Below are 57,671 nucleotides of genomic sequence, written 5' to 3' on the forward strand. Positions count from 1 at the left end.
GAGAGCAACGGACAGATCAGCCACAGCGACTAAGGTGATCCTCACCTGAGAGGAGAGCCGCGTGACCGCCGCCGCACCCACGATCATCCGATACGAGCTCGTCCCCCGCCTGCTGCGCGTCGCAGCGGTGCGGCGGCTGACGCCGCGGATGGTGCGGGTCACGCTCGCCGGCGAAGAGTTGGCCGGGTTCCAGGCGCCCGCGCCCGCCGACCACGTGAAGCTGTTCTTCCCCGAGGACCGCGACGGGCTGCCGGTGATGCCGAAGCTCGGGCCGAACGGGCTGGAGCGCGACCCGAACGCGCAGCCGACGTTCCGCGACTACACCGTGCGGAACCACCGCCCCGAGCAGAACGAGATCGACATCGACTTCGTCCTGCACGGCCACGGGCCGGGTTCGACCTGGGCCGCGGGCGCCCAGGTGGGCAACGCGGTGGGCGTGCTCGGCCCGCGCGGTTCGGTGCTGGCGCCGACCGGGCTCGACTGGTGCGTCGTGGCGGGCGACGAGGCCGCCCTACCCGCTGTCGCGCGCTGGCTCGAGCAGGCCGAGCCCGGCACCACGGTCTTCGCGTTCGCCGAGGTGGCCGACGAGGCGGAGCGGCAGGAGATCCAGTCCGCCGCCGACGTGCGGCTCACCTGGCTGTACCGGAACGGGGCCGAACCGGGCACGACGACGCTCCTGCAGGACGCGGTACTGGGCCTGGAGTTCCCGGCCGGCGACGGCTTCGTCTGGGTGGGCGGCGAGGCGACGACGCTCAAGCCGATCCGACGGGGCCTGCGCGAGCGCGGGCTGCCGCGCGCGTCGATCGACGTGGACGGCTACTGGAAGCGCGGCGTGGTCGCCTTCGACCACCACCAGCAGGACGACGACTGATCAGCCGGCGCCTACTGGATGCGGCGTTCCCGACCCGCCCACGCCTTCTCGCGCAGCACGTACTTCTGGATCTTCCCGGTGGACGTCTTGGGCAGCTCGCCGAAGACGACGTGCTTGGGCGCCTTGAACCGGGCGAGGCGGCCGCGGACGAACTCCACGATCTCCTCCTCGGTCGCCGAGGCGCCCTCCTTCAGGGTCACGTACGCCGCGGGCACCTCGCCCCACTTGTCGTCGGGCACCGCGATCACGGCCACCTCCAGCACGGCGGGGTGGTCGGCGATGACCTGCTCGACCTCGACGGAGGCGATGTTCTCCCCACCCGAGATGATCACGTCCTTGCTGCGGTCCCGCAGCTCGACGTAACCGTCCGGGTGCAGCACCCCGAGATCGCCCGTGCGGAACCACCCATCCGGGGCCGCCGCCCGGGTCGCCTCCGGGTCCTTGAAGTAGCCGAGCATCACGTTGTTGCCGCGCAGCGCGATCTGGCCGACCGTCTTCCCGTCGGCCGGCACGTCGCTGCCGTCCGCGCCGATCACCCGCGCAGTGCAGGCGATCATGTTCCCCACACCCTGGCGGGCCTTCAACCGCGCCTGCTCCGCCGGGTCGAGACCGTTCCACTCCGGCCGCCAGTCGCAGATCATCGCCGGACCGAACGTCTCGGTGAGCCCGTAGAGATGAGTGATCTCGAACCCCAGCTCGGCCATCCGCCGCAGGATCGCCGGTGACGGCGGGGCCCCACCGGTGGCCATCCGCACCGTGCGGTCGACCCGACCGGCCTGCGGCGCGTAGGCGATCATCGACAACACCGTGGGCGCACCCTCGAGGTGAGTCACCCCCTCGGCCCGGATCAGCCGCCACACCTCGGCCGGGTCCACCTTCGGCAAGCACACGTGCGTGGCCGCCGCCGCAGTGACCGCCCACGGGAAGCACCAGCCGTTGCAGTGGAACATCGGCAGCGTCCACAAGTGCACAGCGGACGGCGACAACGCCGTGTGCGCCACCATCGCCAGCGCCTGCAGGTAGGCGCCGCGGTGGTGGTACATCACCCCCTTCGGCCGCCCCGTCGTCCCCGACGTGTAGTTGATCGACAGCAGCGCCCGCTCGTCGGCGGGACGGATCGCGACCGGCTCCGCCGCGTCCAGCAGCGCCTCGTACTCCTGCCCGGCCCGGATCCGCTGCGGCGGATCGGCCAGCCCGGACAGCGCGGCGTCCACCAGCTCGTCGAAGTCCGGATCATGCACCAGCACCGCGGCCTCGGAGTGCTCCAGGATGTAGGCGATCTCGCCCGCTGACAACCGCGTGTTGATCGCGACCAGCGGCACACCTGCCCACGGAACCCCGAAGTGCGCCTCCAGCAGCACGTGCGTGTTCGGGGCCAGCACCGCCACCGGACGCCCCCGCGCGGCCCCCACCAGCGCGCCCGCCAACCGCCGGCACCGATCGTGCAGCTCGGCGTAGGTGAACCGCAGCGGCCCGTCGACGACCGCCACCCGCTCACCGTGCGCGGCCGCCGCCCGGTCCAGGTAAGACACCGGGGTGAGCGGCTCGAACGACAGCGCGTCCGGTTCGTCCGTCATCAGGCTCCTCCCTGCGCGTCGCGTGGAGCGGCGTGCTCCGCCACGGTCAACCTGCCACAGCGCCGCCCGGCCGGACGGACGACTCGCGGCGCCGCCAGTCGATGATCTCGGAGATCCGCACCAGCACCAGCCCGTGCCGGCGGGCGAAGGCGGCGAGTCCGCCCCGGCCCAGCACCTCTCCGTCGTCGGTGACGGCGGTCGCGAGGGCCGCGGCCGGCTGCACCCCCGCGGCCGCGCAGAGATCGAGCGCGGCCTCTGGCGGTCCGGGCTCCTCGAGCACCCCTCCCGAACGCGCCCGAACCGGGAGGACGTGACCCGGCCGGACGAAGTCGCCCGGGCGGCTCGTCGGGTCGCCGAGCGCCCGGACGGTACCCGCCCGATCCTTGGCCGAGATCCCGGTCGTGACCCCCGTCCGTAGGTCGACCGACACCGCCACGGCGGACGGCGACGGATCGCAGTGGCGTGCGGTCAGCGGCGGGATCCGCAGTTCGTCGAGCCGGGCCGGGGTCATCGCCACGTACACCAGGCCGCTGCTGACCTGGACCAGGAACGCCATCGTGGTCGCGGTGCACCGCTCCGCCGCGACCACGAGGGTGCCGCCCGACCCCGCCACGTCGTCGTCGACCAGCACCGGGTGACCGGCGGCGAGCGCCCGGCCCGCGGCGGCCACCCGGCCGGGCGCGGTGTCCGCGCCCCCGGTCGCACCGGCCGCACCGATCCGCGCCACCACCCCGGTGCCCGCGCTCACGACGTGTCCTTGCCGAGGAACGCGGTGATCGCGGCGATCGTGTCGTCCGGGTACTCGAGGATCATGGAGTGACCGCCGCGCGGCAGCACCTGGAGCGTCGCGTTCGGCATCAGCTCGGCGATCTCGACCGATTGGGACACCGGCGTCAGCACATCCTCGGCGCCGACCAGCACCAGCGTGGGGGTGCGAGCCGACGGCAGGTGCGGCCGCGAGTCGTACACCCGCAGGCCGGCGGCCTGCGCTTCGTAGCCGGCGAGCGTGGTCGGGTGCGGGTCCTTGCGCACGAGCTCGGCCTGCGCCGCTGCGCGCTCGTGGTCGGCCAGCAACCGGGCGGTGAAGCCCCACGCCATGCCCTGGATGCCCAGCGTCACCGGGTCGATGCCCGCCCGGCGCAGCGTCAGACCCGCGTCGAGCCAAGCGTGCTGGACCGGGGTGTAGGAAGGGAAGGCGCTGAGCAGGACCGCCCGGCTCAGCACGCGGGCGTGCCGGATGAGCATCGACTGCAGCACCGAGCCACCCAGCGACCAGCCGACGGCCCGCACCGGGCCGACCCCCAGGTGATCGATGAGCGCCGCCGTGTCGTCGCCGAGGTCGTCGATCGCGTACGGGCCGGGCGGTACGTCGCTGCGGCCGGTGCCGCGGTTGTCGAAGGTGATCACCGTGTAGTCCGCGGTGAGCCTCGGGACGACCGGAGCCCAGGCCAGCGAGCTCTGCCCGAGGCCGGAGATCAGCAGCAGCGGCGGGCCGTCCCCCTGGACGTCGTAGCGCAGGGTGACGCCGTTGACGGTGGCCGTCGCCATCAGCTGGTCAGCTCCCTCCCACCAGCGCCGCGTCGGCGGCGCGTGCCGCGACCCGCCGCTGGCTCGCCTCGGGGGTCCAGTGGTCGGGCTGATCGGCCCACAGATCCCGCAGCTGCGGGATGACCTTGGTGCCGAACAGGTGGGTGTTCTCGGCGGCGACCTCCTCCGGGAGGTTGCCCATGTGCAGGCAGGCGATCAGCTGTCCCACCCGCAGCTGCGTCGCCAGCTCGCGCACGCGCTGGGCGACCCGGTCCGGAGTACCGGCGATGATGTAACCCTTCTCGTCGTACTCCCAGAAGCTCATCTCGCCCCGGGCGGCGCGCCGCCGCTCCTCGAGCACCTCCGGCGTGGCGGTGCGGCGCAGCATCCCCGCCAGCGACGCACGGGAGTTGTACCCGGGCGGTGTCGCGTACCGCGGCGCAGGGTCCCGCACGCGCTGGAAGTAGCGCACCGCCTCGGCGTACTTGCGCTCCGCTTCCCGATCGGAATCAGCGACGCAGATCAACTGCGTGAACGCCATCCGGTGCGGGTTCATGTCGCCGTCGTGCGCTGCCACGTATTCCCAGTACCCGTCGACGAGCGGTTTCGCCGAACGCAGCCCGGAGAACGAAAGATGTCCGTAGCAGTAGTTCTCCCGCGTGACGAGTTCCCACGTCTCGACGCTGTTCGAGCCGGGCACCCAGATCGGCGGTCGGTCCTGGATCGGGCGCGGCCACAGGTTGATGTAGCGCAGCTGCGTGTAGCGCCCGTTGAACGCGAACGGCTCCGGCTCGCGCCAGGCGCGCAGGATGAGCTCGCGCGCCTCGTGGAAGCGATCGCGCAGCTCGCTCGGCGGCCGGCCGTAGGCGAACGTCGAGTCCATCGGGGTGCCGAACACGAACCCGGCGATGACCCGCCCGTCGGAGAGGCAGTCGAGGTAGGCCAGTTCCTCGGCGACCCGGATGGGCGGGTTGTACAGCGCCAGCGAGTCGCCGATGACCAGGATCGCGGCGTTCTCGGTGCTGCTGGCCAGGCTCGCGGCCAGCAGGTTCGGCGAGGGGGTCATCGCGAACGGCGTCTGGTGGTGCTCGTTGACGGCGAGGCCGTCGAACCCGTCGCGGTCGGCCTGCTGCATGAGCCGGATGAACATCCGGTAGTTCTCCCCGATCCGCCGCGGATCGGCGAGGCGGGCCGGAATGTCCACCCACCCCCCCTGCCCGGGCGCCGGGAACCCCTCCGGGAGCCCGTCGTAGGTGACCTCCGCGAACCAGTGGAACTTCACCGCTGCACCATCCTCAGCGTCGCGTCGTCATCGACGAACGCCATCGTGGGCGCCCCGGGGAGGGCGAACAATGGAGTTCTCCCCACTTCCTCGCCACCTCTCGTGGACGGCTTCACATCGACCGAAGAAATCGTTCGCCGCAGTCGATCAGCGCGTCGAGCTCCACCCACCGTTGCGGCACGGACATCTCTGGCCCTACCTTTTCATCGGCGCCACCGCTTCCACAGCGTGCCGGTATTCGAATGTCGCTCACCGCCGCGCTCTGTCCTCATTCCGCGCGGCGGACAACGTTCCCCGCCCCATTCCACTCATCAGCGACGATGCGAAGGAGAACCGTATGAGACCAGCGCTGGCCGGAAAGGTCGCCGTGATCACCGGTGGCGCGAGCGGCATCGGCCGGGCCACCGCCGTCCGGTTCGCCGAAGAGGGCGCCGACATCGTCATCGGCGACCTCACTCCCGCGGACGAGACCGTTCGGCTCGTCGAGAAGGCAGGCCGCCGCGCGATCGCGGTGCGCACCGACACCACCAAGGAGGCCGACTGCGACGCCCTCGTCGCCGCGGCCGTCGCCGAGTTCGGCAAGGTCGACGTCGGGGTGGCCGCCGCGGGCATCGCCACCGCCGCCGGGCGGAGCAACGTGCAGACGCGGGCGGAGCAGAAGGACGCCACGAACGTCGTGAACCTCCCGACGGAGGCGTTCACGCGCGTACTGGACGTCAACGTCATCGGGGTCATGCAGACCGACCGGGCGCTGGCTCGCCAGATGCTCGCCCAGGGCACCGGTGGCTCGATCGTGAACATCGCGTCGAGCGCGGCGAAGATCCCCCTCGCCGGCGGCGCCCCGTACTGCGTGTCCAAGGCGGGCGTCTGGATGCTCACCAAGGTGATGGGGCTGGAGCTCGCCACCACCGGCATCCGGGTCAACGCCGTCGGCCCCGGCTACACGGCCACCCCGATGATCGCCGGGATCGAGGACGACGAGGAGGCCTTCCGCGCGGCGATGAGCATCACCCCGATGAACCGCCTCGGCCGCCCCGAGGAGATCGCGGCCACCTGCCTGTTCCTCGCCAGCGACGAGTCGTCGTTCATGACGGGCCAGCTGCTGCTGCCCGCCGGCGGCCAGTTCACCGGCTAGCCCCGACGCGCACGGCGGCGCGCCCCACGCGTGGAGTGGACCTCCGCACACATCCCCTCAGCAGACCGTGTGCAACCCTCCGTTGTCCGGGCCGTGGTCGCCGCCACAGACTCGACGGAGGGACCATCGGCCCGCTCTCCGTCGCACATCCGCTCGACGACGAGAGGAACGGAGGAGTCTTGACCACCCTGGAGATCCCGAACGTCGGCCGGTTCGACGTGCACCTGTGGGAAAGCGGTAGCGGTGAACCGCTGCTCTACCTGCACGGCTACGAGCGCCACCCCGGCGACGCCGGCTTCCTCAAGCGACTGGCGGAGCACCGCCGGGTACTGGCCCCGGAGCTGCCCGGATTCGGGGACTCGACCGGCTTCGAGGCCTTCACCGACGTGCTCGACGCCGTCCTGTACCACCGTGAGCTCGTCGAGTCCTGGGGCATCGACCGGATCGACGTGGTGGGGCACTCGCTGGGCGGGATGTTCGCCGCCGAGCTGGCCGCGATCGCCCCGCAGCTGGTGGGCAAGCTGGTGCTGGTCAACGCGTTCGGGCTCTGGCTCGACGCGCACCCCGCGCCCGACCCGTTCGGCCCGGCCGACGAGGTGCGCGCGGCCAAGTGGCACGGCGAGCCGCCGGCGCAGGAACCGACGAACTTCGTGCCGGTGCCCGACGAACCGAACGCCCACATCCTGTTCACCGCCCAGAACCTCGGCGCCGCCACGAAGTTCATGTGGCCGATCGCCGACCGCGGGCTGCGCCGCCGGCTCCCGCTCATCGACGCGCCCACGCTCGTCGTGCACGGCACGTCCGACGGCCTGCTCCCGTTGCCCTACGCGGAGGAGTTCGTACGGCTGATCCCGAACGCGACCCTCGCCCCGATCGACGCGGCGGGCCACTACCCGATGGTCGAGCAGGAGGACGAGTTCATCGCCGTGGTCACGAAGTTCCTGGAGTCCTGATGGGCCGCGTCGACGGGAAGATCGCCCTGGTCACCGGCGGCGCCAACGGGATCGGGCGGGAGACCGCGATCACGCTCGCCCGCGAGGGTGCGATGGTGGTGATCGCCGACATCGACATCGACGGGGCGAAGCGGGTCGCCGAGGGGATCGGCGCGGCCGCCACGGCTGAGTGGTTCGACGCCACCGACCAGGCTTCCGTAGAAGCGCTCGTCGCCTCGGTGATCGACGCCCACGGCCGCATCGACGTGATCCACAACAACGCCGCGCTCGTCGGGCCGGACGCCTGGTTCACCGACGGCACGGTGATCGACACGTCCGTCGAGATGTGGGACCGCGCCTTCGCGACGAACGTGCGCAGCATCTTCCTGATGTGCAAGTACGCGCTGCCGCACATGATCGAGGGCGGTGGCGGCTCGATCATCAACATGGCCTCGATCGCGGGGTTGCGCGGCGGCACGGCACTCACCGCCTACGGGAGCACGAAGGCCGCGGTGATCGGCCTGACCCGGTTCGTGGCCGCGCAGTACGGCAAGCAGGGCGTGCGCTGCAACGCCATCGCTCCCGGCTTGATCCAGACCCAGCAGCTGCTCGACTCCGTTCCCGATCTGCCGCGCCGGGCCCTGGCCGCCGTGGCGTCGCCGCGGGTCGGGCTGCCCAGCGACATCGCGAACATGGTGCTGTTCCTCGCCTCCGACGAGTCGGCCTTCGTCAACGGCGAGGTCTACCGGGTCGACGGCGGCGAGATGGCGGCCGGCTCGTCCCGCCGGGGTCAGGCTGCGGACGACGAGGGCGGACGGGGGTCCTGACCGCGCCGCACCGTGACGGAACGGCCGCGCAGCGACTACATTCCGAGATCGTCGTTCACCGGCCGCCGCCCGCGGCCGGGTGAGCGAACGGCAGAAGGGTGCTGGCGCAGTGACCGTCGCAGACATGGGCGTCCCTGGGCCGGACGAGGTCGTCGCCCGCCTCCTGCGGCTGCTCGCCGCCGAGGCCCCCGCCGAGGCCTTCGACCAGCTCGCCGACCTCGTCGAGGCCCGGCTCCCCGGCGAGGCGCGCGACGACGTGCTGGCCGCGATCGGGCGCGCGCGCCGGGTCCGGGAACTGCTCGCCCGCCGCAAGCAGCGGGAGAAGGAGGCCCACGCGCTGATCGAGACGGCGCGCGACCTCGCCTCCCTGCGGGACGTCGACAGCGTCCTCGACGCGATCGTGCACCGCGCCCGGCAGCTGCTCGGCACCGACGCGACGTTCCTCGCGCTGCGCGACCCGGTCGTCGGCGACGTGTACATGCGGATCACCCTGGGCACGGTCAGCCAGGCCATCGAGTCGGTGCGCCAGCCGGTCGGCAGCGGCGTCGGCGGCCGGATCATCGCCACCGGGGAGCCGTTCGCCACCCCCGACTACCTGAACGATCCACGCATCCAGCGCAACCCGGCGGTCACCGACGCCGTCGTCGAGGACGGCCTCGTCAGCATCGCCGGGGTGCCGCTGCGCCACGTCCGCGACGGCGTCATCGGCGCCCTGTTCGTGGCCAACCGCTATGAGCGGACGTTCGACCAGGCCGAGATCGACTTGCTGGCCTCACTGGCCGACCACGCCGCGATCGTCATCGAGAACGCCCGCCTGTTCGCCGAGGCCGAGGCCGCCGCCGAGCGGTTGCGGGAGGCGAACGCCGAGCTCGCCCGGCAGGGCTCGGCCCTCGAGCGCGCGGGCGCCGTCCACGAGCTGCTGATGCCGCTCGCGCTGCGCCAGGCCGACGTCGGCGAGCTCGTCGAGCGGGTGGCCGAGATGCTCGGTGGCGCGCTGGCCGCCGTCGCCGCCGACGGCGCGGTGCTCGCGGCCACCGGTGACACCGCGCTGCTGCCCGACGCCCTGCCGGCGGCGTCGGACGAGCTCGCAGCGCATGAGGTCCCCGGTTCCCCGGGGACGTGGACCGTGCCGATCCGGGCGGGCGAGGAGCACTTCGGCCACCTCGTGCTGGCCGTTCCGGGACCGCTGCCCGACCACGACGTGCGGGTGCTGGAGCGCGCCGCGCAGACCGCCGCCCTGCTGCTGCTCATGGAGCGCCAGATCGCCCAGGCCGAGCAGAGGGTGCGCGGTGAGCTCCTCGACGAGCTGCTGGCCGAGCGCGAACCGGACTGGGCGGCTTTCGAACGACGGGCCCGCCGGTCCGGTGCGCTGGTGTTCCGCCGGCCCTTCACGGTGGCGGTGCTCAGCGCGAGCGGTGTCACCCGCCGCCAGCTCGCACGGGCCGCCGCCGACCACGCCACCCAGCACGGCGGGCTGGCTGCCGAGCACACCCAGCACGTGGTGGTGCTGCTGCCCGACGTCGACCCCACGGAGGCAGCGCGTCGGCTCCCGGCCGAGCTGGGCCGCGTGACCGGCGGCGTGGTGACCGCGGGCGTGGCCGGGCCGGCGACGTCGGCCGAGGAGGTGCGGGCCCGGCATCGGGAGGCCGCGCGGTGCCTGCAGCTGCTGCTCGCCCTCGACCGCACCGGCGAGGGCGCGAGCCGCACCGAGCTGGGCGTGCTGGGACTCGTGCTGGACGGGACGTCGCCGGCGCGGGTGCGCGCCCTGCTGGCGCAGAACGTCGGGCCGCTGGAGCGGTACGACACCGAGCACAACGCTCTGCTGATCGAGACGCTCGAGGGCTACTTCGCCGCCGGCCAGAACCCGCGTGCCGCGGCCACGGCCCTCCGCGTGCACCCCAACACCGTCTACCAGCGGCTCGACCGGGTCGATCGGGTGCTCGGGCACCGCCGCTGGCGTTCGCCCGACGGCGCACTGGCGATGCAGCTCGCCCTGCAGCTGCGCCGCGTCCTCGCCCGGATCCCCGCCGAGGAGCTCTTCGCGTCCCCCGGCAGCTGTCCGCCCCTGTCTGCGACCGCCTGAGGCCGAGCAACCACGCGGGAGAGCCGACGATGTCCCTGACCGCCGACACGACGAGCGGGATCCTGGCCCGGGTGCTCGACCTGCTCGCCCGAGAGGCCCCGCCCGAGCGGTTCGCGGAGCTGGCCAGGGAGGTGGGTCCGCACCCCCTCCTCGACCAAGTGCTGACGGACGCCGCCCGGGTGCGGACGCTGCTGGAGCAGCGCGCCCGCCGGGAGCGCGAGGCCCAGGTCCTCTACGCCACGGCCCGCGACCTCACCTCACTGCGCGGCAGCGACGACGTGCTGACCGCGATCGTCGACCGCGCCCGCGATCTGCTCGGGTGCGCGTCGGCCTACATCGCGCTCATCGACGCCGAGACCGGCGACGCCTACATGCGGGTGACGTCGGGCACCCGCACCCGGGCGCTCGACTCCGTCCGGCAGCCACCGGGCTACGGCGTCGGTGGCTACGTGATCCAGACCGGGCAGCCGCTGGCCACCGCGAACTACCACGCCGATCCGCGCATCCGCCACGATCCCGCGGTCAGCGCGGCGGTCCGCGCGGACGGGATCGTCAGCATCGCCGGCGTCCCGATGAAGCTCGGCACCCGGGTGGTGGGCGCCCTGTTCGCCGCCGACCGGTACGAGCGCGTGTTCGACCAGGCCGAGATCGCGCTGCTCGGCTCGCTCGCGGCGCACGCGAGCGTGGTCATCGAGAACGCCCGGCTGTTCGACCAGATCCGGGAGTCCTCGGCGGAGCTGCGGGCCGCGAACGTGCGGCTGCGCCGCCAGCAGCTGGCGCTCGAGCGGGCGGGGCGGGCCCACGAGCTGCTGATGCCGATGGCCCTCACCCGCGTCGGCATGCCCGAGTTCGCCCGCACCCTCGCCGACGTCCTCGAGGGCACGGTCGTCGTCACCGTGGGGCCGGCGGCGGTGCTCGCGAGCGCCACCGCGCCGGGGGCGCCGTCGCCGGAAGACCTGCTCGGCGGTCGGACCGGGCCGGACGTGACCGTCCGCACCGTCCCCGTCCAGGCCGGTCAGGAAACGTTCGGGCAGCTGATGTTCGCGCGCCCCGGTGACCTCGGCGACCCGGAGGTGCGCACCCTGGAGCGCGCCGCTCAGACGGCCGCGCTGCTGCTGCTCATGGAGCGCCGCACGGCGATGGTCGCCCAGGAGCTGCGCACCGAGCTGGTCGAGGACCTCCTCGCGACGCCGGCCCCGGACCGGGCGGCGCTGCGGCGGCGGGCCCGGCTGCTCGACGCGCCGCTCGACCTCGACCGCCCGCTCGCGGTCGTCGTCCTCACCGCAGAGGGCGTGGGCCGCAGCGCGCTGATCGACGCGGCGAGCGACTTCGCCGCGGCGCGCCGCGGGATCGCCGCCGAGCACGACGGACGGATCGTGGTGCTGCTCCCCGACACCGACCCGGGAGCAGCCGCGCGCGCCGCGGCGGCCGAGCTGGACCGCGCGACCGGCGGCGCCGTGACGGCGGGGGCGGCGGGGCCGGCCCCGGCTCCCGAAGCCGTCCGCGACGCTCACCGGGACGCCGCCCGCTGCCACCGCCTGCTGGTGGCCCTGGGCCGGCGCGGCGGAGTGGACGTCGCCGCGCTCGGCGTGATCGGGATGGTGCTCGAGGAGGTCACCGCGGACCAGGTCCATCAGCTGCTCGACCGGACGCTCGGCCCGTTGCTGCACTACGACCGCACGCACGACGCGCACCTCGTGCGGACCGTGGAGTGCTACTTCGCCTGCGGTCAGAACCCGCCCACCACCGCCCGCCACCTCGGCGTGCACGTCAACACCGTGTACCAGCGGCTGGAACGGGTGGACCACATCCTCGGCGGACGGGCCTGGCGCGATCCGCGCGGAGCGCTGGACGTCCAGATGGCCCTGCAGTTCCACCGGCTCGTCACCGGCGATCCCGAGCACGGCTGCCCACACGACACGACCTCCCGGGCGTGACGCCCGGGAGGTCGTCGGACAGGGCCACTCAGCCGGCTACGCCGATCCTTCGCTCGCCACCGCGCGCCGTTGCCGCGCGGCCGGGAAGTGCTCGAACATCCGGCTCTCCTGAGGCTTGGTCATCAGCGACACGATGACCAGCGCCAGGTACGAGACGATCACGCCGATGCCGGCGATGTTCCACGGCGCCAGGATCGGGTCGGAGGCGAACACCGTCCGGTTGAGCAGCGCCACCACGCCGCCGATCGCGATCCCGGCGATCAGCGAGGCGATCGCCCCCTCCTTCGTCGCCCGCCGCCAGCGGACGCCGAGGTAGAGCACCGGGCCGAGCATCGCGGCGAGCGCGCCCCAGGCCACGGCCATGAGCGACAGGACGAAGTCCGGCGGGTTCAGGGCGATGACCCCCGCGATCACCATGCACACGACCGACACGACCCGGCTCCAGAACATCTCCTGCCGGTCGGTCAGCTGCACGCCCAGACCCTGCTTGATGATGTCGCGGACCACGGATGCCCCGCTGAGCACCATGAAGGAGTCGGTCGTCGACATCACCGCCGCCAGCACCGCCGCGATCATGATGCCGACGACGAACGGACCGAAGCTGTCCATCATCAGCGTCGGGAGCACCGCGTCGGCCTCCTCGACCGGCCGAGCGGCGCCGGCCTCCACCTGCACGCGGTAGGCCATGCCGATCCAGGTGGCGGCGACCGCGAACAGGTACAGGAAGCAGGAGATCAGCGGGATCCAGCGGATCACCTCGAGGTTCTTGATCGTCAGGAACTTGGTGCTGATGTGCGGCACACCGGCGTAGGCCAGCAGGCCGACGAAGATCGCGTAGACCAGCACGTTCTGCCAGACGAACGCACCGCTGTCGTGCCACGGCTCCACCAACTTCGGGTCGGCGGCGGCGAGCTTCTCGTGGAGCGCGGTCAGGCCGCCCACCTCGAGCACCGTGTGCACGGCGAAGTAGACGACGAACGCGCACAGGACCAGCAGCTGGAAGAAGTTGGTCCACATCGCCGCGACGATGCCACCGCCGATGCAGTACAGGACGACGATCCCGCCCCCGACGAGCAACGACAGCTCGCGGCTCCACCCGAAGATCGTCGTGCCCACGTAGCTGATCGCCACGAACTGGACGACCAGGTAGATGAGGCAGCCGAACGCGGTGGCGAACGCCGACAGGATCCGCACCGCCTTGCTGTCGCCGTAGCGCAGGGCCAGGACGTCCGGGAGCGTGTAGACGGGGTACTTCTTGGCGATGACGGTCATCGGCTTGGCGAGCAGGAAGTACGCCAGCGCGAGGCCGAGGTAGCTCAGCCCCATCGTCATCACGTACATCGCGTACCCCGTGCCGTAGCCGGAGCCCGCGTTGCCCAGGATGCCCGCGCCGCTCACGATCGCACCGACGATCCCGAACGACACGATCCACCGGCCGAACCCGTCACCCGCCACGAGGTAGTCGCGCATGGAGTTGACGCGCTTGGTCGACACCAACCCGATGACGACCACGACCGCCATGTAGAGGACGACGGCCAACAGAGTCCACGGAGAAACGGACACAGATCAGCTCCTCGATTCGTCGCGGACGAGGCTCAATCAGGAACGGCGCCGGAACAGGTCCTCGATCGTCATCCACGACTCGTCGTCAGCGGAGAACCGCAGCGCGAAAATCAAGCACAGAATGGCGGCGACCACGAATCCGCCGACCACGAAGAGAGCAGTCGTGAAGGGCAGCCCGAACATCGTTGTTCCTCCACCGTGAGGTGAACAGATCCCCGAACGGGACTCTAAGGTTCTGATCGGACCGCACGGTACGGGCGACGGCACACACCGGACGCCGGGCGCCTGTGCATCCTCCTACTGCGGCCGCCGAGGTCGAGCCGGCGCCTGGGCCGACGTGTCGAGGCGGATGATGCTTCAGGCGTAACGGGCTCCGCCTGGTTCGATGATGGCACGGACCGGGCACGGTCGGTGGTCGGGGGGTGACGAGACAGCACCACCCACGGTCCGGGTCACCCGCTCCGCGGAGCACCTGCCAGATCCGCGTGCTGGGTGCGGAGGTCCTTCTCGAGGATCTTGCCGCTGGGGTTCTTGGGCAGGGTGTCGGTGAACACGATGTACTTGGGGCGTTCGTAGCCGGCCAGGACGCGGCGGGCGTGGGCGTCGACGTGGTCTTTGGTCGAGGTGACGCCGGTTCGGGGACGATGACGGCGGTGACGGCTTCGTTCCAGTGGGGGTGGGGACGCCGGACACGGCGACTTCGGCAACGCCGTCGAGTTGGTAGAGGGCTTCTTCGACCTCGCGGGAGGCGACGTTCTCGCCGCCGGCCTTGATCATGTCCTTCTTGCGGTCGACCACGCTGACGATCCGGGGGTCGACGTCCGTCCGGTTCACGCCGTTCACCGGACCGGCCCCGGGGCCGGCGATCTCGCCGCGGTCAACCGGCTCGATCGGGAGTTGCTTCAGCGATCTCTGCCCTCCCCCGCTGCGGATCCGGTGGCGCAGAACCGGGCGTCGTGTCCGCGGGTCGAACGAGCACCGACGGGAGACGCAGTACGCGGCGTCGACGTTGCCGAGCAAGTCGGAGAGGAGCCGTGGACGGTGAGCCGACTCTCATCGCGTCGGGTGACGACGGACGGTATCGGAACGACACCTGAATGCAGCGCACCGATGCGCACGAGAATGCACCAGGAGCTCCCCAGAGACATGACGAGGACGATGTTGGTGGCGGTGTGTGCCGCTGCCGCGTTGCTCGCCGGCTGTGCGAACTCGAACTCGAACTCGCAGTCGAGCGGGTCGATCGGACCGGCGCTCATCACACCACCGGCACCACTGACACCGCCGGCCGCCCAGCCCACTGGAACCCAGCCGCCCGCAACGATCCAGACCGCGACGTTCGGACAGCGTTACACGCTACCGAGCGGCATCGCGATCGAAGTGCTGCAACCGGAGCCGTTTCAGCCGTCCCGAACCGCCAGCGGTGCGGATGGCGCCCGTGCAGTGCTCATCACCGTGACCGTCGTCAACGAGTCGGCGGAGCCGTTCGACTTCAACGCGTTCACGCTCGGTCCGAGGGCGATCCACGGCGGGCAGGCTGCCGAACGAATCTTCGACTCCGCCAAGAAGGTCGAGATCCCTCCCGGCGTCAAGCTGCTTCCGGGCAAGTCGATCACCTTCCGCACCGCGTGGGCACTGCAAGCGGAGCCGGCGGAGATGCAGCTCGAGTTCACCCCCAGTCACGGGGACGAGCCTGCGATCTTCATCGGGACGGTCTGAAACCTGCTGTCGCGGCGCGGTCCGACTCGCCGCGCCGCGACACAGCGAGTCCCGCGGCAAGATCCCAGGTCGACGCACCGCTCCGTGGTGCCCGTTCGCGAAGTGGCCACCTGGACGAGGACCCGTGTCCACACCGCAGAAGGCGCCCGAGACGAGTCCCCGGCCGCAGTCTCGTGAGCTGCGAAGGGCGGTGGGGATGCGAACGCGTTCGAACCCGCATCCCCACCGCGAGATCAGCCGCGCTTGCGCAGTACGAAGCCCGGGTAACCGTTGGATGCTTCCTTCTCGAAGTGCGCGAAGTAGGCGGGACCGCCGCCGGCGTAGGCGAGGAACTCCCGCGGCTTACCGGGGACGTTGTCGCCCATGTACCAGGTGTTGGCCTTCGGGTAGATCGTCTGGTCCGCGATCTCCAGCAGGTGCGCGCACCAGTTCCGCTCGGCCTCCTCGCTCGGCTCGATCGAGGCGAGTCCGTGGGAGTCGAGGTATGCGATGGTGTCGGCGACGAAGTCGACGTGCTGTTCGGACGCGGGGACCATGTTGTAGAGCACACCGACGCTGCCCGGGCCGTTCACCATGAACAGGTTGGGGAAGCCCGCGATGGAGAAGCCGAGGTAGTTGCCGGTCGAGTTGGCCCACTTCTCCTGGATGGTCAGGCCGCCGCGGCCGCGGACCTCCATCTTGAGGAGGGTGCCGGTGAAGGCGTGGAAGCCGATCGCGAGGATGATCACGTCGAGATCGACGCGGGAGCCGTCCTGCAGGACGATCCCGTGCGCGTCGACGTGGTCGATCGGGTTCTCCTTGATGTCGACCAGCGTGACGTCGTCGCGGTTGAAGGTCTCGAAGTAGTTCGTGTCGGCGCACAGCCGCTTCGCGCCGAACGGGTAGCTCGGGGTGAGCCGCTCCTTGAGCTCGGGGTCGTGGACCTTGGCGCGGATCTTCTTCTTCACGAACTCGCCGACGATGGCGTTGACCCGCTCGTCGAAGATGACGTTCGGGTAGCTGGCGAGCATCAGGTAGCCGCCGCGCTGCCAGGCCTTCTCCAGCCACGCCTCCCGCTGCTCGGAGCTGGCGGTGAGCGGGTCGTGGTCGGGCTGCTCGTAGATGATGCCGCCGACGGTCTCCCAGGCGTCGCGGCGCATCTGCGGGTACTCCGCCTTGATGCGCGCGATCTCCTCCTCGGTGTACGCGCGGTTCCAGGCCGGGATCGAGTACTGCGCGGTCCGCTGGAAGACGTACAGGTGCGCGGCCTGCTCGGCGATCACCGGGGCCGACTGGATGCCCGACGAGCCGGTCCCGATGATGCCGACCCGCTTGCCCTCCAGATCGAGATCGTCCGGCCACTGGCTGGTCCGCGCGACGACGCCGGCGAAGTCCGCGAGACCCGGGATCTTCGGGTCGATCGGGGTGGACAGCGGCCCGGTGGCCATCAGCACGAAGCGGGCGCGGAAGACCTCGCCGTTGTCCGCGGAGACCGTCCAGACCTGCTCGTCGTCGTCGAACACCGCCGACGTGACGGACGTGTTGAACGTGAACTCCTTGCGCAGGTCGAACCGGTCCGCGACGTAGCGCAGGTAGCGCAGGATCTCCCCCTGCGTGGCGTAGCGGTGCGTCCAGGTCCACTCCTGCTGCAGCTCCTCGGAGAAGCTGTACGAGTAGTAGATGCTCTCGATGTCGCAGCGGCAGCCGGGGTAGCGGTTCCAGTACCAGGTACCGCCGACGTCTGGGGCACGCTCGAAACCGCGGACCGACAACCCGTCGGAGCGGAAGCGGTGCACGGCGTACAGGCCGCCGAATCCGGCGCCGATCACCACCACGTCGACGTCTGCGGATGTCGTTGCGGCCGGCCGGTCGTTCGGGATGCTCACTGGATCTCTCCCATCGTGTCCCCCGACAGGGGCGCCCCGGGCGGGGACTCCGCAGATGACACATGTCGGCCGGCGCGCGAGGTGTCCCATCCTGGGACGTCCACGGGCTCTGAGATCGGTTCTCATCTCCTCGCGGGAGGAGTGAGATGGATCAAAGCCTGATCGACCAGACGTACGGCCGGGCCGGGTTCGGTGCCCGGGTCCGGCGCGGGCGGCGGCCCGCGATCGTCGTGGTCGACCTGACCAACGGCTTCACCGACCGGAGCTACCCGACCGGTGCGGACCTGTCCGCGGTCGTGGCGGCGACCTCGTCGCTGATCGAGGCGGCTCGGCCAGCCGGCGTCCCGGTCGTGTTCACCACGATCGCCTACACGCCGGCCGAGCTGGCCGGTGACGCGATCACGTGGCTGACCAAGGCGCCCGGCATGCGTGCACTGCGCGAGGGCTCTCCGACCGTCGCGATCGACCCGCGGCTGCCGGTCGGCCCGCAGGACCACGTGGTGACCAAGAAGGGCGCCTCGGCGTTCTTCGGCACCGGACTCGCCGCGCTGCTGCTCGGGCTCGGCGTGGACACCGTGCTCGTGTGCGGCGCGACCACCAGCGGCTGCGTGCGCGCCACCGCGGTCGACGCCGTGCAGAGCGGGTTCTCCGTGCTCGTCCCACGCGCCTGCGTCGGCGACCGCGCGGACGGCCCGCACGAGGCCAACCTGTTCGACATCCAGGCCAAGTACGGCGACGTCGTCGATCTCGACGACGCGCGCGCCTACCTGCAGGAGCTCCGCCAAGGAGCCTCGACATGACCGGCCTGCCCGACCGGATCATGACCCAGGCCGCGGTCGCCGATCTCGCCGACGTCCCGGCCACCTCCCGCTGGGTCCGCGCCGGCGGCCTCCGCCTGCACGTGCTCGACTACGGCGGCGACGGCGTGCCGATGGTGGTGCTCCCCGGGATCACCAGTCCGGCGATCACCTTCGACTTCGTCGCCCGGCGGGTGACCGACCTCGTCCGGCCGATCGTGGTCGACGTGCGCGGCCGCGGCTTCTCCGACAGCGGACCGTCCTACACGCTCGACGACTACGTGGCCGACACCGTCGCCGTCGTCGCGGGCCTCGGGCTCGACCGGCCGCTGCTGCTCGGTCACTCCATGGGCGCGCGGATCGTCGCCGCCACCGCCGTGCACGGCGCCCCGACCCGCGGCGCGATCATCGTCGATCCGCCGCTCAGCGGCCCCGGCCGCGGCCCCTACCCGACCCTGCTCGCAGCGTTCCTCGACCAGCTGGCGCAGGCCCGCCGCGGCACCACCGCCGACGAGGTCGCCCGCTCGTGGCCCCGCTGGCCGCGGCGCGAGCAGGAGCTGCGCGCCCGCTGGCTGGCCAGCTGCGCCGAGCACGCGATCGTCGAGACCCACCGCGGGTTCGAGACCGAGGACTTCTTCGACACCTGGCCCGACGTCCATCCGCCCGCGGTGCTGATCCACGGCGGCGAGAGCCCCGTCGTGCCCCCGGCGGGGGTCGACGAGCTGGCCCGGCGCAACCCGCACGTCCCGCTCATCGAGGTCCCCGGGGCGGGGCACATGGTCTTCTGGGACGAGCCCGAGGCCGCCCTCGACGCCCTGCGCTCCTCCATCGGCCGCCTCGTCACCGGCACGCGGGCGGCTTCGTAGCCGAGGGAGCCCGAACGTCCTGCGCCGCGCCGGCACGGGCGCGGCCCGATCGTCGACGCGCCGAGGGGACGGACCCGGTCTCCTCGGCACGACGAGTCACGAGGGGGGGGTGACCACCGCTCCGGCCGGCCCGGCCGGGACGGCGTTGGAGGTACCGCACCGACCCGAGAAGAGGTCCGCACGATGCTCACTTCAGATCGGCGAACGCGCGTGGCCGCCGCCCGCGCGAGGTTCCTCTCGTCCGAGCCCGTCCCCGACTCCGTCGTCCGGGACACGGTACTGACATCCTGGCGCCGCTGCCGCATGGCCGGCGTGGACATCTCGGCGCCGGAGGTTCCCTACGCCAACGACGTCGACCTGCGCGGCAAGCTCGTCCGCTGCGCGTCGCCCGTGCTCGACCGGCTGCAGGAGCGGCTCACCGATCTCCCGGTCACCGCCGCCCTCACCGACGAGAAGGGGCGGCTGCTGGACCGCCGCGACACCGGCCAGGACTTGGCCCGGACCTGGGACCGGGTCTACTTCGCCCCCGGCTTCAGCTACGCCGAGGCGCACGCCGGCACCAACGGCGTCGGCACGGCGCTGGAGGAGGGCCGACCCGTCTTCGTGATGGGTCCCGAGCACTTCACGGAGCGCAGCTCGCAGTTCGCCTGCGCCGGCGCCCCGATCCGCAACCCGCTCACCCGCCGCATCGAAGGGGTCATCAACCTCAGCTGCCTGACCGAGTACGCCCACCCGATGATGGCCGTGCTCGCCCAGGAGGCCGCGCACGACATCGAGCAGCTGCTGCTCGAGGACGGCAGTGAGCGGCAACGGGCCGTGCTCGGGACGTTCCTCGCCGTCTCGCGGCGCAGCTCGGCCGCGGTCATGGCGGTCTGCGGGGACTCGGTGATGATGAACGAGCGGGCGTCGAGCCTCCTCACCCCCGCCGACCAGGCGCTGGTCCGCAGCATGGCGACCGACCTGCGGCTGGACGATCCCAGCCTGCCGCTGCAGATGTCCCTCGTCGACGGCCGTTGGGCCCGGGTGCACTGCCACCCGGTCGTCCGCGGCACCGCGCTCGCCGGGGCCGTCTTCGAGCTGCAGGTCACCGAGGCGCGGCCGCGGCTGTCTCCGGCCCGCTCCGGGCCGGCGCTCGCCCTGCCCGGGGTCGTCGGCCGTTCGCCGCTGTGGCTCAAGGCCGCGGCCGAGGCCCGCGACGCGGCCCGACGCGCCGAGCCGCTCCTGCTCATCGGGGAGGCCGGCACCGGCAAGCTCGCGCTGGCGAAGGGCGCGCACCAGGACGTCCGCACGGCCGGCCGGTTCCTCCTGATCGAGTGCGACGGGCCGGAGCATCCGCCGCTCGTCGACACCGTCGCGCCCACGCCGGGGCTGACGGTCGTCCTCCGGCACCTGGACCGCCTGCCGGCCGAGCACCTCCCCGCGGTGGACTCGCTGCTCACCGACCTGCTCGGCGCCAGCCCGAAGCCCTGGGTCGTCGCGACCGTCGGCGCCGACGGGACGGTGCCGACCGCGCTGCTGCACCACTTCACCGCCGACGCCACCGTGCCGCCGCTGCGCCACCGCATGGACGACCTGGAGGCGCTGGTCGGCGCGCTGATGCGGCGTCAGGCACCCGGGCGGCGGGAGAGCTGCAGCGAGGACGCGATGCGGGTGCTCGCCCGTAACGCCTGGCCGGGCAACGTCGCCGAGCTGCGCGACGTCCTCGCGGCAGCGATGCGGCAGCGACCGGCCGGTGTCATCCGCAGCGAGGACCTGCCGGCCTCGTGCCGGACGACGAGCCGACGCGTCCTGTCCCCGATGGAGGCGCTGGAGCGGGACGCGATCGTGCGGGCGCTTGCGGACGCCGGCGGGAACAAGCGGGTCGCGGCGGCTGCGCTCGGGATCTCCCGGTCGTCGCTCTACCGGAAGATGCACACGTACGGGATCGTGTGAGGCCGGTCAACCACGGCGCCGGTCGTACTCCGCACGAGCGGCGTCGACCTCGGCCATGTGGGCCTCAGCCCACTCCTTGAGCCGGCAGATCGGCTCGAGCAGCGACTCACCGAGCGGGGTGAGCTCGTAGTCGACCCGCACCGGCACCGACGGGGTCACGGTGCGGGCGACCAGCCCGTCGCGCTCCAGGTTGCGCAGGGTCTGGGTGAGCTTCTGGCTGACGCCCTCGATGCGCGCGGCCAGCTCGCTGAAGCGCAGGCGGCCGTCGGTGTCGAGCGCAGCGATCGTCAGGCCCACCCACTTGTCCCCGATGGTGTCGAGGAGCCGCCGGCTGGGGCAGGACACCGAGAACGCGTTGGAACCGCGCGGCGCCGGACGGGCGGTAGCGGTCGGCTCCGTGGGTCACCTCCGTGTACCTACCCCACTCTGAAGTGCCTTCTTCCAACGGAGAGTAGGTCCCTGACAGTGAGTGGGCCCAGTCAGCTGCTCAAGGAGATCCCGAGAGGACGACCCGCGCGCTCGTGTCCGAACCCGGCCTGACGGTCCCCGTGCTCCGCGCGGTGACGCTGCCCGAGCCGGGGCCGCAGGACATCCGTGTCCGCGGCACGGCCGGTTCCGTCGACCGCGCCGATACCCTCGTCGTCGCTGGTCCGCTGCGGGGCGTCTTCGGCCTGGTCGGGCCGGTGGGTCTGGGCTTCTCGCTCACCGGCACCGTGACCGCCGTCGGATCCGCTCCACCGGTTTCGCCGTCGGGGACGCAGTCGCCGCCGTCCACCCGGACATCGCTGGGCCCATGCGCGCCGCCGAGGACGAGACGATCGTCCCGGCCGCCACCGCGGCGCGGCTCCCGGCCGGCCTCGACCCGGTGGCGGCCGCATCGCTCCCGCTCAACGGCACGCTCGCGGCGAACCTCGTGGAGCTCCTCGGCCCGGCTGAGGGCCGCAGCCTGCTCGTCACGGGCGCCGCCGGATCGGTGGACGGGTACGCGTCCCGCTCGCCGTCCGGGCCGGGTGGAAGGTCACCGATCTGGCCAGGGAGGCCGATCGCGACGTCGTGCTGCGCGCCGGGCCCACGAGTTCGTCACCGAGCTGCCCGGGCCGGAGTTCGACGCAGTCCTCGACGCGGTCCCGCTGCGCACTCCGGCCTGGCCACGGTGTGCGAGGCGGGATCTTCGCCGCTCCGCCCGCGCCGGTGATCGCCGAGTCGGAGCGGGGCATCGACGTCCGGAACCGGAGCGTGCAGCCCCACGGCGCGGTGCTCGCCCGCGCCGCGGACGGCGTGCTGGAGCTGCGCGTGGCCGGGGCCGTGCCGCTGACCGAGGCAGCCACGGCGTTCGCGCGCGTGGCCGAACCGGGTCAGCGGGGGCGGTGGCTACTGCTGCCCTGAGCCGCCCCGCGGCTCGGGGACGGTGAGCCCGAGCATCGCGAGGGTCTCGGCGCACTCGGCGGCGTTCAGCGAGTGCTGGGCGACGACCCGGGCCGCGCGCAACCGCTCCGACTGCTCGCGGGCGCGGTCTGCCGCGTGGATGGCGGCGAGCTCGCCGTGCACGCGAGGGGGTGTCATTCCGGTCCACGCCATGGGCCGCGACTCCGTTCCCGCGGCCGGCGTCGCCGCCGATCCGCGGTCCTGCCGGGAACGGCGATCTGCACGGGCCCGTCCTGCGACCCTCCCGGCTCCCCGACCGTACCCGACGATCGGCGCGCGCAGGGACCACGGCCCGATCGTGACCTCAGCGCGCCGGGAGCGCGGCCCGCTGCCGGGCGGCCTCGTAGAGCGCGATCGAGCCGGACACGGCGGCGTTCAGCGAACTGGCGGTGCCGGCCATGGGGATGCGGGTGAGGTGGTCGCAGGCGGCGGCCCAGGTCGTGCTCATGCCGCTGGTCTCGTTGCCGACGACGAGCAGGACCGGGCCGGTCAGGTCGGTCGCGGCCAGCTCGTCGGGGGCGTTCTCGTCGGTGCCGACCACCTGCAGCGGCACGCCGGCGGCGCGGACCCGCTCCACCCACGCCATGACGGTGTCGGGGCCGTCGGCGCGCACCGCCGGCAGGCCGAACAGCGAGCCGGTGGTGGCGCGCACCGTGCGCGGATCGTAGAGATCGGCGGCGTGGCCGGTGACGATCACGCCGTGCGCGCCGAGGGCGTCGGCGGAGCGGACGAGGGTGCCCAGGTTGCCGGGGCTGCTCGGGCGGTCGAACGCCACCACGAGCGCGTCGACCGGGGTGGGGATGCGGTCCAGGTCGTCCGGCGGGGTGCGCACGACCAGGAGCGCCTCGGGCACCTGCTCCTCCTTCTCGCCGAGTTCGGCGATCAGCTCGGGGGCCAGCTCGTAGTGGGTCGCCGCAGCGGTGTCGCGCAGGAGCTCGGCGGCCCAGCTCGACCGCTTCCCGGCGCGCACCAGCACCGCGTCGACCTGCCAGCCGTGGCGCAGCGCCATCGTGATCGGGCGGACGCCCTGCACGAGGAAGCCGCGGGTGCGGTGGCGCTTCGTGCGGTTGGTGAGCAGGGCCTGCCACTGCTGGAACGCGGCGTTCCGCGACGTGACCGGGCGGAGGCCGGGCATGGGCCCGACCCTATCCGACACCGCGGGCGGCCCGTCGCCGCGCCGCCCGCGTCCGCTCCACGACGAACGCGCTGGGGTGCAGCTCGCCGCGGGGGGTGGCGAGCTTGACCTCGCGCACGATCTTCAACCCGCGCGCGCCCGCGATCGACCGGGTGAGCAGCGTCTTCTCCTCGGTCATGAGCACCGCGCGCCCGTCCGGGGCGAGGATGCGGGCCAGCTCCGCGGCGAACGCCGGGTAGAGCGCGAGATTGCCGCTGTGCGAGCCGACCCGCTTGCCGAACGGCATGTTGGTGACCACCCGGTCGATCGCGCCGTGCGCGAACGGCAGCCTGGTCGCGTCGGCGCGCACCAGCAGCCCGTTGGGCACGAGCGGCAGGTTCGCCGCCGCCGCAGCGAGCGCCCGATCGTCCACATCGGACCCGATGAGGTGCAGGCTCCCGCCGAGGGCAGCGGCCTCCACCAGCAGCGTCGCGGCGCCGCACAACGGGTCGAGCACGACGGCACCGGGCGGGATCTCGGCCAGCAACACGACGAAGGCGGCCAGCACCGGGTTCGCCGACGCGGCCAGCCGCGCCATCGCGGGGAAGCGGCGCGACCGGTACAGCGGCCCGACCTGCGCCACCAGCTCGCGGCCGGCCCGCTCGACGTTGACGTCGTAGTCGCCGGGATCGTTCGCCCAGCCCAGCTCGGTGACCAGCCGCTCGATGAGCGCCCGCCGGGCGGGCACGCCGCCGACGCGGAACCGCGGCGGGCCGGAGAGCGCGAGCGCCGAGAGCACCCCGGACCGGACCGACCGCTGCAGGGTCACCACCGGGTCAGGGGCGAGCACGATCGAGAACGCCGAGTACAACCGCAGCTCGGCGATCGGGCGCAGCGGCCCGGAGAGATCGGCCAGCACCGCGTCGGCGGTGCGCCGGATGTTCGTGAGCAGCGGCGCACCGAGGTCGTGGCACTGCTGCAGCAACGCCTCGACAGCGCCGGGGAGGCTGGCCAGGTGGACCCGGTCGGCGACGGGCCGGTCCAGGTCGACGGGGCTCACGCTGGCCAGTACCGCTTCCAGCCGTCCGCGTCGAGCGCGCTCGGGTCCTGCCCGTCGGCGCGGGCGGCCTCCTCAGCGGCGCGGACCCGGTCGGCGAACCGGCGAGCAGCCCCGCGCAGCTCCGCCTCCGGATCGATGCCGGCGAGCTTCGCCGCGGCCGCGACGGCGAACAGCCGCTCACCCACCGCCGGGCCCTCGGGCAGCAGCTCGGCCGGGAGGCCGGCCCGAGTGGTGCGGCTGGCCAGCTTCGCTGCGAGCGCCACCGCGGGCTGCCCGAGCGGCACCCCGTCGATGCTCGACTCGCGCTTCTTCTGGGCGCGCTTGAGCTCGTCCCAGCGGGCTTCCTGCTGGTCGGCGGTGATCATCCGCTCGGTGCCGGCGAACACGTGCGGATGCCGCTCGACGAGCTTCGTCACCAGATCGCGGGCGACCTCGTCGATGCCGAACGCATCGGTCGGGTGCTCGGTGGCGATGCGGGAGTGGAACAACACCTGCAGCAGGACATCGCCCAGCTCCTCGCGGACGTCGGCGCGGTTGCCGTCCTCGATCGCCTGGTAGAGCTCGTAGCACTCCTCCACGAGGTACTGCAGCAGCGACTCGTGGGTCTGCTTCGCGTCCCACGGGCAGCCGCCGGGCGAGCGCAGCCGGTCCATCACCCGCACCGCGTCGAGCAGCGCCGCCCCGGCCGGGCCGGCGGCGGTGTCGCACGTCAGCACGACGTCGTCCACCCCGGGCCGGTCGGCGTCGGTGAGCCGCTGCGCCCCAGCGGCGCTGCACAGCTCGTCGGGCACGGTGTGGTCGGCGAACACCCGCGCGGCGGCGCGCAGTGCGGGCAGCGCCGCTGCCGGCAGCACCGCGGCACCGCCGGCCAGCACGACCGTCGTCGCCATGGTCAGGACGGGAGGATGACGAGGCCGGCCTGGTCCTCCGGCGCGACGAGGCGGAACCCGACCGGGTCCCACACCCCGAACCGCGGGTTGACCACGACCGGGTTGTTGCCCTGCTCAGCCTGCGCGACCCGGATGCCGATGTTGAGCAGCTCGGACTGGCTGAGCTGCTCGGCGGCCGCCGGGTCACCGGGCCCATCGGTGCGCCGCTGCACCACGCGCGCGACCGACCACGACGCGTTGGCCGGGTTCGGCTGGTAAGCGACCACTGTCCCCTCCGGGACGCCGAACAGGATCGTGCCGGCGCGTTCGGTGTCAGTCCCCGCCGCGTACGCGGCGCCGCGGCGCGCACCCGGCTCGGCGAGGACCTGCTCGGCCAGGTTGCCGCCGCTGGCGAGCAGCCGCGCGAAGCGCTCGGCGGTCTCGCGGTCGCGCACCGTCACTTCGTCGACGACCACGGAGACGCGGCCGATCGCGTGGCGCCCCAGCTCGATGGCGGCCGCCTGCCACGGCGCCGCACGGCGGGTGATCTCCAGGATCCCGTCGACGACGCTGGGGTCGCGCACCGCCATGTTGCCCATCTGCAGCTGTTGCTGGAGCATCCCGAGCGCGACGTTCTCGGCGATCCCCTCGAGCTCCTCCGGCGGCACCCGCACTCCGGCCGCCGTCGCGGCGCCGCCGACGACGGTGTTGCTCACCGCCGACTCGACGACCAGACGGCTCAGCCCGTCGGTGCCCCAGCCGAACACGCTCGCCGCCGCGGTCTGGTCCGGGTCGGTCAGGGCGGCGTCGATCTGCTGCTCGACGTCGTTCAGCGAGATCACGTGATCACCGATCACGGCCCCGGTGCCCGGCCCACCCGGACCGGCGCAGCCGCTGACGACGGCACCGACCACTGCCATGGTCACCAGAGCGCGTCCCACATGCCTCCGCACGTGCGTCACCTTCTCACGGGGGCGCATCCGGCCCCGTTCGACCCCGGGCGTGCGCATCCGACCGGACCCGACGGAGCGGTCAGGACCCGGTGCGGGCCGGCGCCGGGAGGACGTCGCGCAGCAGCGCGGCGAGCCAGTCGAGCAGCTCCGCGTCGCGCAGCGGCGCGCCGCCGATGCGCCCGCCCGCCACCGGCTTCGGCACCTGGATCATCTTCGCCGCCGGTTTGTACAGCGACTTCGGGTGCAACCGCTTGAGCCGCAGCTGCGCGGAGTCGGGCAGCTCGACCGGGCCGAGCCGGATACCGGTGCCGGTCGCGGCGACCTCGGTGATGCCGAACGAGCGGCAGGTCTGGCGGAACCGAGCCACGGCCAGCAGGTTGTGCACCGGCTGCGGTGGCTCACCGTAGCGGTCGGTCAGCTCCTCGAGGATCGCGGACAGCGCCTCCTCGTCGGCCGCCTCGGCGATCTTGCGGTAGACCTCGAGCCGGAGCCGTTCACCCGTCACGTAGTCGTGCGGCACGTGCGCGTCGACGGGCAGATCGACCCGCACCTCGGCCAGCTGCCGCTCCTCCTCGGGCTCGCCCGCGCCGGCCTGCTTGCGGAACGCCGCCACGGCCTCGCCGACCAGCCGCAGGTACAGGTCGAAGCCGACGCCCGCGATGTGCCCGCTCTGCTCGGCACCGAGGATGTTGCCGGCGCCGCGGATCTCCAGGTCCTTCATCGCGACGGCCGCGCCCGCGCCCAGCTCGGAGTGCTGCGCGATCGTGGCGAGCCGGTCGTGCGCGGTCTCGGTGAGCGGGTGCTCCGGCGGGTAGAAGAAGTACGCGTACCCGCGCTCCCGGCCCCGGCCCACGCGGCCGCGCAGCTGGTGCAGCTGGGAGAGCCCGAGCGTGTCGGAGCGCTCCACGATCAGCGTGTTGGCGTTGGAGATGTCCAGGCCGTTCTCGACGATCGTGGTGCAGACCAGTACGTCGTACTCCTTGTGCCAGAACGCGTTCACAGTGCGCTCGAGCAGGTCCTCGTTCATCTGCCCGTGCGCGATCGCGATGCGCGCCTCCGGCACCAGCTCGGCGACCTTGCGGGCGGCGCGCTCGATCGACGACACCCGGTTGTGCACGTAGAAGACCTGGCCGTCGCGCAGCAGCTCCCGCCGGATCGCCGCGGCGACCTGCTTGTCGGAGTACGGACCGACGTAGGTCAGCGTGGGGTGGCGGTCCTCCGGGGGCGTGGTGATCGTCGACATCTCGCGGATGCCGGCCAGGCTCATCTCCAGCGTGCGCGGGATCGGAGTCGCGGAGAGCGTGAGCACGTCGACGTGCGTGCGCAGCGCCGTGATGTGCTCCTTGTGCTCGACGCCGAACCGCTGCTCCTCGTCGACGATGACCAGGCCGAGGTCCTTCCACCGCACGCCGTTCTGCAGCAGCCGGTGGGTGCCGATCACGATGTCGACGGTGCCCTCGGCGAGTCCCTCGATCGTCTCCTTCGCCTCTGCGGCGTCGGTGAACCGGGACAGGCCGCGGATCGTCACCGGGAACTGGCGCATCCGCTCGGTGAACGTCGCCAGGTGCTGGGTGGCGAGCAGCGTGGTCGGCACGAGAACGGCGACCTGCTTGCCGTCCTGGACGGCCTTGAACGCCGCCCGGACCGCGATCTCGGTCTTGCCGAAGCCGACGTCGCCGGAGATCACCCGGTCCATCGGGACCGGCGCCTCCATGTCGCGCTTGACCTCCTCGATCGCCGCGAGCTGGTCGGGCGTCTCGGTGAACGGGAACGCGTCCTCCAGCTCCCGCTGCCACGGGGTGTCCTTGCTGAACGCGTGCCCCGGGGAGGCCTGGCGGGCGGCGTAGAGCTGCACGAGCTGCGCGGCGATCTGGCGGACGGCCTTACGCGCGCGGCCCTTCGTCTTGGCCCAGTCGGCGCCGCCCAGCTTGTTCAGCGTGGGCACCTCACCACCGACGTAGCGACTGACCTCGTCGAGGGAGTCGGTGGGCACGTAGAGCCGGTCGGCGGGCTGCCCGCGCTTCGACGACGCGTACTCCAGCACCAGGTACTCGCGGGTCGCGCCGCCGATCGTGCGTTCGCGCATCTCCACGAACCGGCCGATGCCGTGCTGGTTGTGCACGACGTAGTCGCCCGGTTTGAGGGTGACCAGGTCGACGGCGTTGCGCCGCTTCGTGGCGAGCTTGCGGGTCTCGGTGACGCCGGCGCGGTTGCCGGTCAGGTCGGCCTCGGACAGCACGGCGAGCCCGCCGGTGGTGAACCCGTCGGTGAGGCGCCCGCAGGTCACCGTGACCAGGCCCTTGTCGGGCTCGTCGACCAGCTCGTCGACGCGCACCGCCGGGACGTCGGCCTCGCGCAGCTGCTCCAGGAACCGCTGGGCGGTGCCCGCACCGCCCACGACCAGCACCGCGGCGCCACCGGTGGTGGCGTGCGCGCGCAGGTCGACGAGCGCGCGATCGGTGTCGCCGCGGTAGGACTCGACCTCGTGGACAGCGGGTGCGTGCACGTCGTCCGCGCCGGACAGCAGCGGCGTCAGCGTGACGACCGGGCGGCCGGTGGCGGTGGCGTGCTCCAGCACGTCGTCGAGATCGCGGTAGGCGGACTTGCCCACGTCGATCGGTGCGTCCGCCCCGGCGCCCGCGGCGAACCAGGAGGCCTCCAGGAACTCCTGGCCGGTGCGGACGAGGTCGGCGCTGCGCGTGCGGATCCGCTCGGGATCGGCGAGCAGGACCAGCGAGCCCTCCGGCAGCAGGTCGGTGAGCAGATCCAGCTCACCGTCGACCAGGGCCGGGATGAGCGACTCCATGCCCTCGGCGGGGATGCCCTCGGCGAGGTGCTCCAAGAGCTGGCGGAGCTGGGCGTTGTCCTCGTGCTCGCGGGCCAGCGCGCGGGCGCGCTCGCGCACCGGATCGGTCAGCAGCAGCTCCCGGCAGCCCGGCGCCACCAGCTCCTCGACGGTGCCGGTGGAGCGCTGGTCAGCCACGCCGAACGTGCGCAGCTCGCTGACCTCGTCGCCCCAGAACTCGATGCGCACCGGATGCTCGGCCGTGGGCGGGAAGACGTCGACCAGGCCGCCGCGGACCGCGAACTCGCCGCGCGCGGTCACCATCTCCACACGGGTGTAGGCCAGCTCGACCAGGCGGGTGAGCAGAGCATCGAACTCGTACTCGGTGCCGACCCGCAGCGTGATCGGCTCCAGCTCGCCCAGCCCGGGCGCGATCGGCTGGATCAGGCTGCGCGCGGCCGCGACCACCACGCGCGGCGGAGTGCCCGCGGAGAGGCTGCGGAAGATCGCCAGCCGCCGGCCGACGGTGTCCGGGCGCGGCGACAGGCGCTCGTGCGGCAGCGTCTCCCAGCTCGGCAGCAGGGCGACGGCCGACGGGTCGCCGATCAGGTCGGTCGTCGCCGCGGCGAGGTCCTCGGCCTCGCGGTCGGTCGCGGTGACCGCGAGCACCGTCCGACCGGTCGCGAGACCTGCGGCGAGGAACGGCCGCAGGGCCGCGGGTCCCTCCACGCGCAACGCCGGGGTCTCGACCGCCCGCAGGTCACGGACGGCGTCGACGACGGCGGCCAGATCGGGTTCGGCGAGGGTGGAACGAAGCAGACCGGACAGCTTGGCCACAGGCGGAGACAACCCCTCGGACGCGGGTGGATGCGCACGGCAACGAGCCCCTGACCGGCACCTCGGGGGCCGGAGGGGTTCGTACCTGCAAGCCTACGCCGCGGCCTCAGCGGGTGGACGACGCCCGCGAGTTGCGGTTCTCCCGACGACGAGTCGCGGCTTCCCGACAGCGAGTCGTCCCGAACGGGTCGGCGAGTTCTCCCGACCAGCACCGCGAGTTGCCCCAACCAGCACCGCGAGTTCTCCCGACCAGCACCGCGAACTGTCCGCGCAGGGGGCGACTCACCCAGATCGGTACGGCGAGTTGCCCGCCGGGGGATGCCGAGCTGGCCGGCCAGGACTTGCCGTCCAGGATCCCGACTCGACGTCACTAGATCAACGCCTCGCCTTCAGGAATCCGCGACTCGCCCTCCCCGTCGGGGCGACTCGCCCTCCCCGTCGGGGCAACTCGCCCGCCCCGTCGGGGCAACTCGGCCGCCCCGTCGGGAGAACTCGGCCGCCCCGTCGGGAGAACTCGGCCGCCCGGTCTGGGCAACTCGGCCGCCCCGTCGGGGCAACTCGCGCTCAGCCGCTCCGCGGCGGTAGCTCCGGGCGCCGGCGCGACGGGCGGGTGGCCGGATCCGGGGGCCGGACGGCCGGCGTCTCGGCCAGCCGCTCCAGCGCGATGTCGACGGCGCGCTCGAGCTGCGGGTCCCGCCCGGCCACCCAGTCCTGCGGGGTGATCTCCACCTCGATGTCCGGCTCGACGCCGCGGTTCTCGATCGACCACTCGGTGTCGTCGAACCAGAACCCGTACCGGGGCTGGGTGACGCCGGTGCCGTCGACGAGCGTGTAGCGGCTGTCGATGCCGATGATCCCGCCCCACGTCCGCGTGCCGACGACCGGACCGATGCCGAGCCGCTTGATCGCCGCGGTGACGATGTCGCCGTCGGACCCGGACATCTCGTCGGCGAGCGCGACGACGGGGCCGCGGGGCGCGTCCAGCGGGTACGTCAGCGACTGGTGGTTGCGGATCACCTCCCACCCGATGACGCGTCGGGCGAGCTTCTCCACCACCAGCTGCGACGTGTGCCCGCCCGCGTTGCCGCGCACGTCGAGGATCAGCCCCTCGTGCGCGGTCTCCCGAGTGAGATCGCGGTGCAGCTGGGCCCAGCCGTCGGCCATCATGTCCGGCACGTGCAGGTAGCCGAGCCGCCCGCCGGAGCGCTCGGCCACCGCGGCTCGCCGCCCGGCCACCCAGTCCTGGTAGCGCAGCGCCGCCTCCGACGCGAGCGGGCGCACCACCACGCGCCGCACTTCTCCCGGCTGCGCGTGTCCGGGCCCGGTGCGCACGGTCAGCTCGACGAGCTTGCCGGCCAGTGCGACGAGCAGCGGCGCCGGGCCGGCGTCCGGGTCGATCGGCCGCCCGTTGACCTCCAGCAGCAGGTCCCCCTCCCGCACGTCGACGCCGGGCGCGGCCAGCGGGCTGTACGCGGTCGGCACCGACGTGTCCGGGGGCAGCACCCGCTCGACCCGCCAACCCTCGTCGGTGCGGGTGAGATCGGCGCCGAGGAACCCGGGCCGCCCGTCGGCCCGCCCGTACCCGCGTGAGCGCACGTAGGCGTGCGATGTCCCGAGCTCGCCCTGCACCTCCCACAGCAGGTCGACGAGATCGTCGTGGCTGCCGACGGCGTCGACCAGCGGCCGGTAGCGGGCGACCTCGGCCGCCCAGTCGACGCCGGCCATGTCCTCGACCCAGAAGTGGTCGCGCATCAGCCGCGCGGCCTCGTCGAACATCTGCCGCCACTCCGCCGACGGGTCGACGGTGACGGCGATCCGCCGGGTGTCGATCTCGAACTCGTCCGCGCCGGCGTCGGCGTCGCCGTTGGGCTTGCCGGAGCCGGAGCGGTCGGTGCGCAGCAGCCGCAGCGCGTTCCCGTCGGCGACGACGATCCGCTGCCCGTCGCCGGACACCTCGTACCAGTCCAGCCCGTCGACGATCACGTCGAGCTTGCGGCGCACCAGGTCGTAGCGCTCCAGCACCGGCCGGTCGTGCGGCTGATCGGGGGCCCTGCCGTGACCGAGCACGCCGGTGACGGGGCTGCGGTACCACAGCAGGCAGTCCTTGCCGGCGCGCAGCCCGGCGTAGCGGCCCTCCTCGACCGGCACCGGCACGACCCGCGAGGCGAGCCCCTCGATGTCGACGACGACCTCGGGCGGCTCGTCGCCCTTGCGCTTCTTGTCGGGGGCGGGCTTGGTCTCCTCACCCTCCACGGGCGTCGGCTCGTCCGGGGCCGCGGGCGGGTCCTGCGGCCCCTCCTCGGCCGCCGACACCGGCCGCCCGTCCGGGCTCGCCCCGAACGGGGACGGGGTGCGCGCGGCGAGCGGGACGAGGTAGGGCCGCCACGACGCCGGGAACGCCAGGTCGAGCGAGTGCTGGTCGTAGATGGGGTCGAAGCTGCGCCGGGACAGGAACGCCAGGTACTTGCCGTCGCTGGTGAACACCGGGTCCGCGTCGCGGAACCGCGGCTCGGTGACGGCGACGGTGCGCCCGTCGGCGGGGCAGGTGAGCACGATCCGGCACAGGTTCGCCGGGGCCGGCTCGACGTAGGCCAGCCACGCGCTGTCCGGCGACCACGACACGTCGGTGATCTCCCCCTCGGCCGACGCCAGCTCGCGCACCACGCCCTCGGCCGCGTCGACGAGCAGCAACCGCCCGTCGTGGGTGGTGACCGCGACGCCGTTGCCGTCGGGGGCCGCGACCAGCGACAGGACCCGCCCGAGCTGCCCGGCTCCGGTGCGCCGCAGCGGCGCGGCGCCCTCGGCGAGCGGGTCGAGGGGCGCGACGCAGACCGCGTCCTCGCCCTCGGCGTCGTCGATCCAGACGGCGCGGTCCTCCCCGAGCGGCTGCGCGTAGCGGGCCCGCACCCCGGGCTCGGCGAGCAGCACCCGCGCGGGCCCGTCCCGGTGGGTGAGCCGGTGCACGGTGCCCCGCACGACGGTGATGCTGGTGCGCCCGGTCCGGTCGGGCGCGGCGGACTCGAGCCACTCGGCCGCCGATACCCGCCGCGGCGCCCGGTCGCTGCGCGGCCCGGCGAGCTGCACGTCGATCAGCTGCGGCCGCGCGTCGGGATCGAGCGACTCCAGCAGGTACAACTGCCCCGCCGACTCGTAGACGACGCGGGTGCCGTCGGTGGCGGCGTGCCGGGCGTAGAACTGCGGCTCGCCGGGCGCACCGTGGTCGGTGTGCCGGCGCAGGTCGCCGCAGTCGAGATCGACGGAGTACAGGTTGCCCCAGCCCTCGTGGTCGGACAGGAACGCGATGCGGGCGGTCGGCCCCTCCCCGACCAGCATCGGCGAGGCGAGGTTGCCGTCCAGCTCGGCGAGGATCCGGTGGAACTCGCCGGGGCTGCCGCGATCGGACCACAGCTGGCCGCCCGAGCCGCCGCGGTAGCGCTTCCACCAGGCCATCTCGCGCTGCAGCGCGGTGCGGCGGATGACCGTGGGCAGCCCGGGCCGCAGCGCGAGATCGGAGACCGGGCCGACGGGCAGCCTGCGGTGCGGTCCGCCGGACAGCGGGATCGCGTACGCCCAGCTGCGGTGCGTGGGATCGCCTGCGGCCGACGCCGCGATCACCTCGTCGGGCCCGGCCCAGCCCAGCACGGTCCCGCCCGGCGCACCCCAGTAGGTGAGCCGGGTGCTGCCACCGCCGTCGAGCGCACTGACGTACACCTCGGGGCCGCCGTCGCGCCGCGAGGCCCACGCGACCTTGGTGCCGTCCGGCGAGATCCGCGGTGAGCTCGCCGGCACGTCGTCGTTGGTGACGCGGTAGGCGCGGCCGCCGCCGACCGGAGCAGTCCAGATGTCGTCCTCTGCGACGAAGACCAGTGCGTCGCCCTGCAGATGGGGAAACCGGAGGTAGCTGCGCGTCACCGGACGACCCTAGTGCTCCGCACGGCCCCCCTCGACGTGGCCCGTGCGCGTGTCCCCGGCAGGATGGCGGGCATGGTCGGCAGCATGACCCGGCGGGCGGCCGCGGTGGCTGCCGCCTGCACCGTGCTCATGTCGGGGGCCGCCTGCGGCAGCGGCACGGAGCACCCCGCGGAGGCGATCGCCCCTGCCCCGATCGCGCGCACCGGCATGCCCGCGCTGCGCGTCGACACGATCGCCAGAGGCCTCAACCGGATCGCCGACGTCGGCTTCCTCCCGGACGGGAAGGTGCTCGTCGCGGAGCGGGAAGGGCGGCTGTGGGTGCTCTCCTCCACCGCACCCGACGCGGCGATCGCACCGGTCACCGCCGATCTCTCCGACGTCTGGGTGCGCGGCGACGCCGGCCTGATGGGGCTCGCGGTGCACCGCGACTTCTCCACGACCCGCCGGTTCACCACCTGCCAGGCGCACGCCGAGAGCGGCCGGCCGACCGACGTCCGGCTGATCACGTGGGAACTGTCCGCCGACGCCCGCTCCGCGCAGCGCATCGTGGACCCGCTGGTCGGCGGCCTGCCGATCAGCTCGACCGGCCGCAACGCCGGCTGCCGCCCGGTGATCGCGACCGACGGGGCGCTGCTGGTCGGCACCGGTGACTCCCAGCGCGCCGACGTCGCGCAGGACCTCGCCTCGCTCGGCGGGAAGGTCCTGCGGATCGACCTGGGCACCGGCGGCCCGCCGCTGGGCAACCCGTTCGGGTCCGAGCCGAACCCCGCGCTGCGGCTCGTGCTCACCTTCGGCCACTCGAACGTCACGGGGATCGCGATCGACCCGGTGTCGGGCACCGCGTACTCGGTGGACGCCGCCACCGGCCGCGAGGACGAGCTGAACAAGCTCGTGTCGGGCCAGAACTACGGCTGGGACCCGTCCCGCGGCGGGCAGCGCACCGCGGGCTACGACGAGTCGACGCCGCCGACCGACCTGACCCGCTACCCCACGGCGATCCCGGCCACCTGGTCGTCGGGCACTCCGGCACCGGGCGTGACCGGCGCGGCGTTCGTGGACGGGCCGCAGTGGGGTGATCTCGACGGCCGCATCGCGATCAGCACCGGCACCGGGCAGAAGCTGCTGGTGCTGCAGCTGCGGGCCGACGGGACGGTCGGCGAGGTGCTCACCCCGCCGCAGCTCGACACCGCGTTCGGCAGGCTGACCAGCGTGCGCTCGGGCCCGTCGGGCGACCTGTTCGTGACCACCGGCAACGGCACCGACGACAAGGTCCTGCGCATCACGCCGACCTGACGGGGGAACCGAACATACTTCCGGCCATGCCCCGCCGCTGGTTCGTGCCGCTCCTGCCCGCCCTGCTGGTCGCCGCGGCCTGCGCGGGCCCGGCCGCGGCCCCGACCGCGCCGGTCGCCGCCACCTCCGGCGACCTGGCCGTCGAGGTCGTCGCCACGGGCTTCGACCACCCGTGGGACGTCGGGTTCCTCCCGGACGGGCGGGTGCTCGTCACTGAGCGCAGCGCCCGGCTGTCGCTGCTGTCCGGCACCGGTCCCGGCGCGCGGGTCACGCCGGTGGCCGCGGATCTGTCCGACGTGCAGGTGCGCGGCGAGGGCGGCCTGATGGGCCTGGTCGTGCACCCCGACTTCGTGCAGAGCCGCCGGTTCACCACCTGCCAGACCCACAACGGCCCGGACGGCGACGACGTCCGGCTGGTCACCTGGGAGCTGTCCGGTGACGGCACGAGCGCCCGCCGTGTGGTGGACCCACTGGTCGGCGGGCTGCCGCTGAACCCGTCGGGGCGGCACTCCGGCTGCCGGCTCACCCTCGCCACCGACGGCGCGCTGCTCGTCGGCACCGGTGACACCGCACGCGCCGGCCATCCCCAGGACCTCACGTCGTTGGGCGGCAAGATCCTGCGGATCGATCTGGCCACGGGCGGTCCCGCGCCCGGCAACCCGTTCCTGGACCGGCCCGATCCGCGGACCCGGCTGATCCTCAGCTACGGCCACCGCAACGTGCAGGGCCTCGCCGTCCACCCGGTCACGGGGCAGGCCTACTCCGCCGAGCACGGCCCGACCGTCGACGACGAGGTGAACCGGGTGGTGGCGGGCGCCAACCACGGCTGGGACCCGTCGCGCGGCGGCACCCGCGGCGGCTACGACGAGTCGGTGCCGATGACCGACACCGAGCGGTTCCCCGACGCGCAGGCTGCGGTCTGGTCGTCGGGGCGGCCGACGCTGGCGATCTCCGGGCTGACGTTCCTGTCCGGCCCGCAGTGGGGTGATCTCGACGGGGCACTGGTCGTCTGCGCACTGAAGGCGCAGCAGCTGCTGGTCATGCGGCTGGCGCCGGACGGCTCGGTCGCGTCGGTCGTCTCGCCGCAGGCGCTCGACGGCGAGTTCGGCCGGCTGCGCGCGGCCCGGCAGGGTCCGGACGGCGCCCTCTACGTCACCACCGACAACGGCGACGACGACCAGGTCCTGCGCGTGACCCGGCAGGTCTGACGCAGGTCAGCGGCCGTAGCGCAACGCGGCCCGTTCACGGGCCTTCGCCGCCTCCACCTCGCGGTTCTTCGGCGGGGCCGTGGTGACGAGCGAGTCGAGCAACTCGCGGGTGGCCGCCTCGACGGCCGCGACAGCGCGGGCGAACGCCGCCTCGTTGGCCTGGGACGGCTTCGTCGAGCCGCTGATCTTGCGCACGTACTGCAGTGCGGCGCCGCGGATCTCCTCGTCGGTGGCCGGCGGATCGAAGTTGTGCAGGGTGCGGATGTTGCGGCACATGCGGTCGATCGTGCCCTAGTCTCCCCCTAGTCCGCCGGGTCGACGCCGGAGAGCGGGGCGACCGACAGCAGCAGCTTCGAGACGTGGAACGCCTCGGCGTAGCGGGCCCGGCACTGCACGCCGCGGGCCCGGGCGATCCCGCCGAAGGCTTCCGCGTCGAACCAGTTGCGGTCGCGCTGCGATCCGTAGTGCTCGTGCAGCTTGGTGATCTTCTCGCGCAGCACCGGCTCGGCGAGCGGCAGGAAGACGTTGACGCGAGCGATGTCACCGCCCCAGGTCAACATCTCGTAGCCGAGGGTGAGGTGATCGCGGAAGACCGTGGGCACGAGCTCAGCGAGCACCTGGTGGTCGGGATGGGTGTCGCCGGGCGCCGGTGCGAAGATCACGTCGGGGTCGACGTGCGCGCGCAGCTCCTCCAGCACGAGCTTGGCCCGCTCCCAGCGGACCGGCAGCCGCCCGTCCGGCAGATCGAGCACGGTCAGCTCCAGCCGGGCGCCGGGGCAGAACGCGGCGAGCGCGGAGCGCTCCTCCTCCTCGCGGAGCGAACCGCCGCCGGTCAGGACCATCGCCGACACCGCCACCCCGGGGTGGGCACGGCACAGCTCCAGCAATGCACCGCCAGCTCCGATGGCGATGTCGTCACAGTGAGCGCCGAGCAGGAGGATCCGATCCACCCGCTCAGGGACGAGGCTCAGCACCTGTGTGGCCGATGCGCTGCGTACACAGCGTCATTCTTCCACGCAGAAGCCGATCGAGGTCAGTCCGAAGCGCGCAAACGCGCCCATCGGGTCGGAGTCGGCCGGCGGACGTCCCAGTCCCATCCGAGCTCCTCGAACAGCCAGATCAACCGGGCGGAGATGTCGATCTGCCCGCGCGGCACGCCGTGCCGGGCGCACGTCGGGTCGGCGTGGTGCAGGTCGTGCCACGACTCCCCCATGGACAGGATCGCCAACAGCCAGAAGTCCACCGACCGGTCACGGGTGCGGAACGGGCGCCGCCCCCACATGCGGGGGACCGAGTTGATCGACCACGTGATGTGGTCGGACAGGACCAACCGCACCAACCCGCCCGAGAGGAACCCGGTGACCGCGCCCTGCCACGACCTCGTGATCAGCCCGCCGACGAGCGCGGGCAGCAGCAGGCTGAGCGTCACCCACGGCCGAAGGTGCGTGCCACCTCCACGATCGCGGAGTCGGCGAGCAGGTCGGGGATGAACCGCTTGTGGTTGGTCTCGGCGCGGTCGAAGAACCAGCCCAGGTGGGCGTGCAGGAAGCCCTTCGCGACCGCCAGCGCCGACGGACCGTGCAGCCACGGCGAGTGCGGATCGCCCTCCCGGTCGGCAGAGGCGTGGTGGCGGCGGTGGTCGGCCACCCGGTCGAGCACGTTCCCCTGGATCGCGCACGAGCCCGAGATCGCCATCGCGATCCGCAGCCACTTCTTCGCCTTGAACGACGTGTGCGTGGAGTGGCGGTGGAAACCGACCGTGATGCCAGGACCGTCGGCACGGAGAACGCCACCAGCAGCACCAGGTCGTGCCGGCCGACCCCCAGCCCCACCCCAGCGGGACGACCGCGACCAGCGCGACCATCGGTGCCACCACGAAGACGTAGACGAGCACGTGCTGCGGGGTGGGACGGCGCCCGGAGATCACCGGGTTCGGGCCCGACGTGAGCGGGTCGGGTCGCACCCCGGCCGCGGTCGGCGATGCGGACCTCGATCTCTTCCGAGGGTGGATGGGCCGCCTCTCGGTCGGGCCGAGATCAGGCGATCCCGACCAGCTCGGGCACCCCGGAGAAGCAAGATCCTTTCGATCATCGGGGGCCACGGTGGACATGCGCGCGCAGGCCCGTCCTGCACGCGTGCCAGGATGAGGGTCCGGTCCGCCGTGGTGTAATGGCAGCACCTCAGATTTTGGTTCTGATGGTCCAGGTTCGAATCCTGGCGGCGGAGCGCATTCCCCCCGCCGATCGACGACCGGGCCCGAACAGCCCACGGGGCGGGCCCGCTGTGCGGAACCCGCCCCGTCGGACGTGTCTGCTCGCCGAGTTCAGCGACCGTGCGGTCGCGGCTGCGGCGGTGCGGGCGGACGCCCGTTCCCGGTGCAGTTCATGACTTCCTTCCTTGCTCTCCCCTCCGGCCGGTCACCGTTCGAGACCGGCGTCCAACGTGATCGTGGTGCCGGTGAGGGCCTTGCTCACCGGGCACGCCGCCTTCGCGGCCTCGGCGGCGCGCAGGAACGCGGCCTCGTCCAGCCCGTCGACCTCACCGCGCACGGTCAGGGCGATGCCGGTGATCGCGAAGCCGCCCGCGGGGTCGGGGCCGAGGGTGACGTCGGCTGTGACGTCGAGGGACTGCGGGGTGCCGCCCGCCTCGCCGATGAGCGCCGAGAGCTGCATGGCGTAGCAGGACGAGTGCGCCGCGGCGATGAGCTCCTCCGGGCTGGTGGTGCCGCCTGCGTCGTCGGCGGCCCGCTTCGGGAAGCTCACGTCGAAGGTGCCGACCCCGCTACTCGTCAGCTCGACCTGGCCGGCGCCCTCCTGCAGCGTTCCGTTCCAGGCCGTGCGTGCGGTGCGTGTGGGCATGGGGTCCCCTCCGTCGCGGACTCGTCTGTGGCGTACGACCCATGTGGTCCGTACTACCCGTAAGACGGGATGACCATGCCCGGGGTTACGTGGTATGAGCCGACAGGGCATCGATCGACGGCGAACGGTCGAATGTGCCGCTCATCGGCGTCGAGCGCACGGCTCCCACCCGTCCGGGCGTACCGCTCGTCGAGCGCCCGGACGGCGGTTGACATGACACGGACCGTCGCAGCGTCGATACAACGAGTGACCATCGGTCGGGGATGCGCCCCCGGGCCCGGTCGTCGGCACGACGTAGGATCGCCGCAGTCCATCGCAGCGCGACGAGGGAGCGGCCCCATGCCCGACCCGACCGGAGCCGACCCCACCACCGGGGAGTCCGACCGGCCGGCCGCCGTCATCGTCCTCGCCGCCGGTGAGGGCACGCGCATGCGTTCGGCCACGCCGAAGGTGCTGCACCGGATCGCCGGCCGCAGCCTGCTCGGGCACATCGTCCACACGGTGGCCGGGCTGCGCCCCGAGCACCTGGTTGTGGTCGTCGGCCACGGTGCCGACCAGGTCCGCGCGGAGATCGACGCGCTCGTGGCCGAGCTGGGCCGTCCCGTCACTGTCGCGGTGCAGGAGAAGCGGCTGGGCACCGGGCACGCGGTCGGCTGCGGGCTCGAGGCGCTGCCCGCCGGTCTCGCCGGCCCGGTCGTGGTGACCTACGGCGACACGCCGCTGCTCGGCGCCGCCACGCTGCGCACGCTCGTCGGCGACGACGCGCCGGTCTCGGTGCTCACCACCGAACTGGCCGACCCCACCGGGTACGGCCGGATCGTGCGCGCTGCCGACGGCTCGGTCGCCGCGATCGTCGAGCAGGCCGACGCCACGCCGGAGCAGCTGGCGATCACCGAGGTCAACGCCGGGGTCTACGCCTTCGACGCCGCGTTCCTGCGCTCCGGGCTGGAGCGGCTGGACACCGCGAACGCGCAGGGCGAGCTCTACCTCACCGACCTGGTCGGGATCACCGCCGCGGACGGCCGCCCGGCCCGTGGGGTGCGCTGCGCCGACGACTGGGAGGTCCGCGGCATCAACGACCGCGTCCAGCTCGCGGAGCTGCGCGCCGAGCTCAACCGCCGGCTGCTCGTGGGCTGGATGCGGGCCGGGGTCACCGTCGTCGATCCCGCGACGACGTGGGTGGACGTCCAGGTGGAGCTGGGGCAGGACGTGGTGCTGCACCCCGGCACCCAGCTGCACGGGGCCACCACGATCGCCGACGGCGCCGAGATCGGCCCGGACACCACGCTCACCGACTGCACCGTCGGCGAGGGCGCGACGGTGGTCCGCACCCACGGCACCGGCGCGGAGATCGGGCCGCGTGCGACCGTCGGCCCCTTCACCTACCTGCGCCCCGGAACCAAGCTCGGCGAACGCGGCAAGCTCGGCGCGTTCGTCGAGGCGAAGAACGCCGAGATCGGCACCGGCAGCAAGGTGCCGCACCTGACCTACGTCGGGGACGCCACGATCGGCGAGTACTCCAACATCGGCGCGTCGTCGGTGTTCGTGAACTACGACGGCGTCAACAAGCACCGCAGCCGGATCGGCTCGCACGTGCGCACCGGATCGGACAACACGTTCGTCGCCCCGGTCACGATCGGCGACGGCGCGTACACCGGGGCGGGCACGGTCGTCCGGGAGGACGTGCCCCCCGGCGCTCTGGCAGTGTCGGCGGGGCAACAACGCAACATCCTGGGTTGGGTGGAACGAAAACGGCCGGGAACCCCGGCCGCTGACGCGGCGCGCGCAGCGTCGTCGGTGGACGAGGAGAACTGATCAGCGTGAGCTCGATGTCGGCGACCGCCAAGAAGAACCTCATGCTCTTCGGGGGTCGTGCGCACCCGGAGCTGGTCGAGCAGGTGGCCAAGCACCTCGACGTCACCGTGACCCCGCAGTCGGTCTACTCCTTCGCCAACGGCGAGATCTTCGTGCGGTTCGAGGAGTCGGTCCGCGGCTGCGACGCGTTCGTCGTGCAGTCGCACTCGGCGCCGATCAATGACCAGATCATGGAGCACCTGATCATGGTCGACGCGCTGAAGCGGGCCTCGGCGAAGCGGATCACGGTCGTCATGCCGTTCTGGGGCTACGCCCGCCAGGACAAGAAGCACCGCGGCCGCGAGCCGATCTCGGCGCGGCTCATCGCCGACATGTTCAAGGTCGCGGGTGCCGACCGGATCATGACCGTCGATCTGCACACGGCGCAGATCCAGGGCTTCTTCGACGGCCCGGTGGACCACCTGTTCGCGCTGCCGGTGCTCGCCGACTACGTCAAGCGCACCTACGCCGACGCCGATCTCGCCGTCGTGTCCCCGGACTCGGGGCGCGTGCGGCTGGCGGAGCGCTGGGCCGACACGCTCGGCGGCACCCCGCTGGCGTTCATCCACAAGACGCGTGATCCGCGTAAGCCGAACGAGGCGGTGGCCAACCGGGTCGTCGGCGAGATCCAGGGCCGCACCTGCGTCGTGATCGACGACATGATCGACACCGGCGGCACGGTGGTGAAGACCGTTGAGGCACTGCTCGCCGAGGGCGCCGCCGACGTGATCGTGGCGGCGACGCACGGCGTGCTCTCCGGCCCGGCGCCCGAGCGGCTGGCCAACTGCGGCGCGCGCGAGGTGATCTTCACCGACACCCTGCCGATCCCGCAGGAGAAGCGCTTCCCCAAGATGACGGTGCTCTCGATCGCGCCGCTGCTGGCCCGCGCCATCCACGAGGTCTTCGACGACGGCTCGGTGACCAGCCTGTTCGACGGAAACGCCTGATCAGGCCGGTAGCACCGCGGTGACGGCCACCGCGTCGTAGCGCATCGCGAACTCCCCGCCCACGGCGTCGACGGCCGCGCCGAGCTCGTCGAGGAGCACGGCCAGCCGGTCGGGCGGGAGCAGGTTGTGGCCGCCGTGCGTGGGCACGAGATCGAGCCAGGTGGCGCGGGTGTAGCGGACCTCGTGGTGCGCCCGCCAGCGCTCGGGTTCGCCGAACCCGGCCGCCCGCATCCCGTCCTCGACGGGACCGAGCCCGGCCTCGTACTGGGCGAGTGCGGTCGCGCCGGGGGGCAGGGCGGGCAGCTCGGGGGCGAGCCGCGCGTAGATCGCGGCGACGGCGTCGGCCAGCTCGTCCGGCGGCCGGCCGACGTTCCAGAACACCGCGATCCGCCCGCCCGGGCGCAGCACCCGCGCGGCCGCGGCGGCTCCGCGGGCGGGATCCACCCAGTGCCAGGTCTGGCCCGCGACGACGACGTCGAACGTGCGGCCCGCCGGGTCCCAGTCCTCGAACCTCGCCACCTCGGCGGAGATGCCGTGCCGCCGAGCGACCGCGAGCATCCGCTCGTCGGGATCGACGCCGAGCACCCGGCACCCGGCGGCGACGAACTGGCGGGCGGCGATGCCGGTGCCGCAGCCGACGTCCAGCACGTCCGGGCCGGGGCTCGCGGCGGCGATCCGCTCGACGAGCTCGTGCGGGTAGGCGGGGCGGGTGCGGTCGTAGCGCTCGGGGTCGATCCCGAAGGACTCGGCGACGGCGCGGTGCGCATGGGCCGGAGTGGGCATTCGCCCACTGTAGTGGGCAAGCGCCCACTCGGCCCGCCGTTATCGTGGGGCCGTGCCGACCGGGGTGAGCCTGCGCGACGCGCGGGCGCAGCTGCTCGCCGCCGCCGAGCGGGTGCTGCGGCGCGGCCCGGGCGCGCTCACCACCCGGGCGATCACCGCCGAGGCCGGCTGCGCCAAGGGGGTGCTGCACCGACACTTCACCGACCTCGACGACCTGCTCGTCGCGCTCGTGCGCGAGCACGTCGACCGGCTCGGCGAGCAGTCCGCCCGGCTGCGCGCCGCCGCGGGCCGCGACCCGGTGGTGCCCGCGGTCGCCGCCGCGCTCACCGAGTTCTTCGGTCCGGTCGCGCTCTCCGTCGTCGGGTTGATCATCGCCCGGGACGGGCTGCGGGCCCGGCTGCGCGCGGTCACTCCGACCGGGGTCCCGCTGCTGACGGAGGGCGCGGCGATGCTCGCCGGCCATCTCGCCGCCGAGCGCGAGCACGGGCGCATCGATCCCGCTGCCGACGTCGACGTGCTCGCGGCGACGCTGATCGGCACCGTGCACCTCGCGTTCGCCGGGCGGGACGGCGAACCGCCGCCGGCCGCGGAGGTCGAGCGGCTGGTGGCGGGGGTGCTCAGCCGCGTGCTCGTCGATCCCCGCACCGCTTCTCCGTAGTGCATCTCCGTAGTTCCCCGCTGGGGCCCACCGCACCGGTCGAGCAGGGTCGAGGCATGCGCTCCGCCCCCTACGACCACGGCCACAACGCCCTGCTGACGCTGTTCGCCGCCGGACCGGCCCTCGCCGTGCTGGTCCCCCGGCTCGGCGCCGTCGCGCTGCTCGCCGGGTTCCCCGCGGTGCTGCTGCTCGCGCTGGCGATGGAGGCGGTGGGCCGGCGGCGCGACCCGCAGCGGCGCCGGGCGAGTTGACTCCCCTGCGATCGGTCGCGGATCGGTCCCGTAGACTGGACAGCAGTTCCGCGGCGAGGGCGGGCGGCACCTCCGAGCCCGCCGTGATCGACGTGAGGCCAGCTCCACGGTCCTCGTCGCGTGTGCAGGCATCCACCGGAGAGAGACCGAGGAGATCCCCCGTGTCCGAGGCACGCATCGTCGCCGAGACCCGCACGGAGTTCGGCAAGGGCGCCGCCCGCCGCACCCGCCGTGCGGGCAAGATCCCCGCCGTCCTGTACGGCCACGGCACCGACCCGCAGCACCTCTCGCTGCCCTCGATCGAGTTCGCCCGCATCGTGCGCGAGCACGGCCGCAACGCGGTCGTCACCCTCGACATCGAGGGCAAGTCGCAGCTCGCGCTCACCAAGACCGTCACGGTGCACCCGGTGCGCCCGTACATCGAGCACGTCGACCTGCTCGTCATCCAGCGCGGCGAGAAGGTCGAGGTCCAGGTCCCGGTCGTCGTCACCGGCGACCCCGCGCCCGGCGCGCTCGTCACGCAGGAGCTGAACCTGCTCGACCTGGAGGCCGACGTCTCGGCGATCCCCGAGCAGATCGAGGTCTCCGTCGAGGACGTGCCCGCGGGCACCCAGATCACCGCGGGCCAGCTGACCCTGCCCGAGGGCACCACCCTCAAGACCGACCCCGAGCAGCTGGTCGTCAACGTGGTCGGCGCGACGACCGCGGACGTCGGGGACGAGGGCGCGGGCGAGGAAGCGGGCGAGGCCGAGTCCGGCTCCTCCGAGTGAGGCGCTGAGCGGTGAGTTCCCCGTCGGGCCCGGCGCTCGTGGTCGGGCTCGGCAACCCCGGCCCGGCCTACGCGGACACCCGCCACAACATCGGCTTCCGGGTGGTCGAGCTCCTCGCCTCCCGGGCTGGTGGCGGCCGGTTCAGCCGCCACCGCAAGGCCAACGCCGACGTGCTCGAGGGGCGGCTCGGCGAGCGCCGCGTGGTGCTCGCCAAGCCGCGCTCGTACATGAACCTGTCCGGCGGACCCGTCGTCGGGCTGCTGAAGTACTACTCGGTGCCGGTCGATGACCTCGTCGTCGTGCACGACGATCTCGATCTCGGCTTCGGGGTCGTGCGGCTCAAGCGCGGCGGCGGCGAAGGCGGGCACAACGGGCTGCGCTCCATCAGCGCGTCCGTGGGCTCCAAGGACTACCTGCGCGTGCGGTTCGGCATCGGCCGCCCGCCCGGCCGGCAGGACCCGGCCGACTTCGTGCTGAAGCGCTTCTCCGCGGTGGAGGCCAAGGAGCTGGACCTCGCCGTCGACCTGGCGGCCGACGCCACCGAGGCGCTGCTCGCCGAGGGCCTGGAGGCCGCCCAGAACCGCTTCCACGCGCTCACCGGGTAGCAACTCCCCAGAACGTGTACCGCCGCGTCGCTAGGCCGTTCCGGGGGATTGCCCGGAGAATGGGCCGGTGGCCGGCTACGACGACCAGACCAAGCGCATCGGTGACGGCGGATGGCCCCCGGCGGGCCGCCCGGCTTCCACACCGCAGATCAACGTGGCCAGACTCTGGTCGGGCGGCGTGGCGACCGCGGTCGTCGCCGCACTGATCGGGCTGGTCGGCCTGCTGATCGTGCGGGTGCTGCTGCAGACCGTGCCCGGTGCCGCCAACGCCGCCGAGTTCAACGACTCGGGCGCGATCTTCATCTGCTCGACCGCCGCGGTGGCCGCGCTCGTCGCCACCGGGCTGGTGCACCTGCTGCTGGGCACGCCGCGTCCGCTGGCCTACTTCGGCTGGATCGTCGGCCTGCTCACCGCGATCGCGGTGGTCGTGCCGTTCCTGTCCAGCCGGCAGATCCTGACCTCGGTCGCGCTCGCCGTGATCCACCTGGTCATCGGGATCGCCATCGGCAGCCTCGTGACCGGTGCGGCCGCGGCGGCGACGCGGCGTCCGCCGGTCCGGTCCGGCTACGACCAGGGCTGGGACGACCGCCGCTACTGACGTCCGTCCCCGGCCACCGGCCGCAGCCGGGACCGCCCGGCTCAGCTCCGGTTCGCGATCAGCTCGCGGGTGGCCGCGCGGCGCAGCTTGCCGGACGGCGTCTTCGGCAGGCTGCCCGGCCCGAGCACCACGACCTCGGCGGGCCGCACCCCGACCGCCGACACCACCCGGCTCGTGACGTCCTTGCGGATCGCGGCCTCGGCCTCGGCGTCACCGGCCCTGCGGGACTCGACGACCACGGCGAACGACTCGCGGTGCCGGTCCTCGCCCGCCGAGAGCCGCACGGCGACCGCGTTGCCGGCGCGCACGTCGGCGGCCTGGCCCGCGGCGCGCTCGATGTCGGTGGGGTAGATGTTGCGCCCACCCATGATGATCACGTCCTTGCGCCGGCCGCACACCACGACCTGCCCGTCGACGAGGTAGCCCTCGTCGCCGGTGTCGAACCAGCCCTCGGCGTCCTGGGTGGCCACGGGTCCGTCGACGGTGAGGTAGCCCGGGGTGACCGACGAGCCGCGCAGCTGCAGAACCCCGACCTCCCGCTCGCCGAGCACCCGCCCGTCGTCGCCGACCACCCGCACCTCGATGCCCGGCAGCGGCGGCCCCAGCTTCGGGAAGGCGCGACCCGTCCCGGGGACCGCGCGCCGGTGCGCCTCCAGCTGCTCGGCGTCGATCTCGTCGACCGCCAGCCCGGTCTCGACCGGCGCGAACGACACACCCAGCGCCGTCTCCGCCATCCCGTACGCGGCCAGCACAGCCTCGGGGCGCAGCCCGAACCGGGCCCCGGCCTCGACGAACGCCTGCACCGCCGCCGGGTCGATCGGCTCGGCCCCGTTGAGCGCGATGCGCAGGGTCGACAGGTCGAGCGGGCCCTCGGCGCGGGTCAGCTGCCGGGCCAGCACCGCGTAGGCGAAGTTCGGCGCGGCGGTGATCGTGCCGCCGTACTTCGAGATCAGCTCGGCCCACAGCAGCGGTCGGCCCAGGAAGTCCGCAGGGGTGACGGTGACCAGCTCCAGCGCCTTCACCATCGGGACGGTCATGAACCCGACCATGCCCATGTCGTGGAACAGCGGCAGCCACGACACCATCCGGTCCCGCTCGACGTCGAGGCGGGACACCTCGGCCATCGCGGTGATGTTCGAGTACAGGTTGCCGTGCGTGATCCGCACGGCCTTCGGCTCCGCGGTCGAGCCGGAGGTGAGCTGCAGCAGCGCGGTGTCGTCCTCGTCGGCTGCGGCCGCGTCCGGGGTGATCGAACCGGCGCCGGACAGCGAGTCGATCGTGCGGTAGGCGATGCTGTGCTCCTCCAGCACCGGCGCCAGCGCGTCGAACGGCGGGCCGAGCAGCACCAGCTGCGCGTCGATCATCTTCAGCACCGACACGGTGTCCTCGGCCCAGGCCGCCAGGTCGGTGCGCGGGGTGGGCTGGTGCAGCATCGTCACGCTGCCACCGGAGAGCCACACCGCCTGGGCGGCCGGGGCGATGGCCGCCGGCTCCCCGGCGAGCACCCCGACGGCGGAGCCGCGGGTGATCCCGGGCCGGTCGGCGGTGCCGGCCTGCAGCGCGGCGGCCATCTCGCGCGCCGTGGCGTGCACCTCTGCCCAAGTACGACGAACGGGCGCCTTGGGCTCTCCCGTGGTCATGCCGCGGTCCGTGCAGGCCGCGGCGGTGAGCAACATGTCGAGGAACCGGGACATAAGGCGAGCCTACGGCGGCGCAGGGCCGCGAGTAGCATCCGGCGGCGTGTCCCGTGACCTGCGCTCCGCCGTGTCCGCCACGATCCCGGGAGCGCGCGCCGACCTGGAACTGCTGGTGCGCATCCCCAGCATCTGGGCCGATCCGGCCCACGCCGAGGACACCCGCCGCAGCGCCGAGGCGGTCGCCGAGCTCGCCCGCGGCGCGGGGGCCGCCGATGTGTCCGTGGTCTCGGCCGAGGGCGGCGCCCCAGCGGTCGTCGCCCACTGGCCCGCGCCCGACGGTGCGCCGACCGTGCTGCTGTACGCGCACCACGACGTGCAGCCCACCGGCGGCGACGAGCTGTGGACCAGCCCACCGTTCGAGCCGACCGAGCGCAACGGCCGGCTCTACGGGCGCGGCGCCGCCGACGACAAGGCCGGCGTGATGACCCACATCGCCGCGCTGCGCGCGTTCGAGGGACGCCCCCCGGTGGGGGTCACCCTGTTCGTGGAGGGCGAGGAGGAGTCCGGCTCCCCCACCCTCACCGCGCTGCTGCACCAGCACCGCGAGGCGCTCGCCTCCGACGTGATCGTGATCGCCGACTCGTCGAACCCCTCGGTCGACGTCCCCGCGCTCACCACCCACCTGCGCGGTCTGGTCGACGTCGTCGTCGAGGTGTCGATGCTGGAGCGCCCGGCGCACTCCGGGGTGTTCGGCGGCCCGCTCGGCGACGCCCTCACCGCGCTCTGCCGCCTGCTCGCCACGCTGCACGACGAGTCCGGTGAGGTCGCGATCGAGGGGCTGGTGCGCGGCGAGGCCCCCGCGGACGTCCCCGACATGCAGGAGGAGCAGCTGCGCTCCGACGCGGCCGTCCTCGACGGCGTGAAGCTGCTCGGCGACGGCACGATCCAGGGCCGGCTGGTGCACAAACCCGCCGTCGCGGTGCTGGGGATCGACGCCCCGCGCGTCGCCGAGGCGTCGAACGTGCTGATCCCCCGGGCGCGCGCGTTCGTCAGCCTGCGGCTCGCCCCCGGTGACGACACGGCGAAGGCCCAACTCGCCCTCACCCGCCACCTCGAGGCGAACGCGCCGTGGGGCGCGCACGTGAAGGTGACCCCGGGTGGCGGCGTCGCCGAGCCGTTCTCCATCGCGACGGTCGGCCATCCGTTCGACGTGGCCCGCTCGGCCTTCGCCGCCGCGTACGACCACGACGTCGTCGAGCACGGGATCGGCGGCTCGATCCCGTTCATCGCCGAGTTCGCCCGCGCGTTCCCCGGCGCGGCCGTGCTCGTCACGGGCGTGGGCGACCCGGCGAGCCGCTGGCACGGGATCGACGAGAGTCTGCACCTGGGGATGTTCGAGCGCGCGGTCCTGGCCGAGGCGCTGCTCCTGCAGGGCCTCGCCGAGGGCTGACCCGAAGCACGCAGGACTCGCACGACCGGACGACACCGCCGGCCGAACCGCGAGACTCGCACGACTCACGGGCCGCGAGCCCGCGATCCGGCGACGAAGGAGCCGGGCGCGATCAAGAGGGCCCGCCACCTATCCGTCGACCTAGGTGGCGGGCCTCTTCGGTTCCCCAGTGCGGCGTACCCCTCGGGTCCCCCGACCCTCATCCGCAGAACCCACGTTAGTGATCGCGGGCGGCGCGGGGATCGGTCGAAAGTCCGATCCTGATCGGTCAGAGGTCCCGGACCCGGTCCCACAGCAGGTCCCACGCAACCGTGCGGCCCTGCAGCAGGAAGATCGGCGTCCCGCGGGTGAGGTTGTTGACGCGCAGCTCGTTGTCCAGCGTCCCGATCCGGGTGACGCTGCCGAACGCCGGCGCGAGCGGCCGGGGATCCCCGACCAGCAGGACGGCGCCGGAGTCCTCGGGCGGCGTCCCGAGGTACGCCGCGCCGCGCGAGTACGAGTAGCTGGGCAGGTCGGGCGCGTAGTGCTGCAGCGCCGCGTAGGTCCAGTAGTCGTCGGTGACGACGACGGCGGTGCGGGCGGTGTCGGGCAGGAGCGCGGCGTGAGCGGCGCGGACGTCGGCGACGTAGTCGGGCCAGCCGATCTCGTCGCGCTGGAAGTGGCCGATCACCAGCGGCTGGTCGGAATGGGTCTCGGCCGGGGCGACGGGCACGACGTTGAGCACCCCGAGCACGAACAGCGCCGAGGCGACGTACGTCGGCCAGGTGGGGATCCAGCGCCACCAGACGGCCGGGCGGTGGGTCTCGATGCGGCTCGCGGACATCGCCCAGACCAGCGGGAGCAGTCCGGCGACGTAGTACGGCCGCCCGCCGGTGACGAGGAAGAGCGCGGTGACGCCGAGGACGGTCACGCCGAGCCAGCGCAGCGCCGGGGCGCGCAGCAGCGCCACCTCGCCGTGGACGGTCAGCACGGTGCCGATCAGCAGGCCGCCGAGGCCCACCGCCACCGGCAGGAAGCCGAGCGCGCCGCCCGCGTATTCGCTCTCGGCGGCGACGGTCCGGGTGAACGCCAGCTGCGGCCAGCCGTTCTGCGCCTGCCACGCGAGCGTCGGCAGCGTGACGAGGACGGCGAACGCGCCACCGCCCCAGAGCGCCGGGCGGCGCAGCATCTCCCGCGGCCCGCAGATCAGCACGGCGACGAGCGCGACCGCCCAGAACGCGACGAGCAGGAACTTGATCTGCAGGCCGATCGCGGTCACGGCGCCGGCGGCCAGCAGGAGCCGGTCGTCGCGGGTTCGCACCCAGCGCACCAGCAGCAGCGTGACGGCCGTCCACACCAGTGGATCGAGGGTGGAGGTGGCGAGCAGGTGCCCGGTGCCGAGGAACGTCGGCGAGACTGCGACGGCCCCGGCGGCGACGAGCTGAGCGCGCCGGCCGCCGCCGAGCTCGCGGGCCAGCAGCGCCGCCAGCACGACGACGGCCGTGGTTGCCAGGGTGGCGGGGATGCGCAGCACGGCGACCGAGCCGGGCGCGACGGTGTCGGCGACGAGCGCCAGCAGCGGCACGAGCGGGGGCTGGTCGGCGTAGCCCCAGGCGAGGTGGTGCCCGGCGGCGACGAAGTACAGCTCGTCGCCGAAGTAGCCGTAGCGGCCGCTCACGGCGGTGAGCAGCAGGCCGACGGCCGCGGCGACGGCGAGCACCGGGCCGCGGGCGAAGGCGGGGTGGTCCTCGGCGATGGCCCGGTCGGAGGCGGTCGCGGTCATGCCCCGACGCTAGGGATGGCGGCCCTGCGGGCGGGTCAACCGATGGGTGGATCGCCGGTCCACCCCTCGTCGGCGGGCCCGCCGTCCACTGGGTCACCCCTCGGCGATCTCGGCGGCCTCCAGCCAGCGCTGCTCGACGTCCTCGCGCTCGGCGACGACCTGCTTGAGCTGCGCGTCGAGCTCCAGCAGCCGCTCGGGGTCGGTGGCGGCCGCGGCGAGCTGCTCGTGCAGCTCCGCCTCCTTCGCGGCCAGCGCCTCCATCCGCCGCTCCAGCCGGGCCGCCTCCTTGCGGGCGGCGCGCTGCTCGGCGGCGCTGGACGTGCGGCGCGGCGCCTCCTTCGCGGCCGGTGCCGGGGCTCCGGCCAGCCCGGCGGGACCGCCCTTCTCACCCTCGCGCAGCTGCAGGTACTCGTCGATGCCGCCGGGCAGGTGGGTGATCTTCCCGTCGCCCAGCAGCGCGACCACCGAGTCGCAGACCCGCTCGGTGAGGTACCGGTCGTGGCTGACGACGACGAGCGTGCCGGGCCAGCCGTCGAGCAGGTCCTCCAGACGGGCCAGCGTGTCGACGTCGAGATCGTTCGTCGGCTCGTCGAGCAGCAGCACGTTGGGCTCGGCCATCATCAGCCGGGTCAGCTGCAGCCGCCGCTTCTCGCCGCCGGACAGCTCGCCGATCGGGGTCCACTGCCGCGCCGCCGGGAAGCCCAGCCGCTCCAGCACCGACGACGCCGTGAGCTCCTGCTTCCCGATGCGCACGTACTTGGCCACCTGCTCGGTGGCCTCCAGCACCCGCAGGTCCCGGGGCAGGTCGACGAGCTCCTGGGTCAGCTGGGCGAGCTGCACCGTCTTGCCGCGGATGAGTCGGCCACCGTCGAGCGGCCGCTCCCCCGCCAGCGTGCGCAGCAGCGTGGTCTTGCCCGAGCCGTTGACGCCGACGACGCCGATCCGGTCTCCCGGACCGAGCCGCCACGTGACGCGGTCGAGCAGCACCCGGTCGCCGATGCGGACGGTGGCGTCCTCCAGCTCCAGCACGGTCTTCCCGAGCCGGTTGGCGGCGAACCCGAGCAGCTCGACGGTGTTGCGCGGCGGCGGCACGTCGGCGATGAGCGCCTCGGCCGCCTCGATCCGGTACCGCGGTTTCGACGTGCGGGCGGGCGGCCCGCGGCGCAGCCACGCCAGCTCCTTGCGGGCCAGGTTGCGCCGGCGCTGCTCGGCCGCGTCGGCCTGGCGGGCGCGCTCGGCCCTGGCGAAGATCCAGTCGGCGTAGCCGCCGAGGTAGGTCTCCACCCGCCCGTCGGCGACCTCCCAGGTGCGGGAGCAGACGACGTCGAGGAACCACCGGTCGTGGGTGACCACGACGACCGCGCAGCGGCGGGCCAGCAGGTGGCGGGCGAGCCAGCTGATGCCCTCGACGTCGAGGTGGTTGGTGGGCTCGTCGAGCACCACGAGGTCAGGATCGCCGACCAGCGCCGCGGCCAGCGCCACCCGACGCTTCTCGCCGCCGGAGAGGCCCTCCACGGGCCGGTCGAGGTCGACGATGCCCAGCCCGGCCAGGACGTCGCGGACCTTCGGGTCGGCCGCCCACTCGTGGGTGGCCGCGCCGCGCCAGTCGGCGAGCACGACGTCGCCCACGGTGGCCCCGGCCGGAAGCGCATCGGCCTGCTTGAGGTGGGTCATGTGCAGGCCGCCGACCCGGCTGACGCGGCCGCCGTCGGGCTCGCGGACGCCGGTGATGATGTCGAGCAGGGTGGTCTTGCCGCCGCCGTTGAGTCCGACGACGCCGATCCGGTCGCCGCGGTCGATGCCCAGCGAGACGCCGTCGAGCAGTACCCGGGAGGCGTCACCGGGCACGTGGGCGGTGACGGCCTCCAGGTTGACCAGGTTCTGTCCCTTCGGCGCCATCACGCACGCACCGGGGGCCAGCTCGTCGGGGGCGGGGTGGGCGGCTCGTGCTGTTCCACGATGCGGGCGCCGGGCACCGGGCCGTGCGCGACGCGCACCGTGCGGCACACGCCGACCCCGGCCAGCTCGGCGGCCACGTCGACCGCCGCCTCGGCTGAGGCGCACAGGAACGCGCAGGTGGGGCCGGATCCGGAGACGACCCCGGCCAGCGCGCCCGCGTCGACGCCGGCCCGCAGGGTTCGCCGCAGATCGGGCATCATCGACACCGCTGCGGCCTGCAGGTCGTTGCCCAGCGACAGCGCGAGCTGGCGCGGATCGCCCCCGGCGATCGCCTCCAGCACCGGCTCGACGGGCCGCTCCACCGGCGGGTTGGAGCCGCGCAGCCGATCCAGCTCCGCGTACACGGCGGGGGTGGACAGGCCGCCGCGGTGCAGCGCGATCACCCAGTGCTGGGTGTGCCGGGACAGCACCGGCACGATCCGCTCACCCCGGCCGGTGCCCAGCGCGGTGCCGCCGTAGAGCGCGAACGTGACGTCGCTGCCCAGCTCGGCGGCCAGCTCAGCCAGCTCGTCGCGGTGCAGGTCCAGCTTCCACAGGGTGGACAGCGCCAGCAGCGCCCCGGCCGCATCGGCGCTGCCGCCCGCCATCCCGCCGGCGACCGGGATGCCTTTGCGCAGCACCATCCGCACGTCGGGGTCGCGGTCGGCGCGCTCGGCCAGCACCTGCACGGCCCGCCACGCGAGGTTCGTCTCGTCGGCCGGCACCTCGGAGACGCCCTCCCCGTACACCTCGATGCCGGGGGCGTCGCTCACCGCGACCGTCACCTCGTCGAACAGCGACACGGCGTGGAACACCGTGACGAGGTCGTGGAAGCCGTCGTCGCGCAGCGGGCCGACGGCGAGATGCAGGTTGATCTTCGCTGGGACCCGCACGGTGACCGGTGGCGGCACGGCGGAGAGCACCCGTCAACACTACGACGTCGGCCCGGGACGTCCGGCGAACGACCCAGCCCTACCCGACCGCCGCGTCCGGGGTCCGCGTGGCCTTCCGGGCCGCCAGCGCGATCGGCAGGCGGAACGCCACCACGGCGACGAACCCGAGCAGCTGCACCGCCGCGGGCAGCAGGATCGAGTGCGACATGGCCGTGGCGAAGCCTTCGTGCAGGAACTCCGGCAGGTGCGTGACCCCCATCGCCTCCGCAGGCGCGCCGCCGCCGGAGGAGCCGGGCAGGTTGGCGGCGAGCTGAGCCGCGATGAGCACGGCGATCGCCGCGCTGCCCAGCGTCGAGCCGATCTGGCGTGTGGTGTTGTACACACCGGCACCGGCGCCGGCGTACTGCGGCGGCAGGTTGCGGGTGGCGGTGGTGGCCAGCGGCCCCCACACGAACGCGTTTCCGATGCCGAGCAGCAGCGTCGGCAGGATCACGGCCCAGATCGGGGTGTCCGCCCGCATGACCGCGGCCAGCCAGAACATCCCCGCTGGCATCGCGAGCATGCCGAACCCGGCGATCCAGCGCGGATGCACCCGGTCGATGAGCCTCCCGACGGGCTGCGCGATCAGGCCCGACAGGATCGCCATGGGCGCGGTGAGCAGTGCCGCGCCGGTGGGGCTGAGGCCCAGCACGCCCTGGGCGTAGAAGGTCAGCGGGAAAGCGGATGCGGTGACCGAGAACCCGACGGTCGTGATCGCCGCGTTGGCGAGGCTGAAGTTGCGGTCGCGGAACAGGTCCAGCGAGACCAGCGGCTCGGGAGTGCGGCGCTGCCAGAGCACGAAGACGGACATGACCACCACGCCGGCGGCGATCATCGTCCAGATCACGCCGTTCCAGTCGTACGACTGCCCCTCCTGGATGGCGAAGACCAGCAGGAACATGCCGACGGCGGAGAGGCCGACGCCGATCCAGTCGAACTTGCGGACGTGCGTCTCCAGCTCCGGGACCAGCCGCCAGGCGGCGATCATCCCGACGACGCCGACCGGCACGTTCACGAAGAAGATCCACTCCCAACCCAGGCCGTCGACGAGCACGCCGCCCAGCAGCGGCCCGACGAGGGTGGCCACGCCGGCGGTGGCGCCCCACAGCCCCATCGCGGCGCCGCGCGACTCCTGCGGGAAGGTCCGGTTGATCACGGCCATGGTCTGCGGGGTCATCAGCGCCGCACCGACGCCCTGCACCGCCCGCGCGGCGATCAGACCCTCGATCGAGGCCGTGAGCCCACACCACAGCGAGGCGAGCGTGAAGATCGCCAAGCCGACCAGGTAGACCCGGCGGGGCCCGAACCGGTCGCCCATCCGGCCGGTGATCAGCAGCGGGACCGCGTACGTCAGCAGGTACGCGCTGCTCACCCACACCACCGACGGCACGTCGGCGTTGAGCTCGGTCATGATCGACGGCGTCGCGATCGACACGATCGTCACGTCGACGAGAATCATGAAGAAGCCGATGACCAGCGCCCACAGCGCCGGCCACGGACTCCTCGGCGCGGCGGTCACCGCTCGTTCGGCCATGTCAGCTCCTCGTTCTCCAGCCGGGACACCAGGCGGCGCAGCCAGCCCAGCTCGGCTCGGGTCGTCTCGATCCGGAAGTCCATGTCCAGCACGTAGACCTCGGGCACGCCGCACGCGCGCGCTCCGCCGGCGATCGCCTCGTCCTCGATCAGCCCCGCCTCGACCCGGGCGATCCGGGTGCGCAGCAGCTCGATCACCTCGGCGCGCGGCAGGTGGTGCGCCTCGGCGAGGGCGACGGGCAGGCGGGGGTACTCGTTCACGGGCTCGGCGAGCGCCGTGCGCACCCACTCGCCCAGCGCCTCGCGGCCGGCGGACGTGATCGCGTAGGTGGTGCGCTCGGGGCGCGCCCCCTCGCGCTCGGTGCCCGTGGCCACGACGAATCCGGCGGCGTGCAGCCGGTCCATCGTGTGGTACAGCGAGCCGGGCTTGAGCTTCACGACCCGGTCCTCGTGCCGCTTGATCATCAGCCGGTACATCTCGTAGGGATGCATCGGCCGCTCGCAGAGCAGGGCGAGCACGCTCGTCGCAAGGGGGGTGAGCACCACGGGCCTCAGCTGTTCCACGCCGATTGTTCCGCGCGGGATATTACGCTCTTGACAGGTCAGTACCGCAAGGTGAGACCACCCACACCCCCGCAGGTCAGCGGCGAGCGGCGGCGATCCGGGCGAACGCCGCGATGTCGAGCCGCTCTGCCCGCTCGGTCGGCGGCACGCCGGCTGCCCGCAGGATCTCCTCGGCCGCGGCCGGTGAACCGGCCCAGTCGGCCAACGCCCCGCGCAGCGCCTTGCGCCGGTGCATGAACGCTGCGTCGACCACCGCGAACACCTCCTCGCGGGACGGCCCCGGCGGCGGCTCCCGCCGCTCGAACGCCAACAGCCCGGAGTCCACACCCGGCACCGGCCAGAACACCGCGCGCGGCACCGGCCCGGCGCGGCGAGCATCCGCGAACCAGGCCAGCTTCGCGCTCGGCGCCCCGTACGTGCGGCTGCCGGGCCGGGCAGCCAGCCGCTCGGCCACCTCGACCTGCACCATGACCAGGCCGCGGCGCAGCCCCGGCAGCTCCGCGAGCAGGTGCAGCACCACCGGGACCGCCACGTTGTACGGCAGGTTCGCCACCAACACCGTCGGGGCGGGCGCGGTCAGGTCCGCGGCACGCAGGCGCAGCGCGTCGGCCGCGGTCACGAGGAGCCGGTCGGCCAGCTCCGGTGCGCGCTCGGCCACCGTGCGCGGCAGCCGTTCGGCCAGCGCCGGGTCGATCTCCACCGCGTGCACCGCGGCCGCCGCGGGCAGCAGCGCGAGGGTGAGCGAGCCCAGGCCCGGCCCCACCTCCAGGACGACGTCGTCCGGCTCCAGCCGAGCCGCCCACACGATGCGGCGCACCGTGTTGGGATCGTGCACGAAGTTCTGGCCGAGCTTCTTCGTCGGCCGCAACCCCAGCTCGGCGGCGATCCCGCGCACCTCGGCGGGGCCCAGCAGCTGCGACGTCACGCGACAAGCCTGCAGGGTGGCCCGGCGGGCCGCGTCAGCGGGGCAGGCCCAGCTTGCGCGAGCAGGCCGGCCAGGCGCCGTAGCCGCCGCGGCTGTCGCGGACCTTCGTCGCCACCGCGATCTGCTCCTCGCGGCTGGCCTGGTGCGGCAGCGGGGCGAACTCGGTACCCCCGTAGGCCCGCCAGGTGCGCGCGTCGAACTGCAGGCCGCCGTAGTAGCCGTTGCCGGTGTTGATCGACCAGTTGCCGGTCGACTCGCACTGCGCCAGCCGGTCCCACACACTGCCGTCCTCGACGGGCGGCGCCTTGATCGAGTCGTTGGTCCCCAGGCGCACGATCCGCGGCTTCGGCGGGGTCAGTGCGCCGGCGCGGATCTGCTCGCGGCGCACCTCGCGCCCGTTCTCCACCCGCACGCGCATGATCGCGGTCCGCTCACCCGACCTGCCCGGTTCGACGACGATCTTCTTCCCGCGCGGCAGCGTGTCGTCCTCGCGGACCTCCTCGGACGGCGGGATCCGCTGCACCTCGACGATCTCGCCGACGCCGTTGCGGACGATCTGCACCGGCGTGCCCGGGTAGAGCGGGGCGTCCGGGGCGGGGATCGCGACGTCGTCCGGGCCGAGTTCGATGCCGCGCTCGGCCAGCAGCGCACCGACGGTGCCGGACTCGGTGACGATCTTGGCCGGGGCCGCGTTCCCGTCGGCGAGCGTGACCGAGCGGGGGATGCGCAGGATCACCTCGAGGCCGGTGAGCGGCACCTGCGCGTCCGGGGAGACCGACATCTGGATCGGCTCGGCGTCGATGCCCAGCCGGGACAGCGCCTCCCCCACGGTCTGCGCGGTGGTCCACACCTCGCGCTGCCCCGCGCCCTCGTGCAGGACGAGCCGGCGGGCCCGATCGACGATCACGTGGTCACCGGAGTCGAGCTCGGTCGGCAGGGCCGGCTCGACCCTGTCCTGCGGGCGGGCCCGCAACCCGGCCGCGGTGAGCGCGGCGGCGACGTCCGAGCCGTAGGTGTGCACGACGCGATCGACGCCGTCGATGGTCACGGTGATCGTCTTGTCGGCCGCGATCGCAGCCGCGCTGCCGCCGATGAGGGCCAGGACGACGGCCGCGACCGCGAACCGCAGCCGACCGGCCGGGGCGGGCGCCTCGACCTCGATCCGCCGGCGGCGTCCGGTCGGCGCCGGAGCGGGTTCCGGCACCACCTCGAGCGGCGGGGCGAACGGCGCGGTGAGCGG

At 73.2% G+C, this 57,671-nt stretch carries 49 protein-coding genes, 1 tRNA gene and 1 pseudogene (1 of these 51 only partly in view); 22 read left to right on the forward strand and 29 right to left on the reverse strand.

Annotated features, from left to right (window positions below):
- The first annotated feature begins 61 nt into the window (after positions 1–61).
- Positions 62–871, forward strand: coding sequence for a siderophore-interacting protein (locus tag BUE41_RS08110; RefSeq protein ID WP_073456389.1), 810 nt, complete (start codon positions 62–64; stop codon positions 869–871).
- An 11-nt stretch (positions 872–882) separates the two neighbouring features.
- Here the strand turns inward: BUE41_RS08110 and BUE41_RS08115 are convergent, their stop codons facing one another.
- The 4 genes from BUE41_RS08115 to BUE41_RS08130 are packed head-to-tail and all read right to left on the reverse strand — an operon-like array spanning position 883 to position 5,257.
- A complete protein-coding gene (locus BUE41_RS08115) occupies positions 883–2,448 on the reverse strand; it encodes an acyl--CoA ligase family protein (RefSeq protein WP_073456390.1) in 1,566 nt (521 codons plus the stop codon).
- A gap of 46 nt (positions 2,449–2,494) precedes the next feature.
- Entirely contained in the window at positions 2,495–3,196 is a 702-nt protein-coding gene (locus BUE41_RS08120; RefSeq protein ID WP_200803812.1) for a 3,4-dihydroxy-2-butanone-4-phosphate synthase, read from the reverse strand.
- Entirely contained in the window at positions 3,193–3,996 is an 804-nt protein-coding gene (locus BUE41_RS08125) for an alpha/beta fold hydrolase (RefSeq protein ID WP_073456391.1), read from the reverse strand. The genes BUE41_RS08120 and BUE41_RS08125 overlap by 4 nt, the downstream gene beginning before the upstream one ends.
- Positions 3,997–4,003: 7 nt before the next feature.
- A complete protein-coding gene (locus BUE41_RS08130) occupies positions 4,004–5,257 on the reverse strand; it encodes an LLM class flavin-dependent oxidoreductase (protein WP_073456392.1) in 1,254 nt (417 codons plus the stop codon).
- Between the two features lie 337 nt (positions 5,258–5,594).
- Between BUE41_RS08130 and BUE41_RS08135 the strand changes: the two genes are divergently transcribed.
- The 5 genes from BUE41_RS08135 (at position 5,595) to BUE41_RS08155 (ending at position 12,171) form a co-directional block, all read left to right on the forward strand.
- A complete protein-coding gene (locus BUE41_RS08135) occupies positions 5,595–6,392 on the forward strand; it encodes an SDR family NAD(P)-dependent oxidoreductase (protein WP_073456393.1) in 798 nt (265 codons plus the stop codon).
- A 179-nt stretch (positions 6,393–6,571) separates the two neighbouring features.
- Positions 6,572–7,345: an alpha/beta fold hydrolase gene (locus tag BUE41_RS08140; protein ID WP_073456394.1), complete on the forward strand. Its 774-nt coding sequence runs from the start codon at positions 6,572–6,574 to the stop codon at positions 7,343–7,345.
- Complete coding sequence (locus BUE41_RS08145) at positions 7,345–8,151, forward strand: SDR family NAD(P)-dependent oxidoreductase (RefSeq protein WP_234997063.1); 807 nt, start codon at positions 7,345–7,347, stop codon at positions 8,149–8,151. The genes BUE41_RS08140 and BUE41_RS08145 overlap by 1 nt, the downstream gene beginning before the upstream one ends.
- Positions 8,152–8,260: 109 nt before the next feature.
- Positions 8,261–10,234 (forward strand): helix-turn-helix domain-containing protein, encoded by a 1,974-nt coding sequence (locus BUE41_RS08150; RefSeq protein WP_143172034.1) that lies wholly within the window; start codon positions 8,261–8,263, stop codon positions 10,232–10,234.
- 29 nt (positions 10,235–10,263) lie between these two features.
- Positions 10,264–12,171 carry a helix-turn-helix domain-containing protein gene (locus BUE41_RS08155; protein ID WP_084754587.1) on the forward strand — a complete coding sequence of 636 codons (1,908 nt, stop codon included), beginning with the start codon at positions 10,264–10,266 and terminating at the stop codon, positions 12,169–12,171.
- Positions 12,172–12,207: 36 nt separating this feature from the next.
- Here BUE41_RS08155 and BUE41_RS08160 read toward each other — a convergent pair whose 3' ends face one another.
- The 3 genes from BUE41_RS08160 to BUE41_RS08165 all read right to left on the reverse strand — a co-directional run bounded on the left by BUE41_RS08160 (position 12,208) and on the right by BUE41_RS08165 (position 14,441).
- Positions 12,208–13,734 carry a sodium:solute symporter family transporter gene (locus tag BUE41_RS08160; protein ID WP_143172035.1) on the reverse strand — a complete coding sequence of 509 codons (1,527 nt, stop codon included), beginning with the start codon at positions 13,732–13,734 and terminating at the stop codon, positions 12,208–12,210.
- A gap of 36 nt (positions 13,735–13,770) precedes the next feature.
- On the reverse strand, positions 13,771–13,917 hold the full coding sequence (locus tag BUE41_RS30695; RefSeq protein WP_159444877.1) for a hypothetical protein: 147 nt from the start codon (positions 13,915–13,917) through the stop codon (positions 13,771–13,773).
- 269 nt (positions 13,918–14,186) lie between these two features.
- Positions 14,187–14,441, reverse strand: a complete 255-nt coding sequence (locus tag BUE41_RS08165; protein WP_234997064.1) for an AMP-binding enzyme — start codon at positions 14,439–14,441, stop codon at positions 14,187–14,189.
- Positions 14,442–14,880: 439 nt separating this feature from the next.
- Between BUE41_RS08165 and BUE41_RS30085 the strand changes: the two genes are divergently transcribed.
- Entirely contained in the window at positions 14,881–15,450 is a 570-nt protein-coding gene (locus BUE41_RS30085; RefSeq protein WP_143172036.1) for a hypothetical protein, read from the forward strand.
- A 233-nt stretch (positions 15,451–15,683) separates the two neighbouring features.
- Here BUE41_RS30085 and BUE41_RS08175 read toward each other — a convergent pair whose 3' ends face one another.
- Complete coding sequence (locus BUE41_RS08175; protein ID WP_234997066.1) at positions 15,684–17,315, reverse strand: flavin-containing monooxygenase; 1,632 nt, start codon at positions 17,313–17,315, stop codon at positions 15,684–15,686.
- Between the two features lie 146 nt (positions 17,316–17,461).
- On the opposite strand from BUE41_RS08175, the gene BUE41_RS08180 reads away from it, so the two are divergent.
- The 3 genes from BUE41_RS08180 (at position 17,462) to BUE41_RS08190 (ending at position 20,910) form a co-directional block, all read left to right on the forward strand.
- Entirely contained in the window at positions 17,462–18,115 is a 654-nt protein-coding gene (locus BUE41_RS08180; protein WP_073456398.1) for an isochorismatase family protein, read from the forward strand.
- A complete protein-coding gene (locus tag BUE41_RS08185; protein ID WP_073456399.1) occupies positions 18,112–18,978 on the forward strand; it encodes an alpha/beta fold hydrolase in 867 nt (288 codons plus the stop codon). The genes BUE41_RS08180 and BUE41_RS08185 overlap by 4 nt, the downstream gene beginning before the upstream one ends.
- Positions 18,979–19,281: 303 nt before the next feature.
- Positions 19,282–20,910, forward strand: coding sequence for a sigma-54-dependent Fis family transcriptional regulator (locus BUE41_RS08190; protein ID WP_143172037.1), 1,629 nt, complete (start codon positions 19,282–19,284; stop codon positions 20,908–20,910).
- Between the two features lie 6 nt (positions 20,911–20,916).
- Here BUE41_RS08190 and BUE41_RS08195 read toward each other — a convergent pair whose 3' ends face one another.
- Positions 20,917–21,255, reverse strand: a complete 339-nt coding sequence (locus BUE41_RS08195) for a winged helix-turn-helix transcriptional regulator (protein WP_073456401.1) — start codon at positions 21,253–21,255, stop codon at positions 20,917–20,919.
- Positions 21,256–22,146: 891 nt separating this feature from the next.
- On the opposite strand from BUE41_RS08195, the gene BUE41_RS31205 reads away from it, so the two are divergent.
- Positions 22,147–22,296, forward strand: coding sequence for a hypothetical protein (locus BUE41_RS31205; protein WP_200803813.1), 150 nt, complete (start codon positions 22,147–22,149; stop codon positions 22,294–22,296).
- Here the strand turns inward: BUE41_RS31205 and BUE41_RS30090 are convergent.
- From BUE41_RS30090 to BUE41_RS08230, 7 genes are all read right to left on the reverse strand, one after another.
- Positions 22,282–22,473 carry a hypothetical protein gene (locus tag BUE41_RS30090; RefSeq protein ID WP_143172038.1) on the reverse strand — a complete coding sequence of 64 codons (192 nt, stop codon included), beginning with the start codon at positions 22,471–22,473 and terminating at the stop codon, positions 22,282–22,284. The two genes, BUE41_RS31205 and BUE41_RS30090, sit on opposite strands and share 15 nt — an antisense overlap.
- Positions 22,474–22,639: 166 nt before the next feature.
- Positions 22,640–23,470: a TrmH family RNA methyltransferase gene (locus tag BUE41_RS08205; protein WP_073456403.1), complete on the reverse strand. Its 831-nt coding sequence runs from the start codon at positions 23,468–23,470 to the stop codon at positions 22,640–22,642.
- A gap of 10 nt (positions 23,471–23,480) precedes the next feature.
- The gene (locus BUE41_RS08210) at positions 23,481–24,509 is read right to left on the reverse strand and encodes a TRM11 family SAM-dependent methyltransferase (protein ID WP_084754590.1); all 1,029 of its coding nucleotides are present in this window, start codon (positions 24,507–24,509) and stop codon (positions 23,481–23,483) included.
- A complete protein-coding gene (locus tag BUE41_RS08215) occupies positions 24,506–25,399 on the reverse strand; it encodes a nucleoside triphosphate pyrophosphohydrolase (protein ID WP_073456405.1) in 894 nt (297 codons plus the stop codon). Before BUE41_RS08215 ends, BUE41_RS08210 begins: the two co-directional genes overlap by 4 nt.
- Before the next feature lie 2 nt (positions 25,400–25,401).
- A complete protein-coding gene (locus tag BUE41_RS08220) occupies positions 25,402–26,304 on the reverse strand; it encodes a hypothetical protein (RefSeq protein ID WP_143172039.1) in 903 nt (300 codons plus the stop codon).
- Positions 26,305–26,410: 106 nt separating this feature from the next.
- Positions 26,411–29,953: a transcription-repair coupling factor gene (mfd, locus tag BUE41_RS08225; RefSeq protein ID WP_234997068.1), complete on the reverse strand. Its 3,543-nt coding sequence runs from the start codon at positions 29,951–29,953 to the stop codon at positions 26,411–26,413.
- A gap of 564 nt (positions 29,954–30,517) precedes the next feature.
- Positions 30,518–33,865: a S41 family peptidase gene (locus tag BUE41_RS08230; protein ID WP_073456408.1), complete on the reverse strand. Its 3,348-nt coding sequence runs from the start codon at positions 33,863–33,865 to the stop codon at positions 30,518–30,520.
- Between the two features lie 72 nt (positions 33,866–33,937).
- Between BUE41_RS08230 and BUE41_RS08235 the strand changes: the two genes are divergently transcribed.
- Together BUE41_RS08235 and BUE41_RS08240 are read left to right on the forward strand one after the other, a co-directional pair.
- Positions 33,938–35,158: a PQQ-dependent sugar dehydrogenase gene (locus BUE41_RS08235; RefSeq protein WP_084754591.1), complete on the forward strand. Its 1,221-nt coding sequence runs from the start codon at positions 33,938–33,940 to the stop codon at positions 35,156–35,158.
- A gap of 26 nt (positions 35,159–35,184) precedes the next feature.
- The gene (locus tag BUE41_RS08240; RefSeq protein ID WP_073456409.1) at positions 35,185–36,366 is read left to right on the forward strand and encodes a PQQ-dependent sugar dehydrogenase; all 1,182 of its coding nucleotides are present in this window, start codon (positions 35,185–35,187) and stop codon (positions 36,364–36,366) included.
- Positions 36,367–36,372: 6 nt separating this feature from the next.
- Here the strand turns inward: BUE41_RS08240 and BUE41_RS08245 are convergent, their stop codons facing one another.
- The 3 genes and pseudogenes from BUE41_RS08245 to BUE41_RS08255 form a co-directional block, all read right to left on the reverse strand.
- Entirely contained in the window at positions 36,373–36,642 is a 270-nt protein-coding gene (locus tag BUE41_RS08245) for a DUF2277 domain-containing protein (RefSeq protein ID WP_073456410.1), read from the reverse strand.
- Between the two features lie 26 nt (positions 36,643–36,668).
- Positions 36,669–37,340: a PIG-L deacetylase family protein gene (locus BUE41_RS08250; RefSeq protein ID WP_073456411.1), complete on the reverse strand. Its 672-nt coding sequence runs from the start codon at positions 37,338–37,340 to the stop codon at positions 36,669–36,671.
- Between the two features lie 59 nt (positions 37,341–37,399).
- Positions 37,400–38,230 (reverse strand): annotated as a pseudogene (locus BUE41_RS08255) (acyl-CoA desaturase).
- A 291-nt stretch (positions 38,231–38,521) separates the two neighbouring features.
- On the opposite strand from BUE41_RS08255, the gene BUE41_RS08260 reads away from it, so the two are divergent.
- Positions 38,522–38,592 (forward strand) — tRNA-Gln (locus BUE41_RS08260).
- A 191-nt stretch (positions 38,593–38,783) separates the two neighbouring features.
- Here the strand turns inward: BUE41_RS08260 and BUE41_RS08265 are convergent.
- Positions 38,784–39,224: an OsmC family peroxiredoxin gene (locus BUE41_RS08265; protein ID WP_073456412.1), complete on the reverse strand. Its 441-nt coding sequence runs from the start codon at positions 39,222–39,224 to the stop codon at positions 38,784–38,786.
- Positions 39,225–39,563: 339 nt separating this feature from the next.
- Between BUE41_RS08265 and glmU the strand changes: the two genes are divergently transcribed.
- Together glmU and BUE41_RS08275 are read left to right on the forward strand one after the other, a co-directional pair.
- Positions 39,564–41,039 (forward strand): bifunctional UDP-N-acetylglucosamine diphosphorylase/glucosamine-1-phosphate N-acetyltransferase GlmU, encoded by a 1,476-nt coding sequence (gene glmU / locus BUE41_RS08270; protein ID WP_073456413.1) that lies wholly within the window; start codon positions 39,564–39,566, stop codon positions 41,037–41,039.
- Positions 41,040–41,053: 14 nt separating this feature from the next.
- The gene (locus tag BUE41_RS08275) at positions 41,054–42,025 is read left to right on the forward strand and encodes a ribose-phosphate diphosphokinase (RefSeq protein ID WP_234997070.1); all 972 of its coding nucleotides are present in this window, start codon (positions 41,054–41,056) and stop codon (positions 42,023–42,025) included.
- On the opposite strand, the gene BUE41_RS08280 is transcribed toward BUE41_RS08275, so the two are convergent.
- Entirely contained in the window at positions 42,026–42,808 is a 783-nt protein-coding gene (locus tag BUE41_RS08280) for a class I SAM-dependent methyltransferase (RefSeq protein WP_073456415.1), read from the reverse strand.
- Between the two features lie 52 nt (positions 42,809–42,860).
- Here BUE41_RS08280 and BUE41_RS08285 point away from each other — a divergent pair, with 52 nt between their 5' ends.
- From BUE41_RS08285 to BUE41_RS08305, 5 genes are all read left to right on the forward strand, one after another.
- Positions 42,861–43,466 carry a TetR/AcrR family transcriptional regulator gene (locus BUE41_RS08285; RefSeq protein ID WP_073456416.1) on the forward strand — a complete coding sequence of 202 codons (606 nt, stop codon included), beginning with the start codon at positions 42,861–42,863 and terminating at the stop codon, positions 43,464–43,466.
- Between the two features lie 56 nt (positions 43,467–43,522).
- Positions 43,523–43,717 carry a hypothetical protein gene (locus BUE41_RS08290; protein ID WP_073456417.1) on the forward strand — a complete coding sequence of 65 codons (195 nt, stop codon included), beginning with the start codon at positions 43,523–43,525 and terminating at the stop codon, positions 43,715–43,717.
- A gap of 161 nt (positions 43,718–43,878) precedes the next feature.
- Complete coding sequence (locus BUE41_RS08295; protein ID WP_073456418.1) at positions 43,879–44,487, forward strand: 50S ribosomal protein L25/general stress protein Ctc; 609 nt, start codon at positions 43,879–43,881, stop codon at positions 44,485–44,487.
- An 11-nt stretch (positions 44,488–44,498) separates the two neighbouring features.
- Positions 44,499–45,092: an aminoacyl-tRNA hydrolase gene (pth, locus tag BUE41_RS08300; protein ID WP_073456419.1), complete on the forward strand. Its 594-nt coding sequence runs from the start codon at positions 44,499–44,501 to the stop codon at positions 45,090–45,092.
- A 67-nt stretch (positions 45,093–45,159) separates the two neighbouring features.
- On the forward strand, positions 45,160–45,690 hold the full coding sequence (locus tag BUE41_RS08305) for a DUF6069 family protein (protein ID WP_084754592.1): 531 nt from the start codon (positions 45,160–45,162) through the stop codon (positions 45,688–45,690).
- Positions 45,691–45,731: 41 nt separating this feature from the next.
- On the opposite strand, the gene BUE41_RS08310 is transcribed toward BUE41_RS08305, so the two are convergent.
- Positions 45,732–47,384 (reverse strand): fatty acyl-AMP ligase, encoded by a 1,653-nt coding sequence (locus BUE41_RS08310; RefSeq protein WP_073456420.1) that lies wholly within the window; start codon positions 47,382–47,384, stop codon positions 45,732–45,734.
- 46 nt (positions 47,385–47,430) lie between these two features.
- Here BUE41_RS08310 and BUE41_RS08315 point away from each other — a divergent pair, with 46 nt between their 5' ends.
- Positions 47,431–48,777: a dipeptidase gene (locus tag BUE41_RS08315; RefSeq protein ID WP_073456421.1), complete on the forward strand. Its 1,347-nt coding sequence runs from the start codon at positions 47,431–47,433 to the stop codon at positions 48,775–48,777.
- A gap of 268 nt (positions 48,778–49,045) precedes the next feature.
- Here BUE41_RS08315 and BUE41_RS08320 read toward each other — a convergent pair whose 3' ends face one another.
- The 7 genes from BUE41_RS08320 to BUE41_RS08350 form a co-directional block, all read right to left on the reverse strand.
- Positions 49,046–50,539 (reverse strand): glycosyltransferase family 39 protein, encoded by a 1,494-nt coding sequence (locus BUE41_RS08320; protein WP_073456422.1) that lies wholly within the window; start codon positions 50,537–50,539, stop codon positions 49,046–49,048.
- Between the two features lie 93 nt (positions 50,540–50,632).
- Positions 50,633–52,438 carry an ABC-F family ATP-binding cassette domain-containing protein gene (locus tag BUE41_RS08325; RefSeq protein ID WP_073456423.1) on the reverse strand — a complete coding sequence of 602 codons (1,806 nt, stop codon included), beginning with the start codon at positions 52,436–52,438 and terminating at the stop codon, positions 50,633–50,635.
- Entirely contained in the window at positions 52,438–53,400 is a 963-nt protein-coding gene (locus tag BUE41_RS08330) for a 4-(cytidine 5'-diphospho)-2-C-methyl-D-erythritol kinase (RefSeq protein WP_073456424.1), read from the reverse strand. The genes BUE41_RS08325 and BUE41_RS08330 overlap by 1 nt, the downstream gene beginning before the upstream one ends.
- A 49-nt stretch (positions 53,401–53,449) precedes the next feature.
- Positions 53,450–54,943 carry a DHA2 family efflux MFS transporter permease subunit gene (locus BUE41_RS08335; protein WP_073456425.1) on the reverse strand — a complete coding sequence of 498 codons (1,494 nt, stop codon included), beginning with the start codon at positions 54,941–54,943 and terminating at the stop codon, positions 53,450–53,452.
- A complete protein-coding gene (locus BUE41_RS08340) occupies positions 54,925–55,488 on the reverse strand; it encodes a PadR family transcriptional regulator (protein WP_234997071.1) in 564 nt (187 codons plus the stop codon). The genes BUE41_RS08335 and BUE41_RS08340 overlap by 19 nt, the downstream gene beginning before the upstream one ends.
- Positions 55,489–55,582: 94 nt before the next feature.
- Positions 55,583–56,431, reverse strand: coding sequence for a 16S rRNA (adenine(1518)-N(6)/adenine(1519)-N(6))-dimethyltransferase RsmA (gene rsmA / locus BUE41_RS08345; protein WP_073456426.1), 849 nt, complete (start codon positions 56,429–56,431; stop codon positions 55,583–55,585).
- Positions 56,432–56,465: 34 nt separating this feature from the next.
- Positions 56,466–57,671: the 3' portion of a transglycosylase family protein gene (locus tag BUE41_RS08350; protein WP_143172041.1), read on the reverse strand. It continues 369 nt past the right edge of the window; only the last 1,206 of its 1,575 coding nucleotides appear in the window; its start codon lies beyond the right edge, outside the window — the gene reads right to left on this strand; it ends in the stop codon at positions 56,466–56,468.

The sequence above is a fragment of the Pseudonocardia thermophila genome, from assembly GCF_900142365.1.
Taxonomy (GTDB): domain Bacteria; phylum Actinomycetota; class Actinomycetes; order Mycobacteriales; family Pseudonocardiaceae; genus Pseudonocardia; species Pseudonocardia thermophila.

Coding starts and splice junctions, on each gene's coding strand:
- BUE41_RS08155 (WP_084754587.1), top strand. CDS start 10,264: ATGTCCCTGACCGCCGACACGACGAGCGGGATCCTGGCCCGGGTGCTC.
- BUE41_RS08205 (WP_073456403.1), bottom strand. CDS start 23,470: ATGCCCGGCCTCCGCCCGGTCACGTCGCGGAACGCCGCGTTCCAGCAG.
- BUE41_RS08310 (WP_073456420.1), bottom strand. CDS start 47,384: ATGTCCCGGTTCCTCGACATGTTGCTCACCGCCGCGGCCTGCACGGAC.
- glmU (WP_073456413.1), top strand. CDS start 39,564: ATGCCCGACCCGACCGGAGCCGACCCCACCACCGGGGAGTCCGACCGG.
- BUE41_RS08335 (WP_073456425.1), bottom strand. CDS start 54,943: ATGGCCGAACGAGCGGTGACCGCCGCGCCGAGGAGTCCGTGGCCGGCG.
- BUE41_RS08215 (WP_073456405.1), bottom strand. CDS start 25,399: ATGGCGACGACGGTCGTGCTGGCCGGCGGTGCCGCGGTGCTGCCGGCA.
- BUE41_RS08135 (WP_073456393.1), top strand. CDS start 5,595: ATGAGACCAGCGCTGGCCGGAAAGGTCGCCGTGATCACCGGTGGCGCG.
- BUE41_RS08245 (WP_073456410.1), bottom strand. CDS start 36,642: ATGTGCCGCAACATCCGCACCCTGCACAACTTCGATCCGCCGGCCACC.
- BUE41_RS08145 (WP_234997063.1), top strand. CDS start 7,345: ATGGGCCGCGTCGACGGGAAGATCGCCCTGGTCACCGGCGGCGCCAAC.
- BUE41_RS08125 (WP_073456391.1), bottom strand. CDS start 3,996: ATGGCGACGGCCACCGTCAACGGCGTCACCCTGCGCTACGACGTCCAG.
- BUE41_RS08290 (WP_073456417.1), top strand. CDS start 43,523: ATGCGCTCCGCCCCCTACGACCACGGCCACAACGCCCTGCTGACGCTG.
- BUE41_RS08115 (WP_073456390.1), bottom strand. CDS start 2,448: ATGACGGACGAACCGGACGCGCTGTCGTTCGAGCCGCTCACCCCGGTG.
- BUE41_RS08180 (WP_073456398.1), top strand. CDS start 17,462: ATGGATCAAAGCCTGATCGACCAGACGTACGGCCGGGCCGGGTTCGGT.
- BUE41_RS08185 (WP_073456399.1), top strand. CDS start 18,112: ATGACCGGCCTGCCCGACCGGATCATGACCCAGGCCGCGGTCGCCGAT.
- BUE41_RS30085 (WP_143172036.1), top strand. CDS start 14,881: ATGACGAGGACGATGTTGGTGGCGGTGTGTGCCGCTGCCGCGTTGCTC.
- BUE41_RS08320 (WP_073456422.1), bottom strand. CDS start 50,539: ATGACCGCGACCGCCTCCGACCGGGCCATCGCCGAGGACCACCCCGCC.
- BUE41_RS30090 (WP_143172038.1), bottom strand. CDS start 22,473: ATGACACCCCCTCGCGTGCACGGCGAGCTCGCCGCCATCCACGCGGCA.
- BUE41_RS08235 (WP_084754591.1), top strand. CDS start 33,938: ATGGTCGGCAGCATGACCCGGCGGGCGGCCGCGGTGGCTGCCGCCTGC.
- BUE41_RS08280 (WP_073456415.1), bottom strand. CDS start 42,808: ATGCCCACTCCGGCCCATGCGCACCGCGCCGTCGCCGAGTCCTTCGGG.
- BUE41_RS08275 (WP_234997070.1), top strand. CDS start 41,054: ATGTCGGCGACCGCCAAGAAGAACCTCATGCTCTTCGGGGGTCGTGCG.
- BUE41_RS08325 (WP_073456423.1), bottom strand. CDS start 52,438: ATGGCGCCGAAGGGACAGAACCTGGTCAACCTGGAGGCCGTCACCGCC.
- BUE41_RS08265 (WP_073456412.1), bottom strand. CDS start 39,224: ATGCCCACACGCACCGCACGCACGGCCTGGAACGGAACGCTGCAGGAG.
- BUE41_RS08240 (WP_073456409.1), top strand. CDS start 35,185: ATGCCCCGCCGCTGGTTCGTGCCGCTCCTGCCCGCCCTGCTGGTCGCC.
- BUE41_RS08190 (WP_143172037.1), top strand. CDS start 19,282: ATGGCCGGCGTGGACATCTCGGCGCCGGAGGTTCCCTACGCCAACGAC.
- BUE41_RS30695 (WP_159444877.1), bottom strand. CDS start 13,917: ATGTTCGGGCTGCCCTTCACGACTGCTCTCTTCGTGGTCGGCGGATTC.